Here is a 57,671-nt window from a genome sequence, read left to right as displayed (position 1 = left end):
CTATTATGGATGTATTATACAAAGAAACAGGAGATACAAAATATAGAGCTCATAGCCTACTAAGAAAGTATGTTAGAGCTGGATACCTTGGAAGAAAAACAGGAAGAGGTTTCCATAACTATCAAAAATAATTTAATTTAAATATCCTTACTTCAAAAGGAGTGGGAATAAAGTACCATCTACATATATGGTAGTGAGTTTTAATGCTTACTTACATGGTGTAGATGGTTTTTTAGTTTTAATATTAGTCCGTGAAAAATAGACAAATACGAGTAAATAAAAGTGAAATAAGAGAAATAGCAACCAGTTCTCAGAAGATGGCTTTAAAGATAGTAAGTTCAGTTTCTACAGCAATTTTGGATTTTTAGCCAAGCAAATTACCTATGATAGTAAGGCGATTGATCATTAAAGAAGATATGATAGTTAGAGGAAATGAAATGTTATTAATACTTATAAAATGTTATAGATTTAACAAAAAATAAGAAATAATAGGCTTGCCAAATATGCATTAATAAGGTTGATATAATAAAATCAATGTTAAACATATATTTAATTGTTAAATTTTTATAAATTTGAACTATTGTGCTGTTATTTCGCTTTTGTTGTATTATAATGAATGTATAAGATAGTTAATTATTTAACTATCCCTAGAATATATTATAAGAAAAATTTAAATCTATAAAATAATATGTGTTGGAGGAAAGACTATGAACAGATTTACATTACCAAGAGATATTTATTTTGGAGAAAATTCATTAGAAGTTTTAAAGACTCTTCAAGGCAAAAGAGCAATTATTGTTACTGGCGGAAGTTCAATGCAAAAGTTTGGTTTCTTAGATAAGGTTAAAAATCTTCTAGAAGAAGCTAAAATGGAAGTTAAGCTTTTCGAAGGCGTAGAACCAGACCCATCTATAGAAACAGTTATGAAGGGTGCAGAGGCAATGAGAGAGTTTGGCCCAGATTGGATTGTTTCAATTGGAGGAGGATCACCAATTGATGCAGCTAAAGCTATGTGGGTATTCTATGAGCATCCAGAAATAACTTTTGAGGATATAAAAGATCCATTTACTATTCCAACTCTAAGAAATAAAGCAAGATTTATTGCAATACCTTCAACTAGTGGAACTGCTACAGAAGTTACTGCTTTCTCAGTAATTACTGACTATAAAAAGAAAATAAAGTACCCATTAGCTGATTTTAATATTACTCCTGATATAGCAATATTAGATACAGAAATTGCTATGACAATGCCAAAGCAATTAACTGCGCATACAGGTATGGATGCATTAACTCATGCCATTGAAGCTTATGTTGCATCCTTAAGATCACCTTTCTCAGATCCACTTGCAATGCAAGCTATTGTAATGATAAAAGAAAACCTATTAAACTCTTACAATGGAGATGAAAAAGCTAGAGATAACATGCATATAGCTCAGTGTTTAGCTGGTATGGCATTCTCAAATGCACTACTTGGGATTACTCACTCAATGGCACATAAAACTGGAGCTGTGTTCCATATCCCTCATGGATGTGCAAATGCAGTATTCTTACCATATGTAATTGACTTTAATAAAAAAGCTTGCATGGATAGATATGCAGCTATAGCAAGAAACTTAGGCTTAAAAGGAAGTAATGATGAAGAGTTAGTAGATGCATTAACTAAAACTATTAAAGAGTTAAACAGAGTTATGGACATTCCTACAAATTTAAGAGATTATGGAATCACAGAAGAAGATTTCAATAGCAATTTAGATTATGTATCTGAAAATGCCATAGGAGATGCATGTACTGGATCAAATCCAAGAACTATAACTGTAGAAGAAATGAAAAAGTTATTCACTTGCATATATAATGGAACAAAAGTAAATTTCTAAGGGAATTAAAAGGCCCTCTATGGAATTTTTCATAGGGGGCTAAAGTTTGTAGCCTTTTGAAAATGTTTTCTATAAAAAGATGCTTAAACATTTAAGTAGTATTTTTATAAGAGTGTATTCTCTAAAGGAGAGAGGTAAAAGTTATTTACTTTAAATATGTAAGGTACTTTTAGGAGGGACAAATCTCTGTACTTAAAAGATATATAAAGTATTCAATTTGTTTATCTTCAAAAAAAACAAGAAGGTTTTATCTAACAATTAAATAACATTAAAAGATAGAAAGACGACAATGGATGACAGCATTATTCATGTTTTGAAAATATTCACACTTTCTGCAACATGTTCTATTGACTAGAATTAAATAAAACTATAAAATAGATGTGTAAGGCATCTGAAAATAAATAACAAGTCCAAGATGTGAAGGATATTTTGCGTTCACAAGCAAGCTTGTGCAGACAAGAAAACAGGTTCCGCAGATAGTGGGGCTATCTAAGGGTTCTGTTGACGCAGTATATCACAAAATAGACGAGCAGATTGACTTATTTATTTTTGAAGATGCCTAAGTAAATATAGTGTGGATGAAGGTTATTGGAGATACTCTTCTGTATTAGGGGGTAACCGTAGAAGAAATGGATAAGCAGTGCTATGACTTGTTCAAAAGCTTTCAGGTAAGATACAATAATCAGACACAACCCTGGAGAGAGCCAGAAATGGACATCGAAGAAGAAACTTAGGAAGGTTAAGTAAACACTTAAGTGCCTAGGGAAACTTTCAGATAAAAGGACAGGATGTAAATAGCATTATTTTTTAATGTATTTTTACATATTGTCTATTTTTTATGTAGTTTTTTAAAATATACAAGTTTTATGTATTAGATAAATCACTATAGAGTTATACTAATATAAGACTATGATCACGGCAAATTTTTTTACTATTAATATAAATTTAAATCATTAAATATCAAACAAATGTTTAGATGTGGAGGATGTATTATGTATAAGATTGTTGAGAAAAGACTTTTAACTCCTTCGATTTTCATGATGAAAGTTGAAGCACCAAGAGTAGCTAAGTCAGCAAAACCAGGTCAATTCATTATTATAAGAATGGATGAAAAAGGTGAAAGAGTACCACTAACTGTTTGTGACACTGATCCTGCAAAAGGTACAGTAACAATAGTAGTACAAACAATGGGATGCACTACTAAAGATATGGCAAATTACGAAGTAGGACAAAGTTTCTACGATTTCGTTGGGCCATTAGGAATGCCTTCAGAACTTCTTCATGAAGACATGGAAGAGTTAAAAAACAAAAACATAATATTCATTGCTGGGGGAGTTGGTACAGCACCAGTATATCCTCAAGTTAAGTGGTTACATGAGCAAGGAATTAAAGCTGATGTTATCATGGGTTACAAAACTAAAGATATGGTAATTTTAGAAGAAGAAATGACAGCAGTTGCAGGAAATGCTTATGTAACTACTGATGATGGTTCTCATGGCTTTAAAGGATTAGTTACTGAAAAGTTAAAGGACTTAGTAAATAACCAAGGTAAAAAATACGACCTAGTTATTGCTATAGGACCAATGATAATGATGAAATTTGTATGTAAGTTAACTGAAGAGTTAGGAATTAAAACTATAGTAAGCTTAAACCCAATTATGGTTGATGGAACTGGAATGTGTGGTGCTTGCAGAATTACTGTAGGAGATGAAACTAAGTTTGCTTGTGTTGATGGTCCAGAGTTTGATGGACATAAAGTTAACTTTGATGAAGCTCTTAAGAGATTATCAATGTATAAAGATGAAGAGATAAACAAAGATACTATGAAACCTGGTTGTGGAAGAGGAGGAAATGCATAATGGATAGAATGAAGAGAACTCCAATTGCAGAGCAAGATCCAAAAGTAAGAGCTAAAAACTTCGAAGAAGTTTGTTTAGGATATACAGAAGAAGAAGCAGTTCAAGAGGCTACAAGATGCTTAAACTGTAAGAATAAGCCATGTGTTGGTAAATGTCCAGTATCAATAGATGTACCAGAGTTTATACAACATGTTAAAAATAAAGATTTTGCAGAAGCTGCAAAAGCGTTAGATAAGTACACAGCACTTCCAGCAGTTTGTGGAAGAGTATGTCCACAAGAATTACAATGTGAGAGCAAGTGTGTTCTTGGAATAAAAGGAGAGCCAGTAGCTATTGGAAAACTTGAAAGATTTGTTGCTGACTGGTCTAGAGAAAACAATGTAGACTTAACTAAAGAAGTTGAGAAAAAGAATAAAAGAGTAGCTGTAATTGGTTCTGGCCCAGCTGGAATAACTTGTGCTGGAGACCTTGCTAAAATGGGTTATGATGTAACTGTATTTGAAGCATTACATGAGCCAGGTGGAGTTTTAGTTTATGGAATTCCAGAATTTAGATTACCAAAGGATACAGTAGTTAAACATGAAATAAACAACCTAAGAAAATTAGGTGTAAAAATTGAAACTAACGTAATTGTTGGTAGAACAGTAACTGTTGATGAATTAATCAATGATGAGAAGTTTGATGCAGTATTTATAGGTTCAGGAGCAGGTCTTCCAAAATTCATGGGAATACCAGGAGAAAACTTAAATGGAGTATTCTCTGCTAATGAGTTCTTAACTAGAAACAACTTAATGAAAGCTTTTAAAGAAGAGTACTCAACTCCAATTAAATCAGGTAAGGTTGTAGCTGTTGTTGGTGGCGGAAACGTTGCTATGGACGCTGCAAGAACAGCATTAAGACTTGGTTCTGAAACTCATATTGTTTACAGAAGAAGTGAAGCAGAGCTTCCAGCAAGAGTTGAAGAAGTTCATCACGCTAAAGAAGAAGGCGTTATTCTAGACCTTCTTGTAAATCCAGTTGAAATACTTGGAGATGAAAAAGGCTGGGTTAAAGGTATGAAGTGTATAAGAATGGAGCTTGGTGAGCCAGATGCATCTGGAAGAAGAAGACCACAAGAAGTTCCAAATTCAGAGTTTATACTAGAGTGTGACACTGTAATCATGTCTCTAGGAACATCACCAAACCCATTAATTCCTGCAACAACTCCAGAACTTGAAATCAATAAATGGAAGTGTATAGTTGCTGAAGAAGAAACAGGATTAACTTCAAAATCTAAAGTATATGCTGGTGGAGATGCTGTAACAGGTGCTGCAACAGTTATCCTTGCTATGGAAGCTGGTAAGAAGGCTGCAAAAGCAATAGATACTCAACTTTCAGCAGAATAATATAAATTTTAAATTTAAGGTCGCCTTTTGGCGACCTTTTTATTTTTTTATACAACTAATCACTAAGGTATTTATGCCAAAGCAAGTTTTCCAACAAGTTCTCTTTTCAAAACTGACAACTCCATTATATAAATATAAAGGATTATTAATCACAAACTTTAAGGAGGGCTCGAAGCTAAGTAAAACTTAAATATAGGAAGTTATAAGAAAAATGGAATAATTATCATAACTCATGTTGAGAATAGGTATAGCAATATTTTCAAATAGGAATTAAGTTTAAGGTTCAACTTCAAAGCTTATTTTTCATGAAGAATCTATATCGTGTACTTTAAAATCTTATAAAAAGGGAGAAATAAGTTGACATAAGCACTATCCATAGAGTTTTAACATTGATAAACTGTACAGTAGCTATCATAGAAAGCTATTAAGATGGTCAATTAGGATTTATAGGTAAGTTAAGTGTAGACTTTGATTCAAGTTATATTATAAAATTAGTTATTAGAAATATTTGTATATGGAGTGGAGTGATAATATGGATTTTAAAGAAGTGTTAGAGGAGCAAGGAAAAGTAATACTAAAAGAAGTTAAAAACTTTGAACTTCCTCATATATTTGATTGTGGTCAATGCTTTAGATGGCACAGGCAAAAAAATGATAACTATATAGGGGTAGCCTTTGGGAGAGTTATAGAAGTAGAAAAACAAGGAAGTGACGTTGTATTATATAACACCAATTTAGAAGAATTTAATAGTATATGGTGTGACTATTTTGACTTAAAGAGAAATTATAGTGATATTAAAGAAAAGTTTAGTGAAGATCCCCTTTTAAAAAAAGCTGTGGACTTTGGATATGGTATAAGACTATTACAACAAGAACCCTTTGAAATACTGCTGTCTTTTATAACTTCAGCTAATAATAGAATTCCAATGATAAAAAGAGCCATAGAAAATATAAGTAAAACCTATGGTGATGAAATTCAGTATAATGGAAAGGTTTATTATACCTTCCCTAGGCCTGAAGCTTTAAAAGGTGCCACTATGGAGGAAATAGAAGCTCTAGGGGTAGGGTTTAGAGCTAAGTATATAATAGAGGCTATTAAGAATGTAGCTGAAGACACTCGCAATTTAGAAGAGATAAAGAGTTTAAGTGATGATGAATGTCATGAAGGCTTAAAGGGCTTCAATGGTGTTGGTCCTAAGGTTTCTGATTGTATAATGCTTTTTTCTATGCAAAAGTATTCTGCCTTTCCAGTGGATGTATGGGTAAAGAGAGCTATGCAATTTTTCTACTTAGCACCGGATGTATCTTTGCCAAAAATAAGAGCTTTTGGAAGAAATAAATTTGGTGACATATCTGGATTTGCACAGCAGTACTTATTTTATTATGCTAGAGAAAATAATATTAAAATAGATTAGAAATTCTAATTGAATTTCATTTTGTAGGTTAAATGGGAGATTAGCTATGGATAAAAATAATAGGTGGCTTAATACGGTAGGGCATAAGTTAAAAGAAAATAGATTAAAGATTTTTTTAATACTTATTTCAGTTCCATTGATAGTAGGTGGGTATCATTTATTTTTTAGGCACTCTAATACCTTTCAAAACCCGGAAGAATTTAAGCAGTGGATATTATCTTATGGACCTTTTAGCATAATAATGTTTGTGTTAATACAAGTTATTCAAGTAGTTATATTTTTTATTCCAGGAGAAGTCACACAAGTGGCTGGAGGTTACATATTTGGTGCTTTTTGGGGAACTATATTATCTAGCGCTGGAATTTTGCTAGGCAGTACCATTGGATACTTATTTGCAAAGTATTTTATTAAAAAGTATGTATTGAGAATGATTGAAAAAAGAAACCTAAAAAGATTTAAAAAGGTGTTAGATGCAGGAAGTAATAAAGTTGTAATTCTTGTAATTTATTTAATACCAGGAATACCAAAGGATGTGCTTGTATATGTGGCTGGTGTATCTAATGTAACCTTAGTTGATTTTATACTTTACTCCTCTATTGGAAGATTCCCTTGGATACTTGCTTCTGCATATTTTGGTGAGGGTATACATATGGAAAATTACTCAGCTATGATAATCATAGGGGTAGTGGCTATAGCTTTATTTATCATTGGATTTTGGCGGGGGCACAGCATTATAGACTTTTTTCATAGAATACATAAAGAAAAACAACGATAATATAAGAAATGCTTAGAAATACAGAAATAAATTCAAATAATGGCTGAATTTAGCCTAATTAATAAAGGAATTGTATTTGATAATAATGGAAGTTTTCTTTATTATAAATATTGTAATTAGCACTCGATAGTGATGAGTGCTAACAACAAGTATATTATAAAATTTATATAAATACAAACTTAAGGAGGTTTTTTTATGAACATCAGACCACTTGGTGATAGAGTTGTTATTAAAAGATTAGAAGCAGAGGAAATGACAAAGAGTGGAATAGTTCTACCAGGAGCATCAAAGGAAAAACCACAAGAGGCAGAAGTAGTAGCAGTTGGGCCAGGAGGCTTTGTTGACGGTAAAGAAGTTAAGATGGAGCTAAAGGTAGGAGATAAAGTACTATTCTCTAAATACTCTGGAAGTGAAATTAAGTTTGAAGGAACAGAATATATCATCTTAAGACAAGACGATATATTAGCAGTAATTGAATAAAAAGAAGAAAATAGGAGGTATTTAATATGGCTAAGAGCATTTTATTCGGAGAAGAAGCTAGAAGAGCTATGCAAAGAGGTGTAGATACACTTGCGGATACTGTTAAGGTTACACTTGGACCAAAAGGAAGAAATGTTATATTAAATAAAAAATTTGGATCACCATTAATAACTAATGATGGTGTTACTATAGCAAGAGAAATTGAGCTTGAAGATGCCTATGAAAACATGGGAGCTCAACTTGTTAAAGAAGTAGCTACTAAAACAAATGATGTAGCAGGGGATGGAACTACTACAGCTACAGTTTTAGCTCAAGCTATCATAAGAGAAGGACTTAAAAACGTTACTGCAGGATCAAATCCAATGCTTATCAGAAATGGTATAAGAATGGCTGTAGATAAAGCAGTAGAAGAAATAAAGAAACATTCTAAACCAGTTAATGGCAAAGAAGACATAGCAAGAGTTGCAGCTATATCATCTGCTGATGAAGAAATCGGTGCATTAATTGCTTCAGCTATGGAGAAAGTAGGTAACGAAGGAGTTATCACTGTAGAAGAATCAAGAACTATGGGCACTGAACTAGATGTAGTTGAAGGTATGCAATTTGACAGAGGATACTTAAGTGCATACATGGTAACAGACCCAGATAAAATGGAAGCTGTTTTAGATGATGCATATATTCTACTAACTGAAAAGAAAATTACTAACATTCAAGAGATTTTACCAGTTCTTGAGCAAATAGTTCAACAAGGAAGAAAGTTATTAATTATAGCTGAAGATGTTGAAGGAGAAGCTCTTGCAACTTTAGTTGTTAATAAATTAAGAGGAACTTTCACTTGTGTTGCTGTTAAAGCACCAGGCTTTGGAGATAGAAGAAAAGAAATGTTACAAGACATAGCTACTTTAACTGGTGGTACTGTAATTTCTGAAGAATTAGGCCATGACTTAAAAGAAGCTACAATTGATATGCTTGGAAGAGCTGAAAGCGTTAAAATTTCTAAGGAAAACACAGTAATAGTTAACGGAAGAGGCGCTAAAGAAGAAATAGAAAACAGAGTAAATCAAATTAAGAGACAAATTGAAGATACAACTTCAGAGTTCGATAAAGAAAAATTAATGGAAAGACTTGCAAAACTTGCAGGCGGAGTTGCTGTAATTAAGGTTGGAGCAGCTACTGAAACTGAACTTAAAGAGAAGAAATTAAGAATAGAAGATGCTTTAGCAGCTACTAAGGCAGCTGTTGAAGAAGGAATAGTTGCTGGTGGTGGTACTGCATATGTAAGTGCTATACCAGAGGTTGCTAAATTAACATCTGATATTCCAGAAGTTCAAGTTGGTATCAACATTGTAAGAAGAGCTCTTGAAGAGCCATTAAGACAAATAGCTACAAATGCTGGAGATGAAGGTTCAGTAATAATTGAAAAAGTTAAGGCTTCAGAATCACAAATGGGATATGATGCTTTAAGAGGACAATTTGTAGATATGATTAAAGCTGGTATTGTAGACCCAACTAAGGTTACAAGAAGTGCACTTCAAAATGCTGCATCAGTAGCTTCAACTTTCTTAACAACAGAAGCTGCAGTAGTTGATCTACCAGAAAAGAATGCACCAGCTCCAATGGCGCCAGGCATGGGAATGGACGGAATGTACTAAAATATAGGTTTAAGGCATCTTCAAAAAATAAACAAGTCAATCTGCTCGTCTATTTTGTGATATACTGCGTCAACAGAACCCTTAGATAGACCCACTATCTGCGGAACCTGTTTTCTTGTCTGCACAAGCTTGCTTGTGAACACAAAATATCCTTTACATCTTGGACTTGTTATTTATTTTCAAATGCCTAAATAAATTATATTAAAAGCAGATTACAATAAGATATATAATAAAAACATTAAGAGCTATGAGAAGAATAACACTTCTACATAGCTCTTTTCATATTTTTATATTGTAATAATTGTATAATTATTATATTTAATATAATTTTCACAGTTAAATTTAATACTTCAACAAAGTATTAAAAGTTAAATAATGAACAAGTTCATTTTATTAACAACTTTGGAAGTAGATTTAGACTACCACCAAAGCAACTTATCTAGGCTGAGCAACTGCCACTTTAGAAGCTGACAGAGTTGAAGCTTCCAAAATGTTGTTAAAAGTTAAAAAATAAAGACTAACAGTGGAAAACTAAAACAAATAAAAAGGAGAACATAGGAGGTTCTCTATTCTCTATAGTCAGTTTTTTCATTTAAGTAATTCTTTAAAACTTCCTTACACTCAGTAGAAATATCTTCAGGAGAGTCTACAGGCTTTTGAAGAAAATAGCCTTGACCACCATAAGCACCTAAATCCATTAGGGTTTCTAACTCCTCTTTACATTCAATACCCTCTACAATTATTTTCATATTACAATCTCTGCACATATTTATTAGACCTTTAACTAAATTTCTCCTCATATTATCCTTATGAATATTGCGAGTTAAATCCATATCTATTTTTATATAATCTGGCATGACTTTTAAAATGGTCTTTAAGCCAGAGTAACCTGAACCCACATCGTCAAGAGCGATTTTTATACCAAGAGAACGTATATCATTAAGTATAGCTTCAAAATTTTCCACCTTATCAATAGGGGCTTGTTCTGTAATTTCTAGTACTATGTTTTCAGGATTGACCTTATTATCCTCTAAACATTTAAAAGTAGAGCTAGCAAAAAAATCATATCCATTTAAAGAAATAGGAGTCATATTAATGAAAAGTTTGTAGTTTTCACCGTAAGGGAGAAATTTTTCAATGGCTTTTTTTCTAGCTAATTCATCTAAGGTACTAACCTGATTATTATGTTTAGCCATTTCAAAAAGTAAATCAGGAAAATGAAGGGGGGACTGAATAGGGCCACGGCAAAGAGCCTCATAGCCTAGAATCTTTCCTGTGCCAAGATGAACAATGGGCTGAAAAACCATGTTTATAGCCTCAGTCTCTAAAATTTGGCTGAATTCCATATTTAGATGCCTAGTCTTATATTTTAAAAGTTTATCCATAAAGTACCTCACTTTAGCAATATGCTAAAAACTTCAAATTATACAATAAGTTACATGACATTATGCTAATTTTTAAGCAATAAGGAAAGTCATGGTGACAATATATGTCTGAATTATTCCCAATTATTAATAAATTAAATACAGTTAAAATAATATATTGACAAAGCTCTTATTATTAAATAAAATAGATATAATTAATAAAACAAACGAACATTGATTATTAAAAACTTAATAACGTTAGCTCATATATCCCTTGAATATGGCAAGGAGTATCTACCGGAAACCAATAATTTCTGACTATGAGTAAAATTGCATTGTACAATAATAAAATTGGACATGTTAGTTTTACTTATAGAAGTATAGCTAACATGTTTTTTTGTACCCAAATTATGAATTAATTATTAGCTAATAACATTCATGCAAAAGTTGCATTATAAATTACATTTGAAAAAATTAAGTCCTTGGAGATTTTATGGGCTTAAATTAGGGAGTTTTTCTGCAACTAAATAAAATAAATAGAAAAGAGGATGACAATCATGGCAATAATATTAAAACAAGCATATACTTTCGATGATGTATTATTAGTTCCAAATAAGTCAGATGTGTTACCTAAGGATGTTAAGCTAGTAACAAATCTTACTAAGAAAATAAAATTAAACTTACCATTAATTAGTGCGGGAATGGATACTGTTACTGAAGCTAAAATGGCCATTGCAATGGCAAGAGAAGGTGGCATAGGTGTAATCCATAAAAATATGTCCATAGAAGCTCAGGCTAGCGAAGTAGATAGAGTTAAAAGACAAGAAAATGGAGTAATCAAAGATCCGTTTTCACTATCTAAGGACAAGACTATAGAAGAAGCACTAGGATTAATGGCAAAGTATAGAATATCAGGTGTGCCAGTTACTGAGAACGGAAAACTAGTTGGAATTATTACTAACAGAGATACAGTATTTGAAACTGATTATTCAAAGAAAATAAGTGAAGTAATGACTAGTGAGGGCCTTATAACAGCTCTTGAAGGCACAACTATTGAAGAAGCTAAAGAACTTTTAAGAAAACATAAAATTGAGAAATTACCATTAGTTGATAAGGACTTTAACCTGAAGGGACTTATCACTATTAAAGATATTGAAAAAGCCGTTAAGTACCCCAATGCAGCAAAAGATGAAAGAGGGAGGCTCCTTTGTGGAGCCGCCGTCGGAGTAACTAAAGATTTAATGATTAGAGTAGATGCTTTAGTTAAGGCTCACGTAGATGTAATAACAGTAGATACTGCTCATGGACATTCAAGAGGTGTTATCGAAGCTGTTAAAGAAATTAAAGCTAAGTATCCAGAACTTCAAATTATTGCAGGAAACGTAGCTACAGCAGCAGCAACTAAAGAATTAATAGAAGCTGGAGCAGATTGCATTAAAGTTGGTATTGGACCAGGATCAATCTGTACTACAAGAGTAGTTGCAGGAGTTGGAGTTCCACAGCTTACTGCAGTAATGGATTGTGTAGAAGAAGCTAATAAGTATGGGGTTCCTGTTATAGCAGATGGAGGAATTAAGTACTCTGGAGATGTAGTAAAAGCATTAGCAGCAGGAGCTAAAGTTGCTATGATGGGTTCTTTATTTGCAGGATGTGAAGAAGCACCAGGAGAAATTGAAATTTATCAAGGAAGAAGCTATAAAGTATATAGAGGTATGGGTTCCATTGGAGCTATGGCTAATGGAAGTAAGGATAGATACTTCCAAGAAGATAATAAGAAATTGGTACCAGAAGGAGTGGAAGGAAGAATTCCTTATAGAGGCTCTGTAGTTGAGACTATATACCAACTTGTTGGTGGAATACGTTCTGGTATGGGATATTTAGGATCAGAAAATCTAGAAGATTTATATAAAAATGCTACCTTTGTGGTTCAAACTTCCTCAGGATTAAGAGAAAGTCATCCTCATGATATAGTGATGACTAAGGAAGCACCTAACTACAGTGTAAATGTATAAAAATAAGAATTAAATCCCTTATAAACTACACTTAAAATAGAAATATTAAAGTTTATAAGAAATAAAACTTTTATTTACAACATGCATTTACGGAGAAAAATAAAGGAGGAAGGTAACACATGAATAGAGAATTAGTTTTAGTAGTTGATTTTGGCGGACAATACAATCAGCTTATCGCAAGAAGAGTTAGAGAAAATAGTGTTTACTGCGAAATAGTTCCTTACACAACTTCAATAGAGAAAATAAAGGAATTAGCACCTAAGGGAATCATTTTTACAGGTGGGCCTAATAGTGTATACGGTGAAAATTCACCTAAAATAGACGAAGAAATATTTAATTTAGGTATTCCAGTGCTTGGAATATGTTATGGAGCACAACTTATGGCTCACACTCTAGGAGGAAGTGTTAAAACTGCACCTGTTAGAGAATATGGAAAAACCAATGTAGATTTAGCTTTAAATAGCGCATTATTTGAGGGAATAGAAGAAAATCAATGCTGGATGAGTCATACAGATTTTATAGAAGAAAAACCAGCAGGTTTTGAAATTATTGGATCTACAGATCAATGTCCAATAGCTGCTATGGGAAATAGTGAAAAGAACCTTTACGGGGTTCAGTTCCACCCAGAAGTTCAGCACACTCTATTTGGAGAAAAAATGCTTGCTAATTTCCTTAAGAACATATGTAATCTTAAAGGGGATTGGTCCATGGCTTCCTTTGCAGAAGAGAAAATAGCTGAGATTAAAAATCTTGTTGGAGATAAAAAAGTGCTTTGTGCTCTATCTGGGGGAGTAGATTCTTCAGTGGCAGCAGTACTAGTTCATAAAGCTATTGGAAAGCAATTAACTTGTGTATTTGTTGACCATGGTCTTTTAAGAAAAGACGAGGGAGACCAAGTAGAAGAAATCTTTAAAAAAGGTTTTGATATGAATCTTATTAGAGTAAATGCACAGGAAAGATTCTTAGGAAAGCTTAAGGGGGTTTCTGACCCAGAGAGAAAAAGAAAAATCATTGGGGAAGAATTTATAAGAGTATTTGAAGAAGAAGCAAATAAGCTTGGCAAAATAGATTACTTAGTTCAAGGTACAATTTATGCGGATGTAGTAGAAAGTGGTACAAATACCTCAGCTACTATAAAGAGTCACCATAATGTAGGTGGACTTCCAGAGGACATCACCTTTGAACTTATAGAACCACTTAGAGAATTATTTAAAGATGAAGTTAGAGCGGTGGGTGAAGAAATTGGAATACCACACCACTTAGTTTGGAGACAACCGTTCCCAGGACCAGGTCTTGCAATTAGAGTTTTAGGAGAAATTACTGAAGAAAAATTAGAAATAGTTAGAGAAGCTGATGCAATATTTAGAGACGAAGTAGCAATAGCAGGACTTGAAAGTGAAATATGGCAATACTTTGCTTGTCTTCCTAACATCCAATCCGTTGGAGTTATGGGAGATGAAAGAACTTATTGCCACACAGTAGCACTAAGAGCCGTAACATCATCAGATGGCATGACCTCTGATTGGGCTAGAGTGCCATATGAAGTTCTTGATAAAGTATCAAGAAGAATTGTGAATGAAGTTAAAGGAGTAAACAGAATTGTTTATGATGTAACTTCAAAACCACCTTCCACTATAGAGTGGGAGTAAAATAGCCTTTCTCTTACTAAACATATATTTTAATTGACGCATAGATAGCCTGTCTATGTGTCTTTTTTTATACATAGGAAACTTTGAAAATTTTCATTGAAAGAAATAGATAAAGCATTAGAGAAAGACTTAATATGATGGGTTTCTAGTAAATACGAAAGATAGAAGTAATTGCAACTACTTTAAAGTGCATGAAAGTACACTGACTTGCCTTTTAAAGGGAGCAAATTAATAAATTTCTTATTTTAGGAAAGTTATTTTTATAAATTATTGATATAATAATAATTAATGACATTATTAAGATTTAGTAAGAAGGGGAAAGAAATGCAGTTTTTAACAGGTAGTGAGAAAATTAAAAGCTTAAGAAAAAGATTTAAAATGACACAAGATGATTTTGCTAGTGAAAACTTTACAAGAGGGTATCTTGGTCTTTTGGAGAATGGAAGAAGAAATATAACGGAAGATGCAGCAAAAATTATTACAGAAAGATTTAGGGAAAAAGCAAAGGAACTTGGGCTAGATATAGAAATAGATGATAGGTACTTTTTAAGAACCATAGAAGAAGAAGCAGAAAAATACTGCATGGATAAATTAGCTACGGATTTAACCTATAAAGAACTAGAAGATATTATAAAAATTGGGGAACAGTATAATTTGCATAATGTCAAAGCAGAAGCATATAAAGTAGCGGGAGATAAGAATTACAATGAAAGTAAATACTTAGAAGCTTATAAAAATTATTTTTACTCCTTAGACTCATTAACTGATTCTGCGCACTTGAAGGAAAGATGTTATCTTTATAATAGATTAGGTATGTGCAAGTATATTTTGCTAGATTTTAATGAAGCTATAGTTTATTTTAATAAAGCAATAGTTAATTCAGAGATTGTAAGGGAAAAGATTACTTTGCAAAATGCATTATATAACTCAGCGCTTTGCTATCAAAACCTATCTAAATTGGATGAATCACTTAAATATATTGAAAAGTTTTTAGAACTATGTGATAAAGAGAAAGAGTTAGAGCGATATGTTTATGCTAGTAGTTTTAAAGCTAGTTGTTATGAAGATAAAGGTGATATAGATAGAGCAATTGAAATTTATAAAGAGCTAATTTTAATGATTAATAATGAAAAAGTGTTAGCATACCTTTATAATAATATGGGTTCACTATATGTAAAGAAGAAAAACTTGACTGAAGCCTTAGAGTATTATAATAAATCTCAGAAAATTAGAACTAAGATAGATAAGAAAAATCTATCACATACTTTAATTGATAAATCATCGGTGTACATGGCAAAGGAACTTTACGATGAGGCATTACTTATTGTTAGCTTGGGGTTGGAAAATGCACGAGAAAATAATGATTATGAATATACTTTAAAAGCATACACAATCATGGAAGAAATTTATATTAAGCTTGAAAAGGTGGATAAAGTTAAAGAAACTATTAATGAAATATTAGCTTTCTTAAATGAGACAGATAATAAGTTAATGAAAATTAGTTATTATAATAAACTTCAAAAATTTTATTTTGAAGATGATGAATATGAAAAGGTATATGAATGCTTAGAAGAGATACAAAAGTTGTTGAAATAAGTTTCTCTAATGGTTTAATAGTACAAAGGCAAATCTAGAATAAGCGAAGGTTATTCTAGGTTTTTATTTTTTTTGTTGAATAAGTAATATGGGGATTTATTATGATATAAACTGTAAAGTTCTTGAAGTGATATAAGTAAGTAATGATTGAAAAAATGATACAATATTTAAAATCAAATGTATCTAATATGTTTACAAAATATTTTGAAATTGGTATCATATAATTAGTACACTATTAAATCTACAGTAAAGTTAATGATAGTACAGAAGTATTAAACAGCTTACGTCTATAAGATAATGATAAGAGAATAATATTATTTAAGGGGAATAAATTGGGGGGAGATTTTATGGAATTATTAAGAACAAGACGACTAACAAAAACTTATGGGATTAAGGAAACTGAGGTTAAGGCACTTAAACCAACAGATATATCTATTGAAAAAGGAGAATTTACAGCCATAGTGGGTCCAAGTGGTTCAGGAAAAAGTACTTTATTGCATCTTTTGGCAGGGCTTGATAAGCCTTCTGCTGGACAAGTTTTTATAAATGATACGGATATTTATTCTATGGGAGAGAAAGAATTATCTAGATTTAGAAGAAGAAATATAGGATTTATATTTCAGTTCTTTAACTTGATTCCAATACTATCAGTAGAAGAAAATATTAAATTACCACTGTTAATGGATGGGAAAAAAGTAGATGAAGCTTATATAAATGAAATCATGGAAACCCTAGATATTAAGAATAGAAAAACACACTTGCCAGGAGAAATATCAGGAGGACAACAACAAAGAACTTCTATAGCAAGGGCTCTTGCAAATAAGCCATCAATTATATTTGCAGATGAGCCTACAGGAAACTTAGATAGTAAAAACAGTAATGAAGTTCTAGATTTACTTACAATGTCCATAAAAAAGTATAACCAAACCCTGGTTATGATAACTCATGATCCTAATATTGCAGCCCGTGCAGATAGAGTTATAACTATAGCTGATGGAATAATTGTGGATGATAAGAGGGTGAAATAATGAGGAGTTTTTGGGGTCTAATTCCACGATATATTCTAAAGAATAAGAAAAGAATATTTTTTATGGCAGTTGGAATAGTACTATCTATAACTTTAATTAGTTCTTTAAGCATAATGGTTGAGGCACTACAAAAGTCATCAAAGGACAGGATAGTAAATCAAGCAGGTGGAACCTACGATATAAGATTTGAAACCCGAAATTATGTTAGAGCACAGGGGCTTAAAACTGATTCTTTGGTGGAGAAGGTTTCCATGGTAACTGTATTTGGAAAATATCAGGTTCCTAACACTAACTATGAATTAGAACTTGGAGGTTATGAAAGTAACATAACGGAACTGCTAAACTTTAAATTAATAGAGGGAAAATTTCCAAGTGGTGGAAATGAAATTGCCTTGGAAAGTTGGATATTAGATGCATTACCACAAAAATACAAAGTAGGTGATAAGATAAGATTATCTTATACAATTGAGTATGTGGATAGTAAGGGAAAGTATATGCCTGTGAATATGGAAAGTGAGTTTTTATTGGTTGGAACCTTTCAGCATGTAGCCAATGGATTTTTAAATAAGAATACGGCAAAGGCTTACTTAACTAAAGAGTTTGTGGAAGCTACTGCTGCAAATAAGAATTTTCACTACAATGGCTACTTAACAGTTATCCCTAAGTATTCTATAGGAGAGGGATTATCCCAATTGTCCTCTACAAATGTATATTCAGACTTAGATTTCTTGCCTAGTTCTATAAAATCCTTTATGCTTATAGCTGTTGATGTTATGAATCTTGTAACTAAGATTATTTTTGTGATAATTGGTATCGTGGCTAGTGTAATCATATATAATATATTTAATGTTTGTATTAGTGAAAGAACAAAGGACTTTGGAATGCTAAGAGCTATAGGTGCTTCACCTAGAAAAATTAAGGCTCTTGTCTTAGGAGAAGGATTATTATTAGGAGCAATATTTATTCCTCTAGGAATATTAATTGGAAACCTTGCAATAAAAGCTATAATCATGGTGTCTTCAGGATATAAGGACTTTAATGGCGTATTTAGTATTCCTAAAGAAGGCGTTACTGCATCTGTTATAGTTGGGTTTTTAAGTATTTTAGGTGGAACCTACTCTTCTGCTAGAAAAGCTTCTCAAATTTCCCCTATGGAAGCTATTACATCAAATAATAATTTAAAACTAAAGGGAAGAAAAATAAAGAAAGGCATACAAAGTACAAAGGGAATTAGAAAAAAAGCCTCTTTTACTACTAATATGGCATTTCTTAACGTGAGTAGAAACAAGAAGAGATTCACTACTACAGTAGTATCCTTAAGTATTACCATAATCATGTTTTTTACTGTAAATTATTTAATTACTAATTCTGATCCTATAAATAGCTTTAAGAAGAACTTTCAAGGTGATTTCACATTAAGTACTTTTCTTACTGAGCCAGGTTATGGGTTAACGCAAGATAATATTGATAAGCTAAATAGTATAGATGGAGTAAAAAGTGTTTCAAAGCAGAAGTTTTTCAGGACCAATGTTGAATTTCCAAAAGAGGGAATCACACAGGAAGGTATGGACCATATAAAAGAATTTAGCAGAAGAAGTTATAGATTAAGAGAAGACTTTGAAAAGGGCAAGTATCAATTTCTTACCAATGTAGAGGGTTATGTAGATCAAGATCTCATGAGGTTAAAAGAAGGTCTACTTGAAGGAGCAATAGATCTAGATAAGATGAAAGAGGAGCCAATTGCAATAATAATAGAAAACTTAAACTATAATAATTATACTAGTTTGCAAGTTGGGAGCAAACTTAAAATCCCTTATATAAGATATGATAATAAGGGAAATGCAGGAGAGAAAACACAAGAGGTTACTATAGGAGCAATTGTTAGGGCGGATATGTTAAAGAATGTAGACCCTACTATAAGTAGTACTATTATTTTAAATGAAAAAGCTATGGAAAAATATCTAAGCATTGAAGAATTCCAACGAGCAAATATTTTACTTGATAAGGATGCTGATTACTTAAAAGTAGAAAGTGAAATCAAGGAAATCACAAAACTTGCAAGAGCCATGGAAGTAAAATCCTTTAAAGAGGAGCTTAAAACTATTAAGAAGGAAAATTTAGAAAGATCACTTATAATGTATAGCTTTGTATCCATAGTAGCTGTAGTTAGTATTATTAACTTAATCAATATTATGTATATGAATGTTATTTTAAGAAAACGAGAAGTTGCTATGATGAGGGCACTTGGTCTTGGTAGTGATGAAGTGAGAAGTATGATAAAAACCGAAGGTATGTTATATGGAATTTCAGCTAGTATGGTAGGGTCTATATTAGGTATACTTTTAACCTATGGTATTTTTAAAGTAGGAAGAAAAGTTCTAATGGCAGGAATGACCTGGGAATTTCCTGTGATGGAAGTAATTGCTATCTTTACTGTAACAATATTCATCACCTTTATAGCATCAGTGCTACCTTCAAGAAAGCTATTTACTTCAAGTATAGTTGATTCCATAAGAGGAATTGAATAAATGATATGAATAAGCAACTAACTATTAAGGCGATATCTTTAGTGGTTAGTTGTTTTATATTATGAGTGGTAAGTAATTAATAGTAAATCGCTGAATGTTTGATAAAAAACATAAAATGGTTTATACTAAAAAGTGGAAATGAACTTGTTCATCATTTAATTTAGTAGTAATGGTTGCTACTTAACTTTAGTTCATATAATTACAGAAAATATGGTTTACGGAGGGATTTTATGAATTCACCAATAAGTTTAAACATTAAAAAAGCAATGCCTTTTGCTCGAGAGGAAGATATATTAAAGCTTAAACCTATGGTTACTGATGCCCATCATACTTTGCATCATAAGGATGGAGCAGGACATGAGTTTTTAGGTTGGCTTGATTTACCTGAAAATTATGATAAAGATGAATTTCAGAGAATAAAAGTAGCAGCTGAAAAGATAAAGAAGGATTCTAAAATCCTTGTGGTAATTGGAATTGGTGGTTCATACTTAGGAGCCAGAGCTGTAATTGAGGCCTTAACTCATAGCTTTAATAACAATTTGCCCTATGAAAAGAGAAAAACTCCTGCAATTTACTTTGCTGGAAATAATATAAGCTCTACTTATTTAGCTCACCTTATAGAAATTGTAAAGGATGAGGATTTTTCTATAAATGTAATTTCAAAGTCAGGAACAACCACTGAGCCTGCTATTGCTTTTAGAGTTTTTAAAGAGCTTCTTGAAAACAAGTATGGAAAAGAAGAAGCTAAAAATAGAATATATGTAACCACAGATAAAGCTAAAGGGGCATTAAAAAATCTTGCTAATGAAGAAGGCTATGAAACCTTTGTAATTCCCGATGATGTAGGGGGAAGATTCTCAGTTTTAACAGCAGTAGGATTACTTCCAATAGCTACAGCAGGACTTAATATTAATGAATTAATGAAGGGTGCACAAGAGGCTAGAAATGAGTATAGTTGTGAAAGTTTAGAAAGCAATAACTGCTATAAGTATGCAGCTATAAGACATTTTTTATATATCACAGGAAAAACTACAGAAATTATTGTAAATTACGAGCCAAGTCTTCAATACATCAGTGAGTGGTGGAAACAGTTATTTGGAGAGAGTCATGGAAAAGATGGTAAAGGGATTTTCCCTGCTTCAGTGAATTTTTCTACAGATTTACATTCTATGGGACAATATATTCAAGATGGATTAAGAAACCTTTTTGAAACTATTATCAATGTACAAACTCCTAAGGTAGAGTTAATTCTAAAAGAAGATGATAAAAATGTAGATGGACTTAACTTTTTAAGTGGAAAAACCATAGATTTTGTAAATAAAAAAGCTATGGAAGGAACAGCTCTTGCTCATAATGAAGGAGGAGTTCCTAATATAGTAATAAATCTTAAGGACCTTACTGAATACAGTATTGGATATTTAATTTACTTCTTTGAGAAGGCTTGTGCTATAGGTGGATATATGTTAGAAATAAATCCTTTTGACCAAGAAGGGGTAGAAGCGTATAAAAAGAATATGTTTGCCCTACTTGGAAAGCCAGGCTATGAACACTTAAAGAAAGAGTTAGAAAAGAAACTAGAGGAATAGCTATGAGAATACTTGTAGATGCAGATGCATGTCCGGGAAAGCACATTATTGAAGAAGTTGCTAAGGAATTTGGATTAGAGTTAATACTGTACTGCGACATTAATCATATATTAACTAGTAATTATGCCACAGTTAAGTATATGGATAGTGGTTTTCAAAGTGTAGATATGAAGATTGCCAATGAGGCAAAGGCTCAGGATATTATAGTTACTCAGGATTATGGTGTAGCTGCTATGGTTCTTGGAAAGAAGGCCTATGCCATAAGTCCTAAGGGAAACATCTACAGTAATGATAATATTGATAAACTACTATTTGAAAGGCATATCTCCGCTAAAGTAAGAAGAGGTGGAGGAAAAACTGCCAGTCATAAAAAAAGAAGTAGTGAAGATGACACAAGGCTTAGAGAAAACCTCATAAGATTAGTAAGAAAAAGTGAAGTTAATTTATAAAAGAAAAGGATTTAGTTGGGTGATTTATATTTACCTTGCTAAATCCTTTTTCTTTTCCCTAATGACCAGGTTTAAATTGCTCCATGTCCACAAAGGTCTTAGGACCCTCAGGAAATAGAAGACCATTATTAGTTCTTTCAATTATAGGATAGCTGTCTCCGACCTTTTGAATAGTTACATCTTTTTTCTTGTAAGTATATTCTGGGTCATAATGAAAATCTCTATCATTTTTACTCATTATCATCACTCCTTAAAAGTATTTTTAGCACTTTAGGAGAATTTTATTACAGGTATTTCTTCATGGAAATTTCATGATAATATAAATCTATATAAAATTTTATAAAAATTATGAATTTATTAAACGCAAATATTGACGAAATATGAATTATTTAGTTATAATGGAGGTAAGTAAGTGGTTACTTACCTAAATGGAGGCAGTATGAAAAAAAGTTTTTTGAAAAGAAAAGAGGCAATTATACTAAGCGCAATAGAGATTATAGATGAGTTAGGATTTCAAGGGCTATCTACTAAAGAACTTGCAAAAAGCCAAGAGATAACTGAAGGAGCTCTTTATAAGCACTTTACTAGTAAAGAGGAAATCATATTGGCAGTGATTGATTATTATGGTCACTATGATGACATTATTGCTCAAACAGTAGAGATGAAGAATATGGCTCCGAAAGATGCATTAGTATTTGCAGTAGGGTTTCTTGCTGAGTACTATGAGAACTATCCAGCAATTACGGCTATTGCAAACTCCTATGAGGTTTTTAAGTACAATAGTCTAGCTAAAGATAAAATTAGAGCTATCCATGAAAAAAGAGTAGAGTTTTTGAGTAACCTAATACTTAGAGGAGTAAATTTAGGGGACTTTCCTAACAGTGTAAAAGCAGAGCAATTTGCAAAGGTAATCAAAGGATTTTTTAGAGAGACAATTTCTGAGTGGAGAATGAATGATTATAACTTTTCATTAAAAGAAAGAATTTTGTCAACATTAGATATGTTATTTAGTATTTATTAAAGTTAGATACTATAGTATAGATAACCTAACTACAAAAAACTTAAAGTTAGGTTATCAAGGAATTGATAGGAGGAATTATATGAAAAGGGTACTTATTGTAGATGATGCAACTTTTATGAGAATTTCAATAAGAACAATGCTTGAGAAAAATGGCTTTCAAGTTGTTGGAGAAGCTGAAAATGGAGAAGTTGCAGTAAAAAAATATGTAGAGTTAAATCCTGATATAGTAACAATGGATATAACTATGCCAGATATGGATGGTGTACAAGCCTTAAAGGCTATAAAACAAATAGATAATAATTGCAAAATTGTTATGGTATCGGCAATGGGACAGGAAACCTTTGTAAGAGAAGCAGTTATGTCTGGCGCAAAGGGGTTTATAGTTAAGCCTGTCAATGAGGAACACCTAGTAAAGACTTTAAGTAAGCTATAATAATTGATTTTGGCGGTGATTAATGTGCAGGAACTTTTAAATCATCAATACATAGTTTTTCAAATATTAGATGAGAAGTATGCTTTAAAAATACTTGATATATATGAAATTATTAAGCTTCAGAAGATAACAACAGTAAGCAATACAAAAGGTTTTCTTGAAGGAGTTATAAATTTAAGGGGTAAGATAGTACCCATAGTAAATGTACATAAAAGATTTGGGATACCAAGTTATAAGATTAGCAAATCAACACGTATAGTTGTGGTAAAACCTAGAGACGAAATGATTGGAATCATAGTAGACGGAGTAAATCAGGTGGTTAAGTTTAAAGATGTGCAACCTTCCTTAGATATAGTTTCAGGAATTGAAGGTACCTATTTTGAAGGTATGGGCGTAACTAGTGAGGGCGTAGTAAACATTATGAATATAGATAAGGTACTTTATGAGGAGTGAGGTGAATAAATGTGTCAGATATTTATGAACTCCCTGAAATAATAGCAGCATTTACTGATGAACTTGAAGAACAGCTGCAGGTTTTAGAAGAGTGTATTTTAGAATTAGAACAGTCACCGGGTGCAGATGAACTAATTCAGAAAATCTTTAGGGTAGCTCATACTTTAAAAGGAGCCTCTTCCACTATGGGCTTTGAAGAAATGAAGCTTTTAACTCATGAAATGGAGGATATACTTGATAAAATAAGAAGTGGCTCACTTAATATAAATAACCATATAATTGAGGTTTTATTTCAATGTATGGATTATTTAGTCCTATTGAAAGAAGAGTATAAAAATAACAGACATAATATAAAAATAGATATTAACCCAATAGTACATAAAGTAAAAAACATAATTAATGGGAATGTGTTAATAGACACTATTAATTACAAGAAAGAAGAGATTATAGAAAAACATATTTCAGAACATTCAGCGAATGGCTTTCGAGAGTTAAAACTCTTAGGTTATAATATTTATTTATGCAAAGTAGAAATATCACCAATGAGTTTTATGAAGCTTAGTAGAGCAATACTCATAAGAAATTATTTAGATGAAAATGGCAAAGTTCTTGAAACTTATCCTGATTTGTTTGAAGTAAAGGAAGAGGAAGCTATAAAAGAGGTTTCTTATTTAATAGCTTTTAAGATGGATAAAACTCCTTTGGAAGCACAGCTTTTAGATGAATTAATTGACGTAGATAGTATTAAGGTAGAGGAAGTAGATGTAGAAGAAGGCAAAGAGGAAGAAAAAGTTAGCTTAGAAGAGCCAAGCTTTAACGAACTTAGAATGACTTTAGAGGATAAATCTAATTCTAGTATGGGCGACAAAAAACTCATGCAAACAGTAAGGGTTGATGTTGAAAGACTAGAAAAGATGATGAATCTTGTAGGGGAATTAGTTATTGAACAAACCAGAATGGCCCAGGTAGGAAGAACACTTCATAATAAGTATTCCTCAGATAGTTCTGTAGAGGAGCTTCAGGGAATTGCATCTCATGTTTCTAGGGTTGTAAGTGAACTTCAAGAAAATGTTATGAAGTCTAGAATGGTACCGGTTCAACAATTATTCAGTAAGTTTCCAAGAATGGTAAGAGATTTAAGTCAAGAACTAGGGAAGAATATTGAATTAGTTTTAGAAGGTGGAGAAACAGAGATGGATAGAAATATCATAGAGGAAATTAGTGATCCTCTGATTCATCTTATACGTAACTCCATTGATCATGGTATTGAAGACTCAATTAAGAGAAAAGAACTTGGAAAACGGGGAAAAGGATTATTAAAGATTAAAGCCTATCATGCAGAAAACCATGTAATTATAACCATAGAGGATGATGGTGCAGGGATAAATATAGAAAAAGTAAAAAATAAAGCAATAGAAAGAAATATAATAACAGCCCAAGAGTCAGAAATACTTCCAAGACAACAACTTATTAATCTTATATTCGAAAGCGGTTTTTCAACCTCTGATGAGGTCAGTGAAATTTCGGGTAGAGGGGTAGGTATGGACATAGTTAGGAGCCATATCAATAAGTTAAGTGGAATTATTGAAACAGAGACTGAGGAGGGAAGAGGAACTAAGTTCACCATTAAGCTTCCCTTAACTCTAGCTATACTTAGGGGGCTTTTAGTAAAACTTAAGCAGATTACCTATGCACTGCCAATGAGCAATGTCCTTGAGATAGTGAGAATGCCCTTTGAACAGGTTCAAAAGGTTAAAGGACAAGCAGTTATTATGCTAAGAGAAAGAATTATTCCTTTGGTATGGCTTCATGATTATTTTAATATGGAAAGAAGCATAGTTAAAAAGAATATATTTGTTGTTATTATAGCCATTGCTGATAAGAAGGTAGGAATAGTAGTGGATGAGCTTATCGGGAACCAAGAAATTGTTGTTAAGTCCTTTGGAGCTTACATTGGAAAAGTTAATGGATTTTCAGGAGCTACTATTTTAGGAGATGGAAGTGTAGCTTGCATTTTAGATGTAGTTGGAATTGCAAAATTAATTAATGAAAGATAAAGGAGAAGAGAAAATGGCATCAATTACGAAGAAAATAGCTTTAAAACATATTAATAACTTGGGAATAGGAAGTAAGCTAAGTGCAATTTTAAGAAATACTAAAGGACTAGAAGATAAAGCAAGAAACTTAGAAGTTTCAGCAGAAGAAGTAATTAAAGGAGCCGAGGAGCAATCATCGACTATTAATGAAGCAAGTAATATAACTAATAAACTTTTGGGATCTATAAATGGGGTAGTAAAAAATACGGAGTTATTAAACAACCTTTCAGCAAGAACTTCCAATACTATGGAAGAAGTTTCAAGTTCCATTAAAGAGGTTGCTGCTAATAGTGATAGTGCAGCTGCATCTGTAGAACATATTGCAACATCTATTGACCAAATGAGTAAGTCAATTAAAGGGGTAGCTGGTAATGCTGAAAGTTTAAAGGGCTCTGCAGAAGAAACAGCAGCAGCCATTGAGGAAATGGTGGCTTCAATTTCACAAGTGGCAGGGAATGGGGAAAGTGCATCAGCATCAGTAGAAGAAATTTCAGTTTCCATAGAACAAATGGGAAAGTCTATTAAGGGAGTAGTAGGTAATGTTGAAAGTGTAAAAGCATCTACAGAGGAAGTAGCAGCTGCTGTGCAAGAAATAGCAGCATCAACAGAACAGGTAGCAGGAAATAGTGAAAATACTGCAAGTGCTGTGGAGCAAATATCAGCTTCTATAGAGCAGATGGGAAAATCAATAAAGGGAGTTGCAGGTAATGCAGAGAGTGTAAAAAGTTCAACGGATGAGGTAAGTGCTGCAGTTCAAGAAATAGTGGTTTCTATTGCACAAGTAGCTGGAAACAGTGAAAGTACAGCAAGTTCAGTAGAAGAGATTTCTGTATCTATTGAGCAGATGGGAAAATCCATAAAAGGAGTTGCAGGCAATGCTGAGAGCTTAAAAGCATCTACAGAGGAAGCAGCAGCAGCAGTACAAGAAATAGTAGCTTCCATAGAGCAAGTGGCAGGGAATAGTGAAAGTACAGCAAGCTCTGTAGAGCAAATTTCAGCCTCCATAGAGCAGATGGGAAAGTCTATTAAAGGAGTATCAAGGAATGCTGAGATGTTAAAAGGCGCTTCAGAAGAAGCATCAGCGGCGGTTCAGGAGATGGTAGCTTCAGTAGAACAAGTAGCAGGAAATAGTGAAAGTACTGCAAGTTCAGTGGAACAGATTTCAGCTTCAATTGAGGAGATGGGTCATTCTATTCAAGGTGTGGCTACAAATGCTGAGAAACTTCAAAAGTCTTCTGTAGAGACTTATTCTACGGTTGAAGGTATGGTAGTGTCCATAGAGCAGGTAGCTAAGAATGCACAAAATATTGGTAAGTTAAGTGATAAGGTTCAAGTAGATGCGGAAGAAGGGCAAAAGGCTGTATCAGCATCCTTGGGGGCATTAAGAGAGATTTCTCAGGTTATTCATGGTGCTGAAGAAGTAATAGATGGTCTTGGTAAAAGCTCTGATAAAATAGGAAGTATAATTGAAGTTATAGATGATATTGCTGAGCAAACTAATCTTTTGGCATTAAATGCAGCTATAGAAGCAGCAAGAGCAGGGGAACATGGTAAAGGTTTTGCTGTTGTTGCAGATGAAGTTAGAAAACTTGCAGAGAGAAGTGCTGCTGCTACAAAGGAAATAGCAGGACTTATCAAAGGAATTCAAAGTGAAACTACAAATGCAATAAGGGCAATTGGAGTTGGAACAGAAAAAGTAGAACAAGGAACAAAGCTAGGGGATGAAGCAGGAAGGGCAATTGAAAAGATAGTAACTGGAATAGGAAGTGTAAATGAAGAAATTCAGCAAGTTACTAAGGCAACAGAAGAGCAAAGTAAAGGCAGTAAACAAATACTTGAATCAGTTAAGGTAGTAACAGAACAGGCAACTATGGTTACTCAAGCAACAAGGGAACAAGCAGCTGGAGTAGAGGAAATTATTAAAGGAATTGGCAATGCAAGAGAGCAAGTAAGACAAATTACAGATGCAGTTAAAGAGCAAGCAAATCAAGGTCAAAATATAATTGTAGCTGTTGAAAATGTTACTGAGCAGGCGGCACAAGTAACTCAAGCCACTAAGGAGCAAGCAGCTGGTGCAGAAGAAATAATTAAAGGTATAGAAAATGCAAGGGAGCAAGTAAGACAAATAACCATAGCAGTAAAGGAACAAGCAAAACAAGGGCAAGATGTTGTGGTTGCTGTTGATAATGTTGTAGATCAAACAACTCAAGTTACTAATGCAGTAAAAGAGCAAGCTTTAGGGGTAGATGAGGTTATCAAAGGAGTAGTAAATGCAAGAGAACAAGTAAGACAGATAACTGTGGCAGTAAAAGAACAAGCAAAACAGGGACAGGATATAAGTGCTTCAATGGAAAGTATAACTCAGCAGATGGCACAAGTTACACAAGCTGTGAAGGAACAAGCATCAGGAGTAGATGATATAATAAGGGGTGTTGGAGATGCTAGGGGTCAAGTAGCACAAATAACTGGTGCTGTTAAGGAGCAGGCAAGCCAAACCCAAGATATAGCATCCTCTATGGAGAGTTTAACTGAACAGATGAAGGAAGTTGCAGGGGCAGTTAAGGAACAGGGCGTAGGTGTAGATGAAATAATTAAAGGAATTGGTAATGCTAGGGAGCAAGTAAGACAAATTGCTGTAGCGGTTAAGGAACAAGCAAAACAAGGGGAAAGTATTACTGCTGAGATTGAAAATGTAACCTCACAGGCAGCAGAAGTTACCGAGGCAGCTAAAGAACAAGCTAAAGGTGTTGAAGATATAGTTAAGGAAGTAATAGGAGCAAGAAATCAAGTGAAATTAATTACTGACTCAATGAAAAAGCAAGCTTTAAGCTCAGAAGATATTGTAAAAATGGTTAGTGAAGTAAAACTTCAAACAGAACAGGTTGTAGCTGCTACAAAGGAGCAAATAGAAGAAGTTGATACTGTAGTAAACTTTACAAAGGACTTATCAAAAGCTTCCAATATAAGTATTAAGCAGATAGGTAAAACTTCTAACTCTTCAAAACTTGTAGTTGAAGCAGCTCAAAGCATAAGTGAAGCCATAGAAAATGTTATCATATCCTTAGAGAAGTAAGGATTAAATTTAGCTAAACTTAAAAAGTACAGCCTATAGATTGAAGTATGGGCTGTACTTTTCATTTAAGTGAAATGTTGTGGTTGTTGTGCAATTAGGCATCTGAAAATAAATAACAAGTCAAAGATGTGAAGGCTATTTTGTGATAGACAAGGAAACAGGTTCCGCAGATAGTGGAGCTATCAAAGGGTTCTGTTGACACAGTATAGCACAAAATAGACGAGCAGATTGACTTATTTATTTTTTGAAGATGCCTTAATATAGTTATTATAAATATAGGAGGGATTTTGCTTATGAATGATATTGGATTAAAAAATCTAGCAACTATGATATATGATAGGTGTGGAATAGATTACTTAAAAAATCTCAAATCCTTAAATACAAAAATATCACAAAGGATAAAAGAACTAGAGCTATCTACCTGGGAATACTGTGGGTACCTAAGGGTAGAAAAGGAGGAATGGGATAAACTTATAGAGCTTATAACTATTAATGAAACTTACTTTTTTAGAGAAGAAAACCTATTAAAAGAATTTAAGGAGACCATACTTCCACAGTATGGGGGAAGAACTAAGGATAACCCTCTTAGAATTTGGTGCGCAGCGAGCTCTACAGGAGAAGAACCTTATACATTGTCTATGCTTATAGAAGAAAGTAAATTGTTTGGGCATGGTGCTGTTGAAATTATTGCATCGGATATAAATAAGAAAGTAGTAAAGAAAGCTGAAAGTGGATGCTATAGTAAAAAATCCTTTTCCTTTAGAAAAACACCTAGTGAAATGCTAAATAAATATTTTATACATAAAGATGAGGAGTATGAAGTAATACCTGTGGTGAGAAATAGAGTTAAGTTTAAAAATCTGAATATGCTTGACCCTAAAATTGAGGAAGAGGTAGGAAGAGTAGATATTATATTTTGCAGAAATGTGTTAATTTATTTTGATGTAGATACTATTAAAAACTTGTCCCAGTCATTTTATAATTTATTAAAAGATAAGGGATATCTTTTCCTAGGTCATGCAGAAACCATATCCGGAATGAACTCGGGATTTAATGCAATTTACACTGACTCCACCTTTTATTACAGAAAAGAGGAAGAATTATAATGGAGCAATATGGAGTTTTAATAGTTGATGATTCTTCCTTTATGAGAAGATGTATAGGTAAACTTATTGAAAAAGATGCTAGATTTTTTATTGTAGGTATTGCTAGAAATGGAATAGACGCCTTAGAAAAGATAAAAAGATTAAAACCACATGTAGTAACCATGGATATTGAAATGCCTGATATGGACGGTATTGAAGCTATAAATCATATTATGAATACTTGCCCTGTACCTATAGTAGTAGTTAGTAAACATACTTATGAGGGAGCTGATGCTGCTGAAAAGGCTTTAAACTTAGGGGCAGTAGATTTCTTTTTAAAGTCTGAAGTAATTGGAGAAGATATACCTTTAGAGAGTGAAAAGGATTTTTTGAAGAGACTTAAAATCGCGGCTGAAGGAAGAAGTGAGAATTCAATAGCCGGTGAGACAAAAATAGAAAGGTACATAGAGTCACCCAAAAAAAATAACACTGCTAATAAGTCTCAGGTAAACTTAATTATTATAGGCTGTTCTACTGGAGGTCCCTCTGCACTACAATCCATATTACCTAGATTTCCAGAGGAATTTAATATTCCTATAGTAGTCATTCAACATATGCCTCCAGGGTTTACAAAACCTCTAGCAGAGAGATTTAATTCTCTGTGTAATATAAGAGTTAAGGAAATAGAGAATGAAGAAGCTATTGAAGGGGGAACTATTTATATATGTCCTTCAGGTTTTCAAACTCTCATAGAAAAAAAGGGAGACAAACTTTCCTTTAAGGTAACAGATAAGGAAACCATAGAAACTTCCTATAGACCTTCTATTAATGAAACTTTACTTTCAGTAGCACCACTATATAAGGAGAGGTTGCTTACAACAATTTTGACCGGTATGGGTAACGATGGACTTATTGGCTGTGAATTAGTTAGAAAGCATAATGGAAGTATAATAGTGGAGGCAGAAGAATCTTGTATTGTGTATGGTATGCCAAAGGTAGTATTTGAAGCAGGACTTGCAGATTCTCAAGTTCCTCTATCAAAGATATATGAAGAAATTATTTCATATCTGTAAGGGATAATCTAATCAAGTTAATAGTTCAAAAGAGGTGAGGCTTATTTGGAAAGGTTAAATATTTTTTGTGAAAGCTCAAAAAAACAATACTGTAAGTTTGTAGAAATTATTGATAACATGAGTGAAGCTATCTTAATTTATGATCATCAGGGGGTTATAAACTTTGCAAATTCTAGATGCAGAGACTTTTTTGGATTTACACCTGAAGAAATGATAGATACTACTGTTCTGGATTATGTTCATACAGAAGATATAGAAAAAGTCAAAGAGTCAATAAAACACAGATTGAAATATGGGTCGGAAGTGGTTAGTGAAGTAGCAATAGTTCATAAAAAAGGTGAAATTAGGCATTGCAGATTTAAAGGGAAGGCCATAAAAAAGGATGAAAACATAATAGGAATTATAGTAATAGGTGAAGATATAACTGGCAAAAAAGTAGGAGAGAAAAAACTTAAAGAAAGTGAAGAAAAATACAAAGCTTTATTTAATAACACAATGGATGCAATATTAGCTCAAGAGTTACCAGATGGAGAATCTTTAGGAAAGTTTATAGAGGTAAACGAAGAGGCTATAAGTTTATGGGGATATAGCAGGGAGGAACTCTTAAGTATGAGTCCCTTGGACCTTGAAGGGGTAAAAAATATGCCAGATGCGAAAAAGATGATTGATGGAGTATTAAGTGACACTTGTAGAACTTTCCACCGCATAACCTATGCAAAGGATGGTAGTAAGGTTCCGGTTGAAGTAAAGAAGCATATATTTTATCTTCAAGGAAAAAAAGTTTTGCTCTCCACTGTTCGGGATTGTAGAGAAAGAAAAAAATCTGAAGAAGATTTAAATAAAAGCATACATAAATATCAAGCTTTATTTAAGAACATGGTAGATGCCTTTGCCTATAGTAAGATATTATTTGACTCAGAAAACAAGGCAGTGGATAGTATAATTTTAGAGGCAAATGAGATGTTTAGGAATATGATGGATATAAAAAGTGAGGATTTTATAGGGAAAAGAGCTAGCCAGTTTCATAATAATTTAGAAAATAAGAATAATGATTGGTTACAATTATGTGGGAAAGTTGCATTAACGGGAGAATCAATAAAAGTTAATGAAGTATATTTTTCAAGGTTAAATAAATGGTTTTCAATATCTTTATATACTCCTGAAAAAGGATATTGTGCTACAATGTTTTCCGATATAACTAAAATAAAAGAATCGCAGGAAGTTTTACAAAAGGCTAAGGAAGCTGCTGAGGAGGCCAATCGTGCCAAAAGCTCATTTTTAGCAAATATGAGCCATGAAATAAGAACTCCTCTTAATGGTATTATGGGATTAATAGATTTAACTTTACACTCGCAGTTAGATGAGGATCAAAAGGAAAACCTAGATCTTATAAAAAAATCAGCAGATTCACTGTTAAGTATAATTAATGATGTATTAGACTTTTCAAAAATTGAGGCCGGAAAGCTTTTAATGAGGACAGTAGATTTTAATTTAAGAGAGCTAATAGAAAACATTATAAAAGTTCATAGAGTAAATGCAAAGGAGAAGGGGGTAGCTTTAAGCTATTGCTTTAGGAATAAAGTTCCACTGAATTTAAAGGGAGATTCGAGTAGAATTCAACAAATTTTAAATAATTTAATAGGCAATGCAGTGAAATTCACAGAAACGGGAAAAATTAGCGTTAATATAAGGAATACTTCAAAAAGTAATGATAATGTAGAGTTAGAGTTTGAGGTTTTAGATACTGGAATCGGAATTTCTAAAGAAGATATGAGCAAGCTTTTTAAGGATTTTAGCCAAATTGACAGCTCTATAACAAGAAAGCATGGAGGAACTGGACTAGGGTTAATTATAACTAAGCGACTAGTTGAAATCATGAATGGAACCATTGGAGTTGAAAGTCAGGTTGGGGTTGGAACAAGTTTCCACTTCACCATAAAATTACAAGTGTCACAGGCGGGTTTAAAAGAAGAAAAATGTAAAGATATTAATCTAATAAACGATAAAATACTTAAAGTTTTGTTAGTGGAAGATGATAAAACTAATCAATTGGTAACAAAAATGATGCTACAGCGGTTAGGTCATCAGGTTACCACAGCTAACAATGGTGTAGAAGCCATTAATGTATTAAAGGAACAAAGCTTTGATGTGATATTAATGGATATACAAATGCCAGAAATGGATGGTGCCGAGGCAACTTCAATTATAAGAAGTAAAGGTAAGGACTTAAATAGTAATATTCCTATTATTGCACTTACTGCCCATGCTCTTGAAGGTGATAGAGAAAAGTTTATAGCTATGGGGGCTGATAGTTATATCCCAAAACCCGTAAGTATAGGTACCTTATATGAAACTTTAGATAAAGTTATTTACGGTAAAAAGAGTAATACAAATTGTGGTAAAAAAGAAGATCTAGAGAGCTTTAACTATAGTTTTAATACCATGAAGGAGTATAGTAAAAATTTAAGGAGTGCCCTTCAACTAGAAAATTTGCCATTAGTAGAACGAAATGCCCATGATATTAAAGAAGTATCACAGAAGTTGGGGAAAGCTAACATAAAAACACTTGCCTTTAGATTACAACTAGCAGCAAGAAGAGGAGATTTAGAGGAAGTAAAGAAGCTTTACTATGAATTAGAAAAGGCTCTTATAATGTAAGCTATAACTTATATGTTTTAGGAGGTATAGATTTGAAGATTTTAATAGCTGAAGATGACTTAGTGAGTAGAAAGTTAATGTTCAAGCTTCTTTCAGCCTATGGACAATGCGATTTAACGGTAGATGGAATAGAAGCAGTTGAGGCCTTTGATATGGCACTAGACTTAGGAGAACCCTATGATTTAATATGCCTTGATGTAATGATGCCTAAAGTTGATGGTATTAAAGCTTTAAGAGCAATTAGGGATATAGAAAGACAAAGAAAAGTAGAAAGTAGTAGCAAGGTGAAAATCATCGTATTAACAGCTTTAGGAAATACAGAATACGTTTCAGCTGCTTTAGAAACAAAAAATGAAATGTATGTAGAAAAGCCAATTGAAACAAGTAGTTTAATTAGTGCTATGGAACAATTAAGTTTATTATAAAAGGTAGAGTTTTAAATTTGATACAAAAGATAAATAGGTATAATAGCTATTATTCATAGCTATTGTAGTTTTAAATCATTGGGGGTTGAAATGAGAAAAACAAAAATTAACCTATTAGAATGTAATGAAGGGGAAATAGTAGCTGAGGATATTGTTGCACCCTATGGTTCTAAATTAGTAGTTAAAAATACAAGGATAAACAATTATATAATATACAAACTTAAAAGCTTCAATGTAAATCATATATGGGTATATAAGCATCAACAGGATGCAGGTTATGAAAAGCTAAAAAGTAAGTATAAAGCTAATGTTCTAGATTTTAAGAATGTGTTTAATGATATAGCTAAAGGAGAAAAGTTTAGACCCAATAGTATTAATAATATAGTACAAAGTATGAAAGAGGAAACCAATTATAATAATATAGTAAGGTTATTGACAGCCATAAAAAGTGCAGATGAATATACTTATAACCATAGTATAAATGTGGGATTTTATTGTTGGCTGAATGCTTCTTGGCATGATTTCTCAAAGAGAGATACATATAGTTTAATACAGGCAGGTTTGCTCCATGATATTGGAAAAACTAAGATTCCAATTGACATATTAAATAAACCTGGAAAGTTAAAAGAGGATGAGTTTGAGATTATAAAAAAACACTCGGTATATGGATATGACATTGTTAGAGAAACCCATGAAATAACTGAGGAAGTTAAAAGCTCTATTCTTATGCATCATGAAAGACAGGACGGATCAGGATATCCATACGGACTCAAAGGGAAAGAAATATCTAAGTTTGCACAAATTATATCTCTATGTGATGTATATGATGCATTAACTTCAGAAAGAGTGTATAAGAAAGGGGATAATCCTTTTGAGGCTTTTCAATTCCTTCAAACCATTGGAATAAGAATTTTTGATATGAATATCTTAAAAACATTTATGGATAATCTATCTGGATTGCTTGTTGGAAGTAAAGTATTACTAAGTAACGATAAAATTGGGGAAATTGTTTATGTTCCTTTAAATAATATAACCAACCCCATAATTAGTGTGGATGCAGAATTTATTGAACTATCAGAGGCGAAAAATATCAATATTGTTAAGTTTATTTAAAGCGCTAAGAGTATACCCTTGGCGCTTTGCTTTTTTTATAGTTATGATATAGGGAAGCACAAGTTTAAGATTATTCAGCCATTTATTAACTATAATTTCATCTTAAAAGCAATACCATAAAGTTTAGTCATAATTCACAAAAAATAAAGAAAAACCAGTATTTTGTTGTTACATATTATGGAATTATAGTATAATATAATTATTGCTATGGATTACGTAGTTTTGAGAACTTTAGGAGGAATATGGGTAATGAATGAGATGAATATTGTTACAAGTTTAGAAAGTCCTCAAGAAAAGAATAAAGAAATTAAGATATCCATTGAAAATAAAATAGAAGATGGGTTATTATATAAATTTTTAATTGGCAGTGATGGTAAGTGGAGCACGCTTAAGGATTTTCATAAGGATAGCTATGCCCTTTGGACGCCTAAGGAAGATGGAAAGTATATGATAATGGTACATGCTAAAAGAGAAGGCAGTAAAAAGTCCCATGATTATACTTCTAAGATAGATTTTATAATTGGAACCATTGAAGAGAAATTAATTAAATACATATCTCTAGATAAAGCAGAGGCAAAGATAGGACAAAAGATTAATGTAACTGTTGAGCCCAATACTCTCCCAGTGATGTATAGGTATTGGATTAAAGAAGAAGCAAGATGGCACTTAATTAAGGATTACTCTATAGAGAACACTTTAAGCTATGCCGCTAAGTTGGAGGGAGATTTTGAAGTTTTAGTGGAGTGCAAGAAGGAAAACTCTCCTAATATCTTTGATGATTTTGCCTCAGAAAAGTTTAAGGTATTGCCTGTGGAGGAAGTAGAAATTAGGAACTTTAAATGTCTTTGTGAGGACGTTCTAGTTGGGGAAGAGCTCACCTTTGAGGTGGAAGCAGCCTTTGATGACAGCAGAACTATACTTTATAAATTCATAAGGCTTCAAGAGGATGGAAAGGCAGAAACAGTACAGGACTTTTCAACAAAACGATTAGTAAGCTTTTCAGAAAAGCAACCAGGAAACTATAAACTTCTATGCGTGGCAAAAGATATGTATTCACAAAAGCTTTATGACGATAGAGCCTTAATGCATTATAAGGTAGAATTGTATAGGCCAGTGAAAATTATAAGTATTACCTCAGACTTAAGCTCTCCTCAGGTTGAAAACACCTCTGTAGTGCTTAAAGGTATAGCTATAGGGGGAAAGAATCTTCGCTATAAATTTAGAGTAGACGGTAACGATCCTTATACTTCAGAGTATCAAAAGGAAAATACTTGTGTTTGGACGCCTAAAAAGTCTGGAAAATATCTTATTGAACTTTTAGTTAAGGATGAAAGCTTTCCAGAGGAATTTGAAGCTAAGAGTAGCATGGAGTTTACCATAGAAGAAGATTATGTAGAAAACGTGTCTATAGAGGACATAATACTAGATAAAAAGAAGGATTTGCTTATAAATGAACCTGTGAATATAAAAGTGGCAGCTAAGGGTGGACTAGAGCTCATGTATGAGTTTATAGTAACAAAGGATGAAGAGGTCATTGATAAACTGGAATATAGTGAGTACGATTGGGTAGACTTCACCCCTGAAGAAGTAGGGGAGTATAAGTTAGAAGTAAGGGTTAAGGACAGAAGATCCAAGCGGGAGTATGATGTGCATTCAGTAGTATACATTCAATGCAGAGAATATGTGCCAGCAAGAGTAGATTACGTTTTAACTCAAAATAAGAAGCTTTATCTTGTAGGAGACCCTTTTGAAATAGAAGCCATTGCAGAGAATACTAAAAGTACTTTGATGCAATACAAGGTTAAAATAAATGGTCATGAGGTTGAGGAAACAGAGTTTTCTAAAGAGAAGAGGTTTAAGCTAGTTCCAAAATGTCCAGGAGAATATGAAATTGAAATATATGCAAGAAATATTACCAGCACTAAAAACTATGATGCTAAAAAGGTAGTTAAGTTTATAGTAGCAGAGGCACCACCTATAACAAATTGCAAAATAACTACAGAAAATGAAAGCTTTAAGTGCAATGAAGCTGTAAATTTCACAGTGGGTTGTGAGGGTGGAAAAGACATAGTATATGAATTCTATCTGATGGAACGAGGAGAATGGAAGGTTATACAAAAATATAGCAAAAAGAATTACTACACCTTTATTCCTTTTACTAGAGGTTATTATAAGCTATTAGCTTTATGCAAAAGCAGCTTTAGTAAGCTCTCCTATGAGGATTATAATATGGTGGAAATTGAGGTTAATGAGTAATATTTTGCAAAAAACAAATTTAAAGTATTTAAAAGTCATAGTTTAAGTTTAGAATCCTTAATGGGCTTAAAGATAGAAAAAGGGGTGAAGGGTATGAGATATGTTATAAATCAAAAGATTTTTGCTTTTGGAGATGACTTTAGTATTAAGGATTATACAGGAAGAGAAGTATATTTTGTAAAAGGCAAGGTATTTTCCATAGGGGATAAGCTAAAGCTATACGATTGTCAAGGACAAGAGGTTATTAATATAAGACAAAAGGTGTTTGCTTTTTTACCAGAATACTATATTGATTTATACGGACAAGAAGTAGCTAGAGTAAAGAAACAGTTTACTCTATTTTCTCAAAAGTTTGATATAGATAGTTCCTTAGGAACCTTCGAAGTTTGTGGAAATATCCTTGCTCATAACTTTGAAATTTATAAGAATGGGACTATGGTTGCGGAGGTAAGTAAAAAATGGTTAGCTATTAGAGATAGTTACACTGTAGACATAGATGAAAGTGAAAATCATGCCTTTATTCTTGCTCTATGTATTGTTATTGACCAAGTACTACACGATAATAATAGAAATAATAACTAAGCTATCAGCATAGAGCTTATATTAGAAAATATTAGCTCTATATTTTTCCTGAGATTTCTAATATAATTTATATAGGAGAGTTTTAATATTAAAGTTAGAAGTTATATTAATATGGAAATCAAAATTAATACTAAATAAAATATCTATGAAAAATTAGATTCTTTTCCTTTTACAGGTTAAAACAATTAAAGAGTTAAATTTAGCTTTAAGGGTTATAAAATGAGCTTAAACTTAACATATACATAATAAGCTCTTTTCACTAAATTCATTTAAAAATAAATATTATAAAATTTTATTATAGGAGAAAAATTATGAGCAACAATATAAATCTTAATAATAATGTTAATAGATACAATGGAAATACAAAAAACATTAATAATACTAATAGCGGTAGCAATACTAACGTAAGTAATAATGGGACTGGTGTTACTAATGCAAATGCTCTACAAAAATCATCTACTGATAATTTGTTAGACACTTTAGGACTTGGAGGAATGGGGCTTGATGGGTTATTAGGTGGACAAGGGACTGAAGGAGCTGGGGGATTAGCCCAAATGCTTCAAATGGGTATGTTCTCTAAGATGTTTGGTGGGGGAGAAGGTTCTGATTCTGGTGGATTTCAAATGGTCTTAGGAGCCTTAGTGAAAGCATTAAATGAAAAACAACAGGCAAATAGAATTGGAATAGATAGTAATACTAAATATGATGGAGTACATATTAATGAGATGACTTTAAGAAGTCTAGGTAAAGCACAAGACATAAATGCAACCTATAGCAATAAAACAGAGGGAGAAAGAATAGAAGCAGCAATTAGTTCAGCTTCAAAAAAACATGGTATAGATGAAGGGCTAATTAGGGCTATAATAAAGGTAGAATCAGATTTTAACCCAAGGACAAAATCTTCTGCAGGGGCTATGGGATTAATGCAGCTTATGCCAGAAAATGTGCAGCATTATGGAGTTAAAGATCCCTACAACATAGAGGAAAATATAGATGCAGGAACAAGGCATATTAAGGATTATCTAAAACTACATAATAACAAGCTTGATATGGCATTAGCAGCTTATAATTTTGGTCCAGGAAATATGAGCAGAAGAGGTATTAGAAGTGAGGCTGACTTTTATAAACTTCCTACAGAAACTAAAAATTACCTAATAAAGATTAGAAAGTATTATAATCCATAGAATAGTTAGGGCTATCACTTAAAATTGAAAAGAATAGTTTTATGATTTTTACAAACTTATGATATATTAAACTAAGATGTACACTTATTGCATAGTGAACTTATTAGTGGTATAGGAAGGTTTTAATATATTAGAAATTATTTATATGGAGAAGCTATAATAAGTAAAATAAAATTATAAAGGTTTAAAGAGGGTTGAAGATGAGTAACCAAGTGTTAGATACAAGAAGTAAAATACTTAAAGTAGCTGTTGATATAGTTGGGCTAAAGGGAGAAGTAACAATAAGAGAACTTACTGAACAAGCAGGAGTAAATGTAGCTGCAATAAACTATCACTTTGGGAATAAAAATAATCTCTTAAAGGAAGTTGAAAACTACTATTCAGAGTTGCTTTATACCATGCAGAAGGGAATTTTGGTTAACACTGAATTATCTTCTAAAGAAAAGCTAATCCAGTGGAGCAAAAATCTTTTGGAGTTTATGTTTAAATTTCCTGCGCTAATTGAGCTTATTGTAGATATTAGTACAGAAGATAAAACCTATAATCCTACCCTAATACAGAGAATATATCATAATGAGGAAATTAGAAAAATCATCGAGGAAATAATAAAGGATAATATAGGAACAGCGGATGTTAAACTTATAAAATATAAATATCTTCAAATCTTCTCGGGAATTGTAGGTTTGGTTGTGAACCATGTAATTTTAGATACCTATATACAAGGGAATAACGAAATGGATATAAATGGGCAAGAAGAGCTAAACCAATACATAGAATTACTTATTAATAGCATATTAACAAAATCAGTATAACAAGGGAGTGAAAGCTACCCTTGTTTTTTTATTTTATAGGAAGTTTAAATTTTTTTTGCCTCAGAAAAGTACATAAAAATATAGAGGTTTTTAGTGATTTTTATGAGCTATTTATTTAGAAACCTAATAAAGATTTTTCATATAATAAAGTGAAATATTTCATAATTGTTAATTTACTAAACTATGTTATTTTCACGTTGACTATAATTTTTTACCATGATAATATTTAAATAGAGGTTTTAAACAACTGTTTGAAATGGTTGTTTAAATAATAAGAATGAAAGGAATTAACTATGAAGAAGTTTGCAGGGTTTATTGTGAAAAATCAAAAGCTAATAATTAGTTTTTATGCAGTGTTAGTATTAATCTCCCTTATAATTGGAAAATTTGTAGACATTGAGTATGATTTAAGCTCCTACTTGCCAAAGACCATGAACTCCATAATGGGAAAAGAAAAGCTACAAAGTGAGTTTATCATTAATGGTTCAGCAACCTTAATGATAAAGAGTAATGATATAAATTATGTTCAGCAGCTTAAAAAATCTATTGTAGAGGTAGAAGGAGTTAAAGAAGTCATTTGGTTAGATGATGTGGAGGATGTAAAAAAACCTGTAGAGTTTTTTGATAAAAAGCTTTCTAAAAGGTTTATAAATGGAGAGCATAGCTTGCTTCAAATTCAGTTCACTGAAAGTAATGACACCTTAACTACTAGGGAAGCTATAGATAAAATAGATAAGTTAATAGATAAAGAACATTATTTTGGAGGACCAGCTGCAATTTCAAAAGATATGCAGGATACTACTTCTAAAGAAATGATTTATTATTCCGTAGTTGCCTTTTTAATTATTACAATTATTTTATTAGTTTCTACCAATGCTTATTATGAGCCTATACTGTTTTTCTTAACTATAGGGGTAGCCATAATTTTAAACTCAGGAACTAATGTGATTTTTGGAAAGATATCATCAAATACCAATTCAGTATCAAGCATACTGCAGTTAGCGGTATCTATGGATTATTCAATATTTTTACTTCACCGTTACCATGAAGAAAGTAGAGAAGGTAATAAATATGAAGCTATGAAAAGAGCTATTGAAAAAACCTTTGCTTCTGTTTCTTCCAGTGCTTTAACTACAGTATGTGGATTTTTAGCACTACTTTGGATGAACTACGGCATAGGAAAAGATATGGGGTTAGTCCTAGCAAAAGGGGTGTTTTTAAGTTTAGTTGCAGTAGTAACTTTAATGCCTTGCTTAATTCTTGCGGTAGATGAAAGGCTTGGTAAATACAAACATAAGACTTTTATGCCAGGGTTTGAAAAAATATCTGGTTTCATGGTAAAGTCCCGTATATCTACTCTAGTTATAGCAGCAATTATTGTGGTTCCAACCTTCTTAGGACAATCTAAACTTCAATATTACTACTCCACAGAAAAGACTTTATCAGAAAGTTCTAAGTCTGCTTTGGCAAATGAGAAAATACAAGAGGTCTTTGGAAAGAGTAATGAACTAATATTAATAGTGCCTAAGGAAGATAAGATTAAGATTAATAATCTTATTGAAGATATAAAATCAGTAGAAAATGTGGATACAGTTCAAGGTCTTTATTCCATGGTTGATACTGCTCTGCCAGAGGAAATAATTCCAAAGGAAGTTAAAGACACCTTTGAATCAGATAAGTTTACTTACATGATAATTAATTTATTATCCAGTTCAGAAGGGGAAGAAACTACAAAAGCCATTGAAACTATTAGAAGCATTTCAGGAAAGTATTATGATCAGTGGTACTTAACTGGAGAAGCAGCAGTATATTTAGATTTACAAGCAGTTACTTCTAAAGACTTTTTAGTGGTAAACAATATATCCATTTTATTAATAGGAATTATACTACTAGTTACCTTTAAATCCATTGGTATTCCTATTATTCTAGTTTTTGCAATTCAACTAGGAATTTGGATAAACCTAAGTATTCCATACTTCCAAGGAATATCCTTAAACTTCATTAGCTTTATTATTATTGGAGCAATTCAGTTAGGGGCCACAGTGGATTATGCTATATTAGTAACTTCAAGATATAAGGAAAACCTTGAGGAAATGCCGCCACTAAAGGCTATGGCTAAAACCATAGGGGATACAGGGAAATCAGTTTTAACTAGTGCTTTAATATTAGTTGCAGGAACTCTTAGCATATCCTTTATTACTACTATACGTTCAGCAGCTGAGCTTACACTTTTAATTGGTAGGGGAGCACTTATAAGTTTAGTTATCGTGTACACTCTACTGCCAGCCTTACTTGTAAGTTTTAATTGGTTTATTAAGCTAACAACTATTGGATGGCCTAAAACTATAAAGGAATATAAAGCAGAGGGGAAAAGGGAGGTTGTTTAAGATGAAAAGAAAATTTGTTATAGCTTTATCTTTAGCTGTTATGATGACCACAAGCACCATAGCAAATGCACAGGTTCTTAAAGACGAAACAGTTTATGGTTCTTTAAATAGTGATGGTACAGTAGCAAGCATTAAAGTAGTAAATCATATTTATGGAGAAAGTAATGAAGCTTACTATGTAGATTACGGAAACTACAAAAATATAAAAAATTTATCAAACACTATTACACCAGAAATAAAAGATAATGAAGTTAAATGGCCACTTTCAGCTATAAAGGATAAGGGACTTTACTATGAGGGAAATATCGAAAAGCAATTACCAGTAAATATTGGGATAAAATACTTTTTAGATAATAAAGAAATAAAAGCTGAGGACTTAGGAGGAAAAAGTGGAAAGCTTAAACTCCAATTAAAGGTAAGCTTTAATAATAGTGAAAACTCTTCAAATCCTATGGCTCAAATTCAAGTGGTGGTAGACCAAGATGTATTTACAAATATAAAAACAGCAGGGTCTAAGGTTGTGGTAGGTAAAAAAGCTAATATCAGCTTTGTGGCTCTTCCATCAAAGGAGCAAAGCTTTGAATTAGAAATGGATGGGAAGGACATAGAGCTAGAACCTATAAGCATCACTTTAATTCCAGCTACAATTTCTGTTCCACAGGATATAAAAAGTGATATGAATAAGCTAACAGAGGGTCTTGGAGAATTAGAAAAGGGGTCGAATTCTTTAGTAAGTGGTATGGATAAGTTATCCTTTGGTATGGGAAGCTTAAGACAAGGAATGGATGGACTTCATGGAGGAATTAGCAGCATCTATGGAGCTACCAGTGAAATCAAAGGTGAATCCTCTAAACTTCTAGGGGGAATGAATGACTTTTATGCAGGGTTAAACAGGCTACAATCAGAAAGTAACACCATGGTAGGAGCTGTAGGGGCTCTTCAGGGAGGTCTAGAGGAAGTAGCAAAGGGAAGTAATGGTTTTAATGAGGGGATTAAAGGGATTTCCTCAGGAATCACAGGAGTAAATTCAGCTTTAAGTCAGCTATCTGGAGGGATGGATAGTTTAACAAAATCCCATGAAAGTTTAGCAGCGCTTGCAAAGGAACTTCAAGGAAGTAGTGATCCTAAAGTTCAAGCCTTAGCAAATGGAGTATTACAAGAAGCAGCTGCCTTACAAGGATTAAACAAGGGATTAGCACAAAGTAGTAATGGACTAGAAGAAATTCAGAAGAACACCAACATTTTTATGCAAGGCTATAATGAATATAATAAAGGAGTAGCATCTCTTGCAGAAAATACAAAAACCATGGCAAGAGAGATGAATAAGCTACCCGAAGGCATAGGAGCAATGAAGGAAGGCTTTGGAACAATAAGATATGGAACCACAAGAATCTTTGGAGGGTATGAAGAGATAAATAAAGGACTTGGAACTATGGCAAAGGAAACACAGGCTCTTCCAAGTGCAATTGATAAAATAACAGATGGGCAAAAGGGTGTGAAGGATGGAATAAGTAAGCTTGGCAATGAAGGTATTCACACCATGAAAACTACCCTAGAAACAAGCCTCCAAGATAGCATATTAGGAGATAAGACTGACGCTGTAAAAGGTTCCTTTGTCAATGAAAAAAACAGTAATACTACAGTTCAGTTTCTTCTTAGAACTCCTGCCATAGAAAAAGCAGAAGTGAAGAAGGAAAAAACGGAAGCGAAAGAAGAGAAAAAAGGATTTTTCCAAAGGCTTTTAGATTTATTTAAATAGAGAACTAAAGTTATATGACGAAACTTCCCTAAGGTAAGCTGGGGGAGTTTTTGTTTTTAAAAGTATAACAGTTGAAAAAGGTTGTCATAATATAACAAATCCTTTAGAATTAGTAGGTATGTTAAATATAGTATTATGTAAATAATAAGTAGTAGTATTTGAAAGTGAGGAATTGTTATGGAACGTTTAGATAAAATATTAGCTAATTTAGGTTACGGAAGTAGAAAAGAAGTAAAAGCCCTTTGTAGAAAAGGCGAAGTAGTAGTTGATGGAACTCCAGTAAAGGATAGTGCAGAAAAGGTTGATCCTGTAAACTCAACTATTGAAGTTAAAGGAGAAAAAATTAACTATAGAAAGTTTATATATTTAATGATGAATAAACCAGATGGAGTAGTTAGTGCTACTTTTGATAATTATGATGAAACTGTAATTGATCTTTTAGATCCTGAATATCAAGTGTTTGAGCCATTTCCAATAGGAAGATTAGATAAGGATACAGTAGGGTTACTACTGATAACTAATGATGGAGAATTAAATCATAAGTTAATTGCTCCTAAAAACCATGTAGATAAGGTTTATTATGCTGAAATTAATAAGCCAGTAGAGGAAAGTGATATTGAAAAATTCAAAAAAGGAATAACTCTAGATGATGGCTACCTTTGCATGCCAGCTAAGTTAGAAGTTATAAACTCTGATGAAAATGGATCTTCAGTTCATGTAACTATTCAAGAAGGTAAGTTCCACCAAGTAAAAAGAATGTTTGAAGCAGTAGACAAAAGTGTTGTTTATTTAAGAAGAATTAGCTTTGGACCACTAAAATTAGATGAAACCATAGAAGAAGGTAATTTTAGAGAACTTACAGAGGAAGAAATCGAACTTTTAAAGAATGTTTAAATTTAACACTGTAATCAGCATAAATTGCTATGTTTTTTGTTATACAACTTATTAAAATGGTTAATAAATTGAAAATGAAATGTAAAAATATGTTGAATTAACACTTTGTTTATACTTTATTTATAGTTTGTTTTATAAATATACTTGAAAAAAGTAAAAAATCCAATTATAATAAACATGTAAAATAAATAAAGAGAATTATAGCCCCCTTTTTATTTATTCATACAGTCCGTCCCCAAGGGCTGTATACCCTTTAATACATGCCGAATTTTGTTATAAACATAGTTTGTCATGAAAAAATTCCTCTGGGAGAGACCAGAGGAATTTTTTTTGCTATTTTTTATTGTTAATATTATGTAATGTTAGCAAATATTGTGGTTAAATAATATATAATAGATATATGAAAGATTAAGCTAGAAGCTTTAACTAAGAATTTTATAGAAAATATTTAAAGCCTTTGGTAAGACTTGTAAATAAGTTTCTTAGTTTAGTAGTTAACTAAGGAGATATTTCTAGATTGTAATTAAAATAATTATTTTAAACTAGTTAAATAGCTAATTAGTGAATAGTTATAACCTAGGAGTGAAAAAATACGAATAATACATAGTAAGGTATCTTCAAAAAATAAGTAAGTCAGTATGTTGGTCTATTTTGTGTTATACTGCGTCAACAGAACCCTTAGATAGCTCCACTATCTAAGGAACCTGTTTCCTTGTCAGCACAAGCTTGCTTGTGAACACAAGCTTGCTTGTGAACCCAAATATCCTTCACATCCTTGCCTTATTATTTGTTTTCAGATACCTAAAAAGGAGGAGCATAAATGAATATTAGAGAAGTTTTAATTAACTTTATGAAAGAACAAGCATATAAGCCTATGAATATAAAAGAGCTTGCAAAAATCTTTAGTATAAATAAAAGAGATATGAAAGAGTTCGAAAAGCTACTAGATGGAATGGAAGCTGATGGGCAAATAGTTAAGAATAGAGCAGAGTATTATGGAATTCCTGAGAGAATGGGAATGCTACCAGGAACCTTTCAAGGTCATCAAAGAGGCTTTGGCTTTGTAATTGCAGATGAGGAAAGACCAGACATATTTATTCCAGCAAACAATGTAAATGGTGCTATGCATAATGACAGAGTTTTAGTTAAAATCCTAAGAGAGCAAGATAAAGGAAGAAAATGCGAAGGTGAAATAGTAACAATTATTGAAAGAAGAAATACAAAGCTTGTAGGAACTTACGAAGATAGTAAGAACTTTGGTTTTGTAGTGCCAGATAGCCAAAAGATATCTCAAGATATATTTATTCCTAAAGCAGATAGAAATGGTGCCCAAAGTGGTCAAATCGTTGTGGTAGAAATAACTCGTTGGCCAGAGCAAAGAAGAAATCCAGAGGGTAAAATTATCGAAATATTAGGAAATAAAGGTGATAGGGGAATTGATATTCTAACTATCATAAGAAAGCATAACTTACCTGAAGAATTCCCAACAGAAGTTGAAAACTTTGCAGCTAAAATTCCAGAAGAAATACCTGAAAGTGAATATAAGAGAAGAAAAGATCTAAGAGATGTAAAAATGGTAACCATAGATGGAGAAGATGCTAAGGACTTAGACGATGCGGTTTCCATAGAAAAGCTTTCTAATGGAAATTACAAACTAGGAGTTCATATTGCTGACGTATCTCATTATGTTAGAGAAAATAACCCACTAGATAAGGAAGCCTTTAAAAGAGGAACTTCAGTATATCTTATCGATAGAGTTATTCCAATGCTTCCAAGAAAGCTATCTAACGGGGTGTGTAGTTTAAATCCAAGAGTAGATAGATTGGCTTTAAGTTGCTTTATGGAAATTGATAATACAGGTAAGGTTTTAGACCATGAGATCTTTGAAAGTATTATTAAAACCAACGAAAGAATGACATATTCTGATGTAACTAGAATTTTAAGAGACAATGATGAAGAGTTAATTAAGAAATATGATTACCTATTAGAAGACTTTAAAAATATGGAGAAGTTATATGAAATTCTAAATAAAAAGAGATTTGCAAGGGGAGCCATAGATTTTGATTTTGAAGAGTGCAAGATAATCTTAAATGAAAATGGTAAACCAATTGATGTTAAGCCTTATGAAAGAGCCGTTTCAAACAGAATCATAGAAGAATTTATGCTTATTGCTAACGAAACTGTAGCAGAGCACTTCTTCTGGATGAATGCACCATTCGTATACAGAATTCACGAAGATCCAGATGATGAGAAGCTAATGCACTTTAATGAGTTTGTGCACAACCTAGGATACATTGTAAAATGGAACAATGATGTTCATCCTAGAATGCTTCAAGAAATTCTAGAAAAAGTAAAGGGTAAGAAGGAAGAAAACGTAGTAAGCACTTTATTACTTCGTTCAATGATGAAGGCTAAGTACTCACCAGAATGTGTAGGACACTTTGGTCTTGCTGCTAAGTACTATTGCCACTTCACATCACCAATTAGAAGATACCCAGACCTTACAATCCACAGAATTATAAAAGAATTAATTAATGGAGGACTAGGGGAAGGCAGAGAGAAGAAACTTAGAAAATTTGTAGATGAGGCGTCTAAACAATCCTCTGATACAGAAAGAATGGCAGTGGAAGCTGAACGTGAAGTAGATGACTTAAAGAAAGCTGAATACATGTCAGAAAAAATTGGTGAAGAGTTCGAGGGAATCATTTCTTCAGTTACAAACTTTGGTATGTTTGTAGAACTTCCAAATACAATTGAAGGTCTAGTGCATATCAGTGCCTTAGGAGATGATTACTACATCTTTGATGAAAAGCACATGGCTTTAATTGGAGAGAGAACTAAGAACATGTATAGACTTGGAGACTCTGTTAAAGTAGTTTGCTCTAAGGTTGATATCGCAGCTCATGAAGTTTACTTTGATATAGTCAAAGATGGTAATGAAGTAGAAGAAGAACTTACAGTGGGAGCTTATCCAGTAATATCTTTAAGTGAATTCGAAGATGAAGATGAGGATGAAGCAAGTCACTTCAAACATGAAGATACCACTGAAGACCAAGATAGTGGTACAAATAACACTGTAATAATACAAAAGAGCAATATAGACAACTTAGATGAGTAGAATATAGATACTATAGAATAATTGAATATATATAAGTCATAACCATAATAAAAACTGGAGCTGTTAATTTAACAGCTCCTTTTTCAAGAAATCTATTATGGTTTTGTTAAAAACATATAGAGGTTAGTTATAAGTAACACATAAAACAAAAGACAGAATACCTTTTGGAAAAGGGAAGATATAAATAAATCAAAATAAAAAGATATCAATAAAGGAATAAAACAATATAAAAATATTAAAAGATATCTCTATATCAATAAAAAAAGATAAGAAGATATAGTGTTCATGCGGGTTTCAGGAGATTGATAAAAGTTTTAGGGGCAGTGAGGGTGTTATTGGGATAGTTAAGTAGAAGCCAAAAGATGGTCTAACTAATGAAGTGATTAGGTCCATACTGTTATTCGAGGAGCCTAATAGAAGTCGGGATCACATTTAGTTATTATAGGATTTAAGCTGTTGCTACTATTGTAATAGCTCAATAGAAGTAAATGATTTACAAATCTTTGGAAATATAGTATATTCTAAATTACAGGGATCTGAACTTAAGACTTTAGGTAGATATAATATTAGAAAGTTCTTTAAAGGTTTTCTACTAATAGAATATAAAATTATTTTAGAAGCCTTTAGGCATCTGAAAATAAATAACAAGTCCAAGATGTGAAGGATATTTTGTGTTCACAAGCAAGCTTGTGCAGACAAGGAAGCAGAACCCGCAGATAGTGGGGCTATCTAAGAGTTCTGTTGACGCAGTATAGCACAAAATAGACGAGCAGATTGACTTATTTATTTTTTAAAGATGCCTTAATTTATAAAATAAAAGTAGGTGAAAATATGGCTAAGAAATTAGGAACTAAAACCGTAGTTGAAAATAGAAAAGCAAGACACGATTACTTCATAGAAGAAACCTTAGAAGCTGGTATTGAATTAGTTGGAACAGAAGTTAAATCCATAAGAGCAGGAAAAGCAAATCTTAGGGATGCCTATGCAGATATAATAAATGGAGAAGTCTTTGTTAAAAACATGCACATAAGTCCTTATGAGCAAGGTAATATTTTTAATAGAGATCCACTAAGGGAGCGTAAATTACTTCTTCATAAAATACAAATAACTCAACTAATAGGATACACAGCTCAAAAGGGGTATACTCTAGTGCCATTATCTCTTTATCTTAAAGATGGAAGAATTAAAGTTGCACTTGGAATATGCAAGGGTAAAAAAGATTATGATAAGAGAGATGCAATGTTAGAAAAAGCTGCTAAGAGAGATATTGATAGAGAAATGAAGGAAAAGTATAGATAACACTAAACTTATTTCCAACATATGTAATCATTGTACCTTGCTATTATTTTAAATTTAGTGTAATATATATTTTGTAGTCACCGATTGCTAATAACAGCTGGTGGTTACAAAATATATGGATTTTGCATATTATATTTTGTTCTTGCATAAAATAATTGTGCAGTATATAATATAGTAACTTCATATTTCAAAGAAAATTGAATATAGCATTGAAAGTTAACAACTTTGATCTAGTAAATTTAGATAAGCTAAAAAACAGCTTATGAGAATTTGCCAGAGATGCGAAATGCGTTTAAAGTCAATTATACATGGGGGCGTACTGGTTTCGACGGGGGTACGTGGCACCTAGGAAGCGAGTGGAGGGAACTCATGGGCCCGCCTTAAAAAACTATGGGAATAAAGATAAACGCAGAAGATAATTTCGCGTTAGCTGCTTAGTTCAGCTCGTTCTACCTTTGAGTCCCACGACTTAGGATAGGGCGTCATTTAGTGGGGAACCGAGCTTAGGAAAGCTTTGACTTAAGAACGGAATTAATGAAGCTACTGAAGTGAAAAGCCTGTTCGTCGGCGTTTCATGGAGGGAATGTTAAAAGATGAACTGCACTCGGAGATGCCTAGTTGTGATGGCTTTCGGACAGGGGTTCGATTCAGTGTCAATTACATTGACAAGAGTCGCCTTAGGAAGTGATTCCTAAGTGAAAACTTGGCTTTATCGGTGAAACCGTAACATATGATAGATAATCATGATGACGGCAATACCGAGAGGTATGTGAAGAAATTCAACAGCCTCGTATCGACTCATAGGCTTCTAAGTCAAATTACTTTGATAAGAAGTACTAGGATAGAAGTTTCAAAACTATATTATGACTTCTATAATACGCCAAGGGACTTAAGGTAAAACTTAAGTTGAAGATATAGTCAGCACCATACAGAAATGATGGGAAATTGTGTCCCCTCGCTTCCACCATAAAAACCTCAGCAGAAATGCTGAGGTTTTTTCCTATGTATTTATAAATTCTTTATAAAACAATTCTTTTAATAACAACTGTTCTTCTGAATATCTGCCGTTCCTAGGAGTTAAAGCCTTATATTTTTCTATGATAAGCTTTGCTCTTTTATTTTTGCTTTCTATGATTAGATAAGGTTCAATTTCTGTAAGAAAATTTATAGCATTGTTATATCTTACATAAAAGGTATAGGAGTCATGGTGCTTTTCCGTATTATAATTTTTCTTTTTTACAATAACTCCACAACTAATGATTTGTTTTAAGTAAATTAAAAGTTCCATTGAAGTAGAGGCTACTGATACACAAGGGGAAGGTAGTTGGTTTTTATGAAAACTCTGAAGCATAATGCTTCCTTCACCATCTATGATGCCTGCTATATATGCCTTTTGAATTTCATTCATAACTATCACCTTCCTTTTGCCATAGATTGAGTTCACTATTTTTAGGGTGTAGATTATCTAGTAAAAATATGCATAAAATACATATTAAAAAACTTAAGATAAAACATGGAAGGTAAGAACTCCAAAAGAACAATGAATAGGCAATATAGTATGATTTAGATATCTTAGCCTTAATAAACAAGACCCACGACAATTTTGTCGTGGGTCTTTACCTTTTATTATGCTTTTATTGCCCAACGTAATTTAGCAGAACGTGCACGGCTGTTAACATGACATTCTTCTGCTGATGGACGAATAGGTTCCTTAGCTATTTCAGAGTAAATACCTTCGCGGAAAAAGTGCTGAAAAGATTTTTTCACGCGGCGGTCTTCTCCTGAGTGGAATGTAAGTATAGCAACACGACCACCTTTAGCAAGGACATTAGGAAGTTTTTCTAAGAATTCATCTAAAACTTCAAATTCTTTATTTACATTAATTCGCAATGCTTGAAAGGTCCTTTGACAGGATTTTTTAATATCATCTTCTTTGATTCTTGGAACGTACTTTAGATTATCTTTGATTATATTTCTAAGTTGCGTGGTTGTTGTTATATCAATTCCTTTTTTTGTGCTAGAAAGAATAGCACGAGCAATGACAGCAGCGTGAGGCTCATCAGAATTTTCTATGAGCATATCTTCTATTTCAAATAGGTTCATTTCTTTAAGAAGGTCTGCTGCAGAGATACCAACGTTAGGATTAAGTCTTAAATCTAATGGACCTTCAGCCTTAAAGGTAAAACCTCTGTCAGGATTGTCTATTTGCATAGAAGAAACCCCTAAGTCTGCCAGTACAAAATTAAAAGCCTCTGGCTTTGAGATAACCTCATCAATTTTAGCAAAGTTCATTTGCTTAATTTCTAAAATTTCTGGACCATAACCTAATTTTTCTAAACGCTCTTTAGTCCTTGGTAATTCAATAGGATCTACGTCAAGTGAATATAAGCGCCCTTTTGAATCCAAACATTTAAGCATCTCTAAGGTATGACCACCATAACCTAGTGTTGCATCTAGCCCAATTTGTCCAGGGGTAATTTGTAGAAAATCTAATATTTCTTTAACACAAATGGAAATATGCATACCTGCAGGAGTGTTTCCCTTTTTAATAATCTTTTCAATATCATCAGCATATTTGTCAGGATTCAATTCCTTGTATTTTTCCTTAAAATTCTTAGGATGAGTTCCTTTATAGCGAGGACGACGCTGATGTTTAATCTCTTTTTCATCTAAAGTTTGATCTACACTCATTCTCTTCCCTCATTTTACAATATATTTTTGGTGTTTTTCATAGATTATATGATAGCAGATACAATTTGCTAAAGCAACACCAAGAGTCTATCCTATAAAATTACCGCTAATTGTAGAAACTAAGTTACTCAATTGAAGCTTTATATAATATATATTTAATTTTTTTCTATTAAAATAGTAATTATAAACTTATTTATTGATATAGAGTTTAATAGAAATAATATTAATGACATTTATAAAACATCTATTTTTGTTATTAAAACGTATACATTTAAATTTTTATAGCAATTTTATTAAGTTTATGAATTATATTACGACAATACAATTATATGGAATAATGTTATGATTTTATTTTTAGAAGCAACGGTTTTTAGTAAAAAAATGAATAATATTTTAAATCTCAGAAATTTGTTCATATTCTAAAACTTAAAAAGTTTGTATACTACAATGCAATGAAAAAGGAATGTACATAAAAATAGAATTTAATGAATCAAGCAATTCGTAGTTAAGGAATTAAAAGTTATTTTTGTAATTTTGTAAATTTTAAAGGTATATAACTTCTAGAATTTTAGACTTAATTACAGTAAAAGGTAAAAATAAAGAGTTTATAGAGTTTAGAGATATGAAGAAAAATTAAAGAAACTGAAAATAGATTAATATTAATATGTTGAGAAGTTAGTGGTTAAGTATGTCTGACTTTAACAGATTTAGGTATTAGTCTGAAAGCTATCATATAATATTATTTTGAATAATGGAGTATTAAAATTACCTATGATGAAATACAGCATGAAATAAGCGAACTATCAGGGGGAAAGAATTTTGAGATTAAATAAAAAGTGTAAAATTTTAGAACTTATTGAAACCGTAGATGAAGGTTTTGATTACATAGAGAGTAATGGAGGTGATCAAGCAAGGGATATGCTTAATGATTGCAATTATGCATTGATGAATATATTAAATTGCAATGAAGATGAGACCATGATAAGAGAATTGATAGAAGAAGCAACTAGTGAAATTAGTTGCACATATGATTCATTATACGATAATAATCTGTTGAAAAACTCAATTAGCTTAATTAAAAAAATGACCAATGAACTAAAAAATATAATTATTAATGAAATAGATACACAAATAGAAATAGCATTCATGCCGTATAAGGCTTCTATGTGGGACTCTTTGGAAAGTATATGGATGGAAGCTAAAGAGGATCCAAATTGTGATTGTTATGTAGTACCTATACCATATTACGAAAAAGATGCACAACAAAATTGTACTAAAGCATGTTATGAAGGTCATAAGTTCCCTAAAAACATTGAAATTACATCATATGAGGCTTATGATTTTGAAAATAGACAACCTGAAATTATATATATACACAACCCTTATGATTTTAACAATAAACTTACAATGGTAGACGAAAGGTTTTTTTCCTTTAATCTCTCAAAGTATACAAATATGTTAGTATATGTGCCATATTATATAGATGGAAGCTATGAAAGTGTAGAAGAACATTCTATTTTTGGAGTTTTGCCAGGTACGGTAAGTGCAACAAAGATTATTGCACAGTCTAATATACATAAAGAATTATTTGTTAACAATGGGCACGATGAAAATAAGATTTTAAATCTAGGTTCACCTAAATTTGACGCAATCCTTTCAGCGTGTAAAAAAAATACTGAAATTCCTTCTGAATGGGAACGTATTATTAGGGATAAGAAGGTTTTCCTTTTTAGTTCAACAGTTGATGATATTTTAACAGATTCTGATTGGATTAATAATGTAAATAAAATAATTGATCATATTACAGAAAATGATTCTTGTGTTGTAATTTGGAGGCCACATCCACTTACTGAAATTACGGTTAAAACCATGAGGCCAGTTTTTGAAGAAGAATATATAAAACTTCAGGATAGGATTTCATCATGCAGTAATTTCATTATTGATACATATAGTGATGTAAGTATATCAATGAACGTTTCCCATGCACTAATTTGTGGTTATAGTTCTATACTGTTTCAATACTTGGCAACAGAAAAGCCAATACTGTCATTTTTAAGTAAGGAAAGATTAGATAAGAGTAGATTTTATTGTACTGATTATTTAGGGGCATATTTTACCAATGAAGGAGTAAGTATAGCTGATTTTGTAGAAATTGTATTGAAAGATAAGGATATTAAAAAAGAAGAAAGAATGAGGCGACTTAGAAGTAGTGTAACTAATTTGGATGGTACATGTGGACAAAAGATTCATCATAGAATAAAAAAAGATGTGATGGATTTACTATTATGTAGATTATAATTAACCCGATAAAAAATAATATCATAACATTAAATCTCCATAACCATAAGAATAGAGTGGCCAATACTTTCATGGCTTTTATTGATAAAGAAAGTTAATTATGAATTTGTAAAGCAAATATTGTAACAGTCATAATGTCTTTCTACATTATAATTTTTCTTTTCTAAAGTAAACTCCATAATCAATAACTTCTTTTAAGTAAATTAGAGTTTTCATTGGGGTAGAAGCTATAGATACACGGGGAGAAATTATGATATGTATAAAGGGCAGCACTAATGAGGGTTTTAAGCAATTAAAACCCTCAACAGAAATGTCAAGATCTGCAATTTAAGAAACGGATTTCAAGAGTTAACGGGCTAAGATTCCACCATCTACAGCCATTATGTGACCAGTGACAAAAGATGCTTTAGAAGAACAAAGCCAGAGAACAGCTTCAGATACTTCTTCTGGTTGACCTATGCGACCAAGTGGTTCAAGGTTATTTACCCATTCAGTATAATTTTCTCTCAATGAAGCATCCTTATCTGTCATAGGAGTTTTGATTAATCCAGGAGAAATTCCGTTTATTCTGATTTGTTTTCCTGCATATTCCATAGCTGCACCTTGAGTAAGACCTACTAAACTATGTTTGCTAGTAACATAAGCGATACATCCTGGATAGCCCCTATGACCTGACAAGGAAATATTATTAACAATTGCTCCTCCGCCTATTTTAAGCATTTCAATTATTTCATACTTCATGCAGTAGAAGGTTCCGTTTGTGTTAACATTCATTACGTTATTCCAATTTTCTATAGAGCATTCAGCAGTTCTTGCTACATCTCCGTCGACGCCTGCGTTATTAAAGGCTATATCAATACGTCCATATTTATTTATTATCTGTTGAATCATATTTTTTACTTCTTCAGCATTAGAAACATCAGTGCGAATAAAATCAATATTCCACCCATTTTTCTTACCTTCATCCGCCACTGATTTACCTTTCGCGGAGTCTCTACCGCAGATAATTACCTTTGATCCTTCTTTTGCGAAAGCAAAAGCTGTTGCTTTTCCAATGCCGCTGTTACCACCAGTAACTAAAACAATCTTATCTTTAAATTCATTATACATAAAAATCCCCTCCTATTTCTAAATTGGAAAATATTATAAAATAAGTATAGTTTAATAAAATTATACTGTCAACGAGAAAAGATAAAAAAGTATAATACAGTTATACTTTGGTGTTTAAAAAAGTAGAGTTATTATTAGAAACCAGTAGAAAATAATTAATAATAATCCTTGATTTAGTAAAAAAAGGATTGAAAGTTTAATTTAATTATACTATTATAGTATTGTAGATTAATATATCAGCAGAACAAGGAGCGAAAAGAATGGGTACAACAATTGGGAGAAAGATAAGGGAGCGACGTAAGGAACTTAAAATGACACAATCTGATTTAGCGGGAAGTGAAATGACTAAAAGTATGCTAAGTCACATTGAAACGGGTTATTCAAACCCTTCTATGAGAAATTTAGAGTATATTGCAAGAAAACTCCATATGTCAATTGCCTACTTACTTGAAGATGATGTAACAGACCATGGAAAACAGCAAGAAGAACAATCGCATATAGACATAATACTTAGTGATTTAAGTAATATTGATGAATTAATAAAAGAAAAAGCTTATGAATTAGCTGAGAAAGACCTTGATAAGCTCTTAAATTTGTACACTTTTAATGAAAAAAGCAAGATATATGCTGATGTAATTAACAGGTTAGGGGTTTGTAAGCTTAGGCTCCAAAAGGTTGAAGAAGGAAGGAAGCTTATAGAAAAATGCAGCAGTATATATATAAGCAATATGTTATATGTGGATGCTGCAAGAGCAAATATAAACTTATTAAAATTAGGTATAGAAAACTATGATTATAAGGATTGCTTAGTGATATTGGATAAAATATATGAAATTTACAATAAATCTAGTACTAAAGATATATTTCTAGAAATTGAAATGTTAGTAATGCAGCCTGCAATACACTTTGCCTTAGGGAATTATGAAAAGACCATAGAGGTATGCAAAAAAGCAATTTCCTTATCCAGAGACAATAATCTTTATTACAGATTAGATGATGCTTATAGAATTTTAGCAATAACTTATATGTTACAGGATGACTTTAACAACTTTGAGTTAAACTCCAATGAAGCTAGGAAATATGTGGAGTTTACAGGGAATAAATTAAACTTAGCAAAAATCTATCATAACTATGCTAAATGTGAAAACCAAAAGGGAAGTCCATTAGAAGCTATAAAATATTTAAATTTACTAGTGGATAATGCAGGAGATAAAACTTTTTACTATTATATAGAGTATGCTAAGGCTCAATATTTAATAGGTAACTATAACGAGGCTCTTGAAGCTTTAATGGAAATAAACTACGAAGAAAAACCTAAATATCAAATGGATTGTATTTATATGATAACAGCAAAAGTATATAAAGGTTTGTGCTATTGTAAGCTTTCTGAATTAGAAAAAGCTATTTCAGAAATTGAGGAAGCTATAAAAGAGCTTGGAGAATATATAAATACAGGGTATAAGGGCTTTGAATTGTATGCCCAAAAGGAACTATCTTTTGCTTACAGTAGTTTAAGTGAGGTTTATTCTCTAAAAGGAGATTATGAGAAGGCATATATGTTATTAAAAAAGTCTAACAAAGTGAGTAAGGGTAATTAGAATATATAAAATGGGAGGAATTATTATGGGAGAGAAAATCTTAGGAAGAGAAGACTTTTTAAAGGCTATTGCTGAGGCTTTGCAGCCTTTAGATTATGTATATGGAATGTGGCAGTGTGGTTCTTCAGCGTTTAAAAGAGTAGATCAATGGTCAGATATTGATATAGTGGTTGATGCTGATGACCATAAGGTAAGGGATGTATTTCCCACCATAGATAAAGCACTAGAAGCTTTAGCAGCAATAGAAATAAGTTATGAGTGTCCTCAACCTATGTCCGAGGGAGCTTATCAAAAGGTTTATAAGCTGGAGGGAATAAGTAGGTTTATGGTCATAGAAGTATGTGTTGTAAAGCATAGTGGTTCTGAAAAGTTTCTTCAAAGGGAAATACATGGAGAGGTTTTAGTTCATTTTGATAAAGAAAATTTAACAGAAGTAAAACCTATTGATGAAGAAAAATTTTATGCTCAGTTAAACACAAGATTAGAAAATGTAGAAAAACTTTTTAATATATATGTTTTAATAAAGTTTCTACATTCTAATGCATAGCCTGTCTATGGTTTGAGTAGGAACTTTATTTATTGTATTAATAAAGCTCTTCACA

Annotated in this window: 42 protein-coding genes, 1 other RNA gene and 2 riboswitches (1 of these 45 running past the window's edge); of the genes, 38 read left to right on the top strand and 5 right to left on the bottom strand. The window is 32.3% G+C overall.

The genetic code is table 11. The features are described from left to right. The 8 genes from J2Z44_RS05180 to groL all read left to right on the top strand — a co-directional run. A protein-coding gene (locus J2Z44_RS05180) for a 3-hydroxybutyryl-CoA dehydrogenase (RefSeq protein ID WP_021281227.1) crosses the window boundary here: on the top strand, positions 1-131 show its 3' portion. 718 nt of this gene lie to the left of the window's left edge; the window shows 131 of its 849 coding nt (coding positions 719-849); its start codon lies beyond the left edge, outside the window; the stop codon is at positions 129-131. A gap of 576 nt (positions 132-707) precedes the next feature. Further along, complete coding sequence (locus J2Z44_RS05175) at positions 708-1,874, top strand: iron-containing alcohol dehydrogenase (protein ID WP_021281228.1); 1,167 nt, start codon at positions 708-710, stop codon at positions 1,872-1,874. Between the two features lie 684 nt (positions 1,875-2,558). Beyond that, a riboswitch (glycine riboswitch) is annotated at positions 2,559-2,671 on the top strand. 195 nt (positions 2,672-2,866) lie between these two features. Next, positions 2,867-3,733, top strand: a complete 867-nt coding sequence (locus tag J2Z44_RS05170) for a sulfide/dihydroorotate dehydrogenase-like FAD/NAD-binding protein (protein WP_021281230.1) — start codon at positions 2,867-2,869, stop codon at positions 3,731-3,733. After that, positions 3,733-5,118 carry an NADPH-dependent glutamate synthase gene (gene gltA, locus J2Z44_RS05165; RefSeq protein WP_021281231.1) on the top strand — a complete coding sequence of 462 codons (1,386 nt, stop codon included), beginning with the start codon at positions 3,733-3,735 and terminating at the stop codon, positions 5,116-5,118. The genes J2Z44_RS05170 and gltA overlap by 1 nt, the downstream gene beginning before the upstream one ends. 532 nt (positions 5,119-5,650) lie before the next feature. After that, the gene (locus J2Z44_RS05160; RefSeq protein WP_021281232.1) at positions 5,651-6,532 is read left to right on the top strand and encodes a DNA-3-methyladenine glycosylase family protein; all 882 of its coding nucleotides are present in this window, start codon (positions 5,651-5,653) and stop codon (positions 6,530-6,532) included. A 46-nt stretch (positions 6,533-6,578) separates the two neighbouring features. Then, on the top strand, positions 6,579-7,307 hold the full coding sequence (locus tag J2Z44_RS05155; protein ID WP_021281233.1) for a TVP38/TMEM64 family protein: 729 nt from the start codon (positions 6,579-6,581) through the stop codon (positions 7,305-7,307). Between the two features lie 195 nt (positions 7,308-7,502). Beyond that, positions 7,503-7,787, top strand: coding sequence for a co-chaperone GroES (gene groES / locus J2Z44_RS05150; RefSeq protein WP_021281234.1), 285 nt, complete (start codon positions 7,503-7,505; stop codon positions 7,785-7,787). Positions 7,788-7,813: 26 nt separating this feature from the next. Further along, positions 7,814-9,439 (top strand): chaperonin GroEL, encoded by a 1,626-nt coding sequence (gene groL / locus J2Z44_RS05145; protein ID WP_021281235.1) that lies wholly within the window; start codon positions 7,814-7,816, stop codon positions 9,437-9,439. Positions 9,440-10,005: 566 nt separating this feature from the next. On the opposite strand, the gene J2Z44_RS05140 is transcribed toward groL, so the two are convergent. After that, entirely contained in the window at positions 10,006-10,824 is an 819-nt protein-coding gene (locus J2Z44_RS05140; protein WP_021284575.1) for an EAL domain-containing protein, read from the bottom strand. A 222-nt stretch (positions 10,825-11,046) separates the two neighbouring features. After that, a riboswitch (purine riboswitch) is annotated at positions 11,047-11,144 on the top strand. A 216-nt stretch (positions 11,145-11,360) separates the two neighbouring features. On the opposite strand from J2Z44_RS05140, the gene guaB reads away from it, so the two are divergent. From guaB to J2Z44_RS05105, 7 genes are all read left to right on the top strand, one after another. Continuing rightward, positions 11,361-12,815 (top strand): IMP dehydrogenase, encoded by a 1,455-nt coding sequence (guaB, locus tag J2Z44_RS05135; protein WP_021284576.1) that lies wholly within the window; start codon positions 11,361-11,363, stop codon positions 12,813-12,815. A 119-nt stretch (positions 12,816-12,934) separates the two neighbouring features. After that, complete coding sequence (guaA, locus tag J2Z44_RS05130; protein WP_021284577.1) at positions 12,935-14,464, top strand: glutamine-hydrolyzing GMP synthase; 1,530 nt, start codon at positions 12,935-12,937, stop codon at positions 14,462-14,464. A gap of 324 nt (positions 14,465-14,788) precedes the next feature. Continuing rightward, the gene (locus J2Z44_RS05125) at positions 14,789-16,060 is read left to right on the top strand and encodes a helix-turn-helix domain-containing protein (protein ID WP_021284578.1); all 1,272 of its coding nucleotides are present in this window, start codon (positions 14,789-14,791) and stop codon (positions 16,058-16,060) included. 347 nt (positions 16,061-16,407) lie between these two features. Next, positions 16,408-17,088: an ABC transporter ATP-binding protein gene (locus J2Z44_RS05120; RefSeq protein ID WP_021284579.1), complete on the top strand. Its 681-nt coding sequence runs from the start codon at positions 16,408-16,410 to the stop codon at positions 17,086-17,088. Then, positions 17,088-19,616: an ABC transporter permease gene (locus J2Z44_RS05115; protein ID WP_021284580.1), complete on the top strand. Its 2,529-nt coding sequence runs from the start codon at positions 17,088-17,090 to the stop codon at positions 19,614-19,616. Before J2Z44_RS05120 ends, J2Z44_RS05115 begins: the two co-directional genes overlap by 1 nt. A gap of 230 nt (positions 19,617-19,846) precedes the next feature. Beyond that, positions 19,847-21,202 carry a glucose-6-phosphate isomerase gene (locus tag J2Z44_RS05110; RefSeq protein ID WP_209649390.1) on the top strand — a complete coding sequence of 452 codons (1,356 nt, stop codon included), beginning with the start codon at positions 19,847-19,849 and terminating at the stop codon, positions 21,200-21,202. A 2-nt stretch (positions 21,203-21,204) separates the two neighbouring features. Further along, entirely contained in the window at positions 21,205-21,651 is a 447-nt protein-coding gene (locus J2Z44_RS05105) for a YaiI/YqxD family protein (RefSeq protein WP_021284583.1), read from the top strand. Between the two features lie 58 nt (positions 21,652-21,709). Here the strand turns inward: J2Z44_RS05105 and J2Z44_RS05100 are convergent, their stop codons facing one another. Further along, positions 21,710-21,889, bottom strand: a complete 180-nt coding sequence (locus tag J2Z44_RS05100) for a hypothetical protein (RefSeq protein ID WP_021284584.1) — start codon at positions 21,887-21,889, stop codon at positions 21,710-21,712. 201 nt (positions 21,890-22,090) lie between these two features. On the opposite strand from J2Z44_RS05100, the gene J2Z44_RS05095 reads away from it, so the two are divergent. The 20 genes from J2Z44_RS05095 to ssrA all read left to right on the top strand — a co-directional run bounded on the left by J2Z44_RS05095 (position 22,091) and on the right by ssrA (position 50,022). Next, positions 22,091-22,672: a TetR/AcrR family transcriptional regulator gene (locus J2Z44_RS05095; protein WP_152513280.1), complete on the top strand. Its 582-nt coding sequence runs from the start codon at positions 22,091-22,093 to the stop codon at positions 22,670-22,672. Positions 22,673-22,751: 79 nt separating this feature from the next. Further along, positions 22,752-23,105, top strand: coding sequence for a response regulator (locus J2Z44_RS05090; protein WP_021284586.1), 354 nt, complete (start codon positions 22,752-22,754; stop codon positions 23,103-23,105). Between the two features lie 24 nt (positions 23,106-23,129). Further along, positions 23,130-23,558, top strand: a complete 429-nt coding sequence (locus tag J2Z44_RS05085) for a chemotaxis protein CheW (RefSeq protein WP_021284587.1) — start codon at positions 23,130-23,132, stop codon at positions 23,556-23,558. Between the two features lie 11 nt (positions 23,559-23,569). Further along, the gene (locus tag J2Z44_RS05080; RefSeq protein WP_021284588.1) at positions 23,570-25,615 is read left to right on the top strand and encodes a chemotaxis protein CheA; all 2,046 of its coding nucleotides are present in this window, start codon (positions 23,570-23,572) and stop codon (positions 25,613-25,615) included. A 13-nt stretch (positions 25,616-25,628) separates the two neighbouring features. Further along, positions 25,629-28,727: a methyl-accepting chemotaxis protein gene (locus J2Z44_RS05075; protein ID WP_245353043.1), complete on the top strand. Its 3,099-nt coding sequence runs from the start codon at positions 25,629-25,631 to the stop codon at positions 28,725-28,727. Positions 28,728-29,020: 293 nt separating this feature from the next. After that, positions 29,021-29,833, top strand: a complete 813-nt coding sequence (locus J2Z44_RS05070; protein ID WP_021285080.1) for a CheR family methyltransferase — start codon at positions 29,021-29,023, stop codon at positions 29,831-29,833. Then, positions 29,833-30,885, top strand: coding sequence for a protein-glutamate methylesterase/protein-glutamine glutaminase (locus J2Z44_RS05065; RefSeq protein WP_209649388.1), 1,053 nt, complete (start codon positions 29,833-29,835; stop codon positions 30,883-30,885). The genes J2Z44_RS05070 and J2Z44_RS05065 overlap by 1 nt, the downstream gene beginning before the upstream one ends. A gap of 45 nt (positions 30,886-30,930) precedes the next feature. Then, on the top strand, positions 30,931-33,543 hold the full coding sequence (locus tag J2Z44_RS05060) for a PAS domain-containing hybrid sensor histidine kinase/response regulator (protein ID WP_021285084.1): 2,613 nt from the start codon (positions 30,931-30,933) through the stop codon (positions 33,541-33,543). A gap of 32 nt (positions 33,544-33,575) precedes the next feature. Continuing rightward, complete coding sequence (locus tag J2Z44_RS05055; protein ID WP_021285085.1) at positions 33,576-33,968, top strand: response regulator; 393 nt, start codon at positions 33,576-33,578, stop codon at positions 33,966-33,968. A 90-nt stretch (positions 33,969-34,058) separates the two neighbouring features. Then, positions 34,059-35,081 (top strand): HD-GYP domain-containing protein, encoded by a 1,023-nt coding sequence (locus tag J2Z44_RS05050; RefSeq protein ID WP_021285086.1) that lies wholly within the window; start codon positions 34,059-34,061, stop codon positions 35,079-35,081. A gap of 249 nt (positions 35,082-35,330) precedes the next feature. Continuing rightward, the gene (locus J2Z44_RS05045) at positions 35,331-37,337 is read left to right on the top strand and encodes a triple tyrosine motif-containing protein (protein ID WP_021285087.1); all 2,007 of its coding nucleotides are present in this window, start codon (positions 35,331-35,333) and stop codon (positions 37,335-37,337) included. A 93-nt stretch (positions 37,338-37,430) separates the two neighbouring features. Continuing rightward, entirely contained in the window at positions 37,431-37,919 is a 489-nt protein-coding gene (locus J2Z44_RS05040; RefSeq protein ID WP_021285088.1) for an LURP-one-related/scramblase family protein, read from the top strand. A 311-nt stretch (positions 37,920-38,230) separates the two neighbouring features. Next, positions 38,231-39,103 carry a lytic transglycosylase domain-containing protein gene (locus J2Z44_RS05035; protein WP_021285089.1) on the top strand — a complete coding sequence of 291 codons (873 nt, stop codon included), beginning with the start codon at positions 38,231-38,233 and terminating at the stop codon, positions 39,101-39,103. A gap of 200 nt (positions 39,104-39,303) precedes the next feature. Next, on the top strand, positions 39,304-39,915 hold the full coding sequence (locus J2Z44_RS05030; RefSeq protein ID WP_021285090.1) for a TetR/AcrR family transcriptional regulator: 612 nt from the start codon (positions 39,304-39,306) through the stop codon (positions 39,913-39,915). A 293-nt stretch (positions 39,916-40,208) separates the two neighbouring features. Then, a complete protein-coding gene (locus J2Z44_RS05025; protein WP_021285091.1) occupies positions 40,209-42,302 on the top strand; it encodes an efflux RND transporter permease subunit in 2,094 nt (697 codons plus the stop codon). 1 nt (position 42,303) lies between these two features. Continuing rightward, positions 42,304-44,061: a YhgE/Pip domain-containing protein gene (locus J2Z44_RS05020; RefSeq protein ID WP_021285092.1), complete on the top strand. Its 1,758-nt coding sequence runs from the start codon at positions 42,304-42,306 to the stop codon at positions 44,059-44,061. 177 nt (positions 44,062-44,238) lie between these two features. Beyond that, positions 44,239-44,955 carry a pseudouridine synthase gene (locus tag J2Z44_RS05015; protein WP_021285093.1) on the top strand — a complete coding sequence of 239 codons (717 nt, stop codon included), beginning with the start codon at positions 44,239-44,241 and terminating at the stop codon, positions 44,953-44,955. Positions 44,956-45,775: 820 nt separating this feature from the next. After that, positions 45,776-48,073 (top strand): ribonuclease R, encoded by a 2,298-nt coding sequence (gene rnr, locus J2Z44_RS05010; protein WP_021282118.1) that lies wholly within the window; start codon positions 45,776-45,778, stop codon positions 48,071-48,073. Between the two features lie 831 nt (positions 48,074-48,904). Beyond that, positions 48,905-49,372 (top strand): SsrA-binding protein SmpB, encoded by a 468-nt coding sequence (smpB, locus tag J2Z44_RS05005; RefSeq protein WP_031271186.1) that lies wholly within the window; start codon positions 48,905-48,907, stop codon positions 49,370-49,372. Between the two features lie 318 nt (positions 49,373-49,690). Continuing rightward, positions 49,691-50,022, top strand: a transfer-messenger RNA (tmRNA) gene (ssrA, locus tag J2Z44_RS05000). A gap of 350 nt (positions 50,023-50,372) precedes the next feature. Here ssrA and J2Z44_RS04995 read toward each other — a convergent pair. Continuing rightward, positions 50,373-50,780 (bottom strand): LAGLIDADG family homing endonuclease, encoded by a 408-nt coding sequence (locus J2Z44_RS04995; RefSeq protein ID WP_021282602.1) that lies wholly within the window; start codon positions 50,778-50,780, stop codon positions 50,373-50,375. 218 nt (positions 50,781-50,998) lie between these two features. Further along, a complete protein-coding gene (gene rsmH / locus J2Z44_RS04990) occupies positions 50,999-52,063 on the bottom strand; it encodes a 16S rRNA (cytosine(1402)-N(4))-methyltransferase RsmH (RefSeq protein WP_021282603.1) in 1,065 nt (354 codons plus the stop codon). Between the two features lie 819 nt (positions 52,064-52,882). On the opposite strand from rsmH, the gene J2Z44_RS04985 reads away from it, so the two are divergent. Beyond that, positions 52,883-54,361 (top strand): CDP-glycerol glycerophosphotransferase family protein, encoded by a 1,479-nt coding sequence (locus J2Z44_RS04985; protein ID WP_209649387.1) that lies wholly within the window; start codon positions 52,883-52,885, stop codon positions 54,359-54,361. Positions 54,362-54,709: 348 nt separating this feature from the next. On the opposite strand, the gene fabG is transcribed toward J2Z44_RS04985, so the two are convergent. Beyond that, positions 54,710-55,471, bottom strand: coding sequence for a 3-oxoacyl-ACP reductase FabG (gene fabG / locus J2Z44_RS04980; RefSeq protein WP_021282606.1), 762 nt, complete (start codon positions 55,469-55,471; stop codon positions 54,710-54,712). Positions 55,472-55,731: 260 nt separating this feature from the next. On the opposite strand from fabG, the gene J2Z44_RS04975 reads away from it, so the two are divergent. Both J2Z44_RS04975 and J2Z44_RS04970 read left to right on the top strand, forming a co-directional pair. Then, complete coding sequence (locus tag J2Z44_RS04975; RefSeq protein WP_021282607.1) at positions 55,732-57,069, top strand: helix-turn-helix domain-containing protein; 1,338 nt, start codon at positions 55,732-55,734, stop codon at positions 57,067-57,069. A gap of 25 nt (positions 57,070-57,094) precedes the next feature. After that, entirely contained in the window at positions 57,095-57,616 is a 522-nt protein-coding gene (locus J2Z44_RS04970) for a nucleotidyltransferase domain-containing protein (RefSeq protein ID WP_021282608.1), read from the top strand. Positions 57,617-57,671 lie beyond the last annotated feature (55 nt).

Origin of the sequence: Clostridium punense, from assembly GCF_017874425.1 — a bacterium.
GTDB lineage: Bacteria > Bacillota > Clostridia > Clostridiales > Clostridiaceae > Clostridium_J > Clostridium_J punense.
Note: the sequence above shows the minus strand (reverse complement) of the source record. Positions and strands in the feature narration are given on the sequence as shown.

What these genes read in the sequence shown, in the direction of transcription:
- J2Z44_RS04975 (WP_021282607.1), top strand. Translation starts at nt 55,732, where the DNA reads ATGGGTACAACAATTGGGAGAAAGATAAGGGAGCGACGTAAGGAACTT.
- guaB (WP_021284576.1), top strand. Translation starts at nt 11,361, where the DNA reads ATGGCAATAATATTAAAACAAGCATATACTTTCGATGATGTATTATTA.
- J2Z44_RS05105 (WP_021284583.1), top strand. Translation starts at nt 21,205, where the DNA reads ATGAGAATACTTGTAGATGCAGATGCATGTCCGGGAAAGCACATTATT.
- J2Z44_RS05075 (WP_245353043.1), top strand. Translation starts at nt 25,629, where the DNA reads ATGGCATCAATTACGAAGAAAATAGCTTTAAAACATATTAATAACTTG.
- J2Z44_RS05100 (WP_021284584.1), bottom strand. Translation starts at nt 21,889, where the DNA reads ATGAGTAAAAATGATAGAGATTTTCATTATGACCCAGAATATACTTAC.
- J2Z44_RS04995 (WP_021282602.1), bottom strand. Translation starts at nt 50,780, where the DNA reads ATGAATGAAATTCAAAAGGCATATATAGCAGGCATCATAGATGGTGAA.
- J2Z44_RS05035 (WP_021285089.1), top strand. Translation starts at nt 38,231, where the DNA reads ATGAGCAACAATATAAATCTTAATAATAATGTTAATAGATACAATGGA.
- J2Z44_RS05125 (WP_021284578.1), top strand. Translation starts at nt 14,789, where the DNA reads ATGCAGTTTTTAACAGGTAGTGAGAAAATTAAAAGCTTAAGAAAAAGA.
- J2Z44_RS05015 (WP_021285093.1), top strand. Translation starts at nt 44,239, where the DNA reads ATGGAACGTTTAGATAAAATATTAGCTAATTTAGGTTACGGAAGTAGA.
- guaA (WP_021284577.1), top strand. Translation starts at nt 12,935, where the DNA reads ATGAATAGAGAATTAGTTTTAGTAGTTGATTTTGGCGGACAATACAAT.
- J2Z44_RS05155 (WP_021281233.1), top strand. Translation starts at nt 6,579, where the DNA reads ATGGATAAAAATAATAGGTGGCTTAATACGGTAGGGCATAAGTTAAAA.
- J2Z44_RS05115 (WP_021284580.1), top strand. Translation starts at nt 17,088, where the DNA reads ATGAGGAGTTTTTGGGGTCTAATTCCACGATATATTCTAAAGAATAAG.
- J2Z44_RS05110 (WP_209649390.1), top strand. Translation starts at nt 19,847, where the DNA reads ATGAATTCACCAATAAGTTTAAACATTAAAAAAGCAATGCCTTTTGCT.
- J2Z44_RS05120 (WP_021284579.1), top strand. Translation starts at nt 16,408, where the DNA reads ATGGAATTATTAAGAACAAGACGACTAACAAAAACTTATGGGATTAAG.
- J2Z44_RS05175 (WP_021281228.1), top strand. Translation starts at nt 708, where the DNA reads ATGAACAGATTTACATTACCAAGAGATATTTATTTTGGAGAAAATTCA.
- groL (WP_021281235.1), top strand. Translation starts at nt 7,814, where the DNA reads ATGGCTAAGAGCATTTTATTCGGAGAAGAAGCTAGAAGAGCTATGCAA.
- rsmH (WP_021282603.1), bottom strand. Translation starts at nt 52,063, where the DNA reads ATGAGTGTAGATCAAACTTTAGATGAAAAAGAGATTAAACATCAGCGT.
- J2Z44_RS05090 (WP_021284586.1), top strand. Translation starts at nt 22,752, where the DNA reads ATGAAAAGGGTACTTATTGTAGATGATGCAACTTTTATGAGAATTTCA.
- J2Z44_RS05020 (WP_021285092.1), top strand. Translation starts at nt 42,304, where the DNA reads ATGAAAAGAAAATTTGTTATAGCTTTATCTTTAGCTGTTATGATGACC.
- J2Z44_RS05065 (WP_209649388.1), top strand. Translation starts at nt 29,833, where the DNA reads ATGGAGCAATATGGAGTTTTAATAGTTGATGATTCTTCCTTTATGAGA.
- J2Z44_RS05160 (WP_021281232.1), top strand. Translation starts at nt 5,651, where the DNA reads ATGGATTTTAAAGAAGTGTTAGAGGAGCAAGGAAAAGTAATACTAAAA.
- J2Z44_RS05050 (WP_021285086.1), top strand. Translation starts at nt 34,059, where the DNA reads ATGAGAAAAACAAAAATTAACCTATTAGAATGTAATGAAGGGGAAATA.
- J2Z44_RS05045 (WP_021285087.1), top strand. Translation starts at nt 35,331, where the DNA reads ATGAATGAGATGAATATTGTTACAAGTTTAGAAAGTCCTCAAGAAAAG.
- J2Z44_RS04970 (WP_021282608.1), top strand. Translation starts at nt 57,095, where the DNA reads ATGGGAGAGAAAATCTTAGGAAGAGAAGACTTTTTAAAGGCTATTGCT.
- J2Z44_RS05030 (WP_021285090.1), top strand. Translation starts at nt 39,304, where the DNA reads ATGAGTAACCAAGTGTTAGATACAAGAAGTAAAATACTTAAAGTAGCT.
- J2Z44_RS05170 (WP_021281230.1), top strand. Translation starts at nt 2,867, where the DNA reads ATGTATAAGATTGTTGAGAAAAGACTTTTAACTCCTTCGATTTTCATG.
- J2Z44_RS05025 (WP_021285091.1), top strand. Translation starts at nt 40,209, where the DNA reads ATGAAGAAGTTTGCAGGGTTTATTGTGAAAAATCAAAAGCTAATAATT.
- rnr (WP_021282118.1), top strand. Translation starts at nt 45,776, where the DNA reads ATGAATATTAGAGAAGTTTTAATTAACTTTATGAAAGAACAAGCATAT.
- groES (WP_021281234.1), top strand. Translation starts at nt 7,503, where the DNA reads ATGAACATCAGACCACTTGGTGATAGAGTTGTTATTAAAAGATTAGAA.
- smpB (WP_031271186.1), top strand. Translation starts at nt 48,905, where the DNA reads ATGGCTAAGAAATTAGGAACTAAAACCGTAGTTGAAAATAGAAAAGCA.
- fabG (WP_021282606.1), bottom strand. Translation starts at nt 55,471, where the DNA reads ATGTATAATGAATTTAAAGATAAGATTGTTTTAGTTACTGGTGGTAAC.
- J2Z44_RS05040 (WP_021285088.1), top strand. Translation starts at nt 37,431, where the DNA reads ATGAGATATGTTATAAATCAAAAGATTTTTGCTTTTGGAGATGACTTT.
- J2Z44_RS05140 (WP_021284575.1), bottom strand. Translation starts at nt 10,824, where the DNA reads ATGGATAAACTTTTAAAATATAAGACTAGGCATCTAAATATGGAATTC.
- J2Z44_RS05070 (WP_021285080.1), top strand. Translation starts at nt 29,021, where the DNA reads ATGAATGATATTGGATTAAAAAATCTAGCAACTATGATATATGATAGG.
- J2Z44_RS05095 (WP_152513280.1), top strand. Translation starts at nt 22,091, where the DNA reads ATGAAAAAAAGTTTTTTGAAAAGAAAAGAGGCAATTATACTAAGCGCA.
- gltA (WP_021281231.1), top strand. Translation starts at nt 3,733, where the DNA reads ATGGATAGAATGAAGAGAACTCCAATTGCAGAGCAAGATCCAAAAGTA.